The sequence below is a fragment of the Pseudomonas sp. 8O genome (assembly GCF_902506495.1).
GTDB lineage: Bacteria > Pseudomonadota > Gammaproteobacteria > Pseudomonadales > Pseudomonadaceae > Aquipseudomonas > Aquipseudomonas chaetocerotis.
In genome coordinates this window covers 1429951-1486958 of the sequence record NZ_LR733265.1, presented here as the reverse complement: position 1 = coordinate 1486958, position 57008 = coordinate 1429951, and the positions used below count along the sequence as shown (strand labels likewise).

At 61.9% G+C, this 57008-nt stretch carries 53 protein-coding genes and 1 pseudogene (2 of these 54 only partly in view); 25 read left to right on the top strand and 29 right to left on the bottom strand.

The genetic code is table 11. The features are described from left to right. Together GV002_RS20355 and GV002_RS20350 are read right to left on the bottom strand one after the other, a co-directional pair. Positions 1-263: the start of a M16 family metallopeptidase gene (locus tag GV002_RS20355; RefSeq protein WP_160020064.1), read on the bottom strand. The gene continues 1111 nt to the left of window position 1, outside the view; only the first 263 of its 1374 coding nucleotides appear in the window; its start codon is at positions 261-263; the stop codon falls past the left edge of the window. Between the two features lie 144 nt (positions 264-407). After that, the gene (locus GV002_RS20350) at positions 408-842 is read right to left on the bottom strand and encodes a BLUF domain-containing protein (RefSeq protein WP_160020063.1); all 435 of its coding nucleotides are present in this window, start codon (positions 840-842) and stop codon (positions 408-410) included. A 340-nt stretch (positions 843-1182) separates the two neighbouring features. On the opposite strand from GV002_RS20350, the gene ftsY reads away from it, so the two are divergent. The 5 genes from ftsY (at position 1183) to GV002_RS20325 (ending at position 5869) form a co-directional block, all read left to right on the top strand. Beyond that, a complete protein-coding gene (ftsY, locus tag GV002_RS20345; RefSeq protein ID WP_160020062.1) occupies positions 1183-2517 on the top strand; it encodes a signal recognition particle-docking protein FtsY in 1335 nt (444 codons plus the stop codon). Continuing rightward, positions 2514-3182, top strand: coding sequence for a cell division ATP-binding protein FtsE (gene ftsE, locus GV002_RS20340; RefSeq protein WP_017675858.1), 669 nt, complete (start codon positions 2514-2516; stop codon positions 3180-3182). Before ftsY ends, ftsE begins: the two co-directional genes overlap by 4 nt. Further along, complete coding sequence (gene ftsX, locus GV002_RS20335) at positions 3182-4198, top strand: permease-like cell division protein FtsX (RefSeq protein WP_160020061.1); 1017 nt, start codon at positions 3182-3184, stop codon at positions 4196-4198. The genes ftsE and ftsX overlap by 1 nt, the downstream gene beginning before the upstream one ends. 143 nt (positions 4199-4341) lie before the next feature. Further along, the gene (gene rpoH, locus GV002_RS20330) at positions 4342-5196 is read left to right on the top strand and encodes an RNA polymerase sigma factor RpoH (protein ID WP_160020060.1); all 855 of its coding nucleotides are present in this window, start codon (positions 4342-4344) and stop codon (positions 5194-5196) included. Between the two features lie 61 nt (positions 5197-5257). Further along, positions 5258-5869: a hypothetical protein gene (locus GV002_RS20325; RefSeq protein WP_160020059.1), complete on the top strand. Its 612-nt coding sequence runs from the start codon at positions 5258-5260 to the stop codon at positions 5867-5869. Between the two features lie 102 nt (positions 5870-5971). Here GV002_RS20325 and mtgA read toward each other — a convergent pair whose 3' ends face one another. Next, positions 5972-6700: a monofunctional biosynthetic peptidoglycan transglycosylase gene (mtgA, locus tag GV002_RS20320; protein WP_160020058.1), complete on the bottom strand. Its 729-nt coding sequence runs from the start codon at positions 6698-6700 to the stop codon at positions 5972-5974. A 234-nt stretch (positions 6701-6934) separates the two neighbouring features. Here mtgA and GV002_RS20315 point away from each other — a divergent pair, with 234 nt between their 5' ends. From GV002_RS20315 to GV002_RS24675, 7 genes and pseudogenes are all read left to right on the top strand, one after another. Next, a complete protein-coding gene (locus GV002_RS20315; RefSeq protein ID WP_160020057.1) occupies positions 6935-7306 on the top strand; it encodes a DUF423 domain-containing protein in 372 nt (123 codons plus the stop codon). 102 nt (positions 7307-7408) lie between these two features. Then, the gene (thiS, locus tag GV002_RS20310; protein ID WP_160020056.1) at positions 7409-7609 is read left to right on the top strand and encodes a sulfur carrier protein ThiS; all 201 of its coding nucleotides are present in this window, start codon (positions 7409-7411) and stop codon (positions 7607-7609) included. Between the two features lie 18 nt (positions 7610-7627). Continuing rightward, complete coding sequence (locus GV002_RS20305; RefSeq protein WP_017675851.1) at positions 7628-8422, top strand: thiazole synthase; 795 nt, start codon at positions 7628-7630, stop codon at positions 8420-8422. 88 nt (positions 8423-8510) lie between these two features. Beyond that, positions 8511-9227, top strand: coding sequence for a tRNA (guanosine(46)-N7)-methyltransferase TrmB (trmB, locus tag GV002_RS20300; protein WP_160020055.1), 717 nt, complete (start codon positions 8511-8513; stop codon positions 9225-9227). A 398-nt stretch (positions 9228-9625) separates the two neighbouring features. Continuing rightward, a complete protein-coding gene (locus GV002_RS20295) occupies positions 9626-10969 on the top strand; it encodes a DUF1329 domain-containing protein (RefSeq protein WP_160020054.1) in 1344 nt (447 codons plus the stop codon). 200 nt (positions 10970-11169) lie between these two features. Next, positions 11170-12477, top strand: a pseudogene (locus tag GV002_RS24680) (cache domain-containing protein); the annotation flags it as partial. A 153-nt stretch (positions 12478-12630) separates the two neighbouring features. After that, positions 12631-13335, top strand: a complete 705-nt coding sequence (locus GV002_RS24675; RefSeq protein ID WP_372241846.1) for a methyl-accepting chemotaxis protein — start codon at positions 12631-12633, stop codon at positions 13333-13335. Positions 13336-13478: 143 nt separating this feature from the next. Here the strand turns inward: GV002_RS24675 and GV002_RS20285 are convergent, their stop codons facing one another. The 11 genes from GV002_RS20285 to GV002_RS20235 form a co-directional block, all read right to left on the bottom strand. Beyond that, complete coding sequence (locus GV002_RS20285) at positions 13479-13802, bottom strand: DUF3392 domain-containing protein (protein WP_017675845.1); 324 nt, start codon at positions 13800-13802, stop codon at positions 13479-13481. A gap of 98 nt (positions 13803-13900) precedes the next feature. Continuing rightward, positions 13901-15061 (bottom strand): radical SAM family heme chaperone HemW, encoded by a 1161-nt coding sequence (gene hemW / locus GV002_RS20280; RefSeq protein WP_160020052.1) that lies wholly within the window; start codon positions 15059-15061, stop codon positions 13901-13903. Beyond that, entirely contained in the window at positions 15058-15654 is a 597-nt protein-coding gene (gene rdgB, locus GV002_RS20275; protein WP_160020051.1) for an RdgB/HAM1 family non-canonical purine NTP pyrophosphatase, read from the bottom strand. The genes hemW and rdgB overlap by 4 nt, the downstream gene beginning before the upstream one ends. Positions 15655-15794: 140 nt before the next feature. Then, positions 15795-16211, bottom strand: coding sequence for a DUF4426 domain-containing protein (locus GV002_RS20270; protein WP_160020050.1), 417 nt, complete (start codon positions 16209-16211; stop codon positions 15795-15797). A 14-nt stretch (positions 16212-16225) separates the two neighbouring features. Next, the gene (gene metW, locus GV002_RS20265; protein ID WP_160020049.1) at positions 16226-16846 is read right to left on the bottom strand and encodes a methionine biosynthesis protein MetW; all 621 of its coding nucleotides are present in this window, start codon (positions 16844-16846) and stop codon (positions 16226-16228) included. A 2-nt stretch (positions 16847-16848) separates the two neighbouring features. Further along, positions 16849-17988, bottom strand: a complete 1140-nt coding sequence (locus GV002_RS20260) for a homoserine O-succinyltransferase MetX (RefSeq protein ID WP_160020048.1) — start codon at positions 17986-17988, stop codon at positions 16849-16851. Positions 17989-18073: 85 nt separating this feature from the next. Further along, complete coding sequence (locus tag GV002_RS20255) at positions 18074-20050, bottom strand: dynamin-like GTPase family protein (RefSeq protein WP_160020047.1); 1977 nt, start codon at positions 20048-20050, stop codon at positions 18074-18076. Between the two features lie 181 nt (positions 20051-20231). Further along, positions 20232-20537 carry a DUF167 domain-containing protein gene (locus GV002_RS20250; protein WP_160020046.1) on the bottom strand — a complete coding sequence of 102 codons (306 nt, stop codon included), beginning with the start codon at positions 20535-20537 and terminating at the stop codon, positions 20232-20234. A gap of 80 nt (positions 20538-20617) precedes the next feature. Next, positions 20618-21211, bottom strand: coding sequence for a YggT family protein (locus GV002_RS20245; protein WP_160020045.1), 594 nt, complete (start codon positions 21209-21211; stop codon positions 20618-20620). 11 nt (positions 21212-21222) lie between these two features. Further along, the gene (gene proC, locus GV002_RS20240; protein WP_160020044.1) at positions 21223-22041 is read right to left on the bottom strand and encodes a pyrroline-5-carboxylate reductase; all 819 of its coding nucleotides are present in this window, start codon (positions 22039-22041) and stop codon (positions 21223-21225) included. A gap of 17 nt (positions 22042-22058) precedes the next feature. Further along, positions 22059-22751: a YggS family pyridoxal phosphate-dependent enzyme gene (locus tag GV002_RS20235; RefSeq protein ID WP_160020043.1), complete on the bottom strand. Its 693-nt coding sequence runs from the start codon at positions 22749-22751 to the stop codon at positions 22059-22061. A 217-nt stretch (positions 22752-22968) separates the two neighbouring features. On the opposite strand from GV002_RS20235, the gene GV002_RS20230 reads away from it, so the two are divergent. Together GV002_RS20230 and GV002_RS20225 are read left to right on the top strand one after the other, a co-directional pair. Beyond that, on the top strand, positions 22969-24003 hold the full coding sequence (locus tag GV002_RS20230; RefSeq protein ID WP_160020042.1) for a type IV pilus twitching motility protein PilT: 1035 nt from the start codon (positions 22969-22971) through the stop codon (positions 24001-24003). A 115-nt stretch (positions 24004-24118) separates the two neighbouring features. Further along, positions 24119-25264, top strand: coding sequence for a PilT/PilU family type 4a pilus ATPase (locus GV002_RS20225; protein ID WP_160020041.1), 1146 nt, complete (start codon positions 24119-24121; stop codon positions 25262-25264). Here the strand turns inward: GV002_RS20225 and GV002_RS20220 are convergent. Continuing rightward, positions 25230-26117, bottom strand: a complete 888-nt coding sequence (locus tag GV002_RS20220; RefSeq protein ID WP_160020040.1) for a TIGR03915 family putative DNA repair protein — start codon at positions 26115-26117, stop codon at positions 25230-25232. The two genes, GV002_RS20225 and GV002_RS20220, sit on opposite strands and share 35 nt — an antisense overlap. Continuing rightward, positions 26117-27328 carry a putative DNA modification/repair radical SAM protein gene (locus GV002_RS20215; protein ID WP_160020039.1) on the bottom strand — a complete coding sequence of 404 codons (1212 nt, stop codon included), beginning with the start codon at positions 27326-27328 and terminating at the stop codon, positions 26117-26119. Before GV002_RS20215 ends, GV002_RS20220 begins: the two co-directional genes overlap by 1 nt. 147 nt (positions 27329-27475) lie before the next feature. On the opposite strand from GV002_RS20215, the gene GV002_RS20210 reads away from it, so the two are divergent. Next, complete coding sequence (locus GV002_RS20210) at positions 27476-27874, top strand: NINE protein (RefSeq protein ID WP_021490398.1); 399 nt, start codon at positions 27476-27478, stop codon at positions 27872-27874. A 125-nt stretch (positions 27875-27999) separates the two neighbouring features. Here GV002_RS20210 and ntrC read toward each other — a convergent pair whose 3' ends face one another. The 5 genes from ntrC to glnA all read right to left on the bottom strand — a co-directional run bounded on the left by ntrC (position 28000) and on the right by glnA (position 33658). Next, complete coding sequence (ntrC, locus tag GV002_RS20205) at positions 28000-29433, bottom strand: nitrogen regulation protein NR(I) (protein ID WP_160020038.1); 1434 nt, start codon at positions 29431-29433, stop codon at positions 28000-28002. Continuing rightward, positions 29430-30518, bottom strand: coding sequence for a nitrogen regulation protein NR(II) (gene glnL, locus GV002_RS20200; RefSeq protein ID WP_017675830.1), 1089 nt, complete (start codon positions 30516-30518; stop codon positions 29430-29432). The genes ntrC and glnL overlap by 4 nt, the downstream gene beginning before the upstream one ends. A 262-nt stretch (positions 30519-30780) precedes the next feature. Continuing rightward, on the bottom strand, positions 30781-31398 hold the full coding sequence (locus GV002_RS20195; RefSeq protein WP_160020213.1) for a DUF4124 domain-containing protein: 618 nt from the start codon (positions 31396-31398) through the stop codon (positions 30781-30783). 5 nt (positions 31399-31403) lie between these two features. Further along, on the bottom strand, positions 31404-31970 hold the full coding sequence (locus tag GV002_RS20190) for a DUF4124 domain-containing protein (protein WP_160020037.1): 567 nt from the start codon (positions 31968-31970) through the stop codon (positions 31404-31406). Between the two features lie 281 nt (positions 31971-32251). After that, complete coding sequence (gene glnA, locus GV002_RS20185) at positions 32252-33658, bottom strand: glutamate--ammonia ligase (RefSeq protein WP_160020036.1); 1407 nt, start codon at positions 33656-33658, stop codon at positions 32252-32254. Positions 33659-33986: 328 nt separating this feature from the next. Here glnA and thiI point away from each other — a divergent pair, with 328 nt between their 5' ends. Together thiI and typA are read left to right on the top strand one after the other, a co-directional pair. Next, a complete protein-coding gene (gene thiI, locus GV002_RS20180; protein WP_160020035.1) occupies positions 33987-35441 on the top strand; it encodes a tRNA uracil 4-sulfurtransferase ThiI in 1455 nt (484 codons plus the stop codon). 150 nt (positions 35442-35591) lie between these two features. Next, the gene (typA, locus tag GV002_RS20175) at positions 35592-37415 is read left to right on the top strand and encodes a translational GTPase TypA (protein ID WP_160020034.1); all 1824 of its coding nucleotides are present in this window, start codon (positions 35592-35594) and stop codon (positions 37413-37415) included. A 187-nt stretch (positions 37416-37602) separates the two neighbouring features. Here the strand turns inward: typA and GV002_RS24390 are convergent, their stop codons facing one another. Together GV002_RS24390 and GV002_RS20170 are read right to left on the bottom strand one after the other, a co-directional pair. Continuing rightward, positions 37603-37725 (bottom strand): hypothetical protein, encoded by a 123-nt coding sequence (locus GV002_RS24390; RefSeq protein WP_256667146.1) that lies wholly within the window; start codon positions 37723-37725, stop codon positions 37603-37605. A 68-nt stretch (positions 37726-37793) separates the two neighbouring features. Next, the gene (locus tag GV002_RS20170) at positions 37794-38255 is read right to left on the bottom strand and encodes a hypothetical protein (protein ID WP_160020033.1); all 462 of its coding nucleotides are present in this window, start codon (positions 38253-38255) and stop codon (positions 37794-37796) included. A 379-nt stretch (positions 38256-38634) separates the two neighbouring features. On the opposite strand from GV002_RS20170, the gene GV002_RS20165 reads away from it, so the two are divergent. Beyond that, positions 38635-39285 (top strand): HEPN domain-containing protein, encoded by a 651-nt coding sequence (locus GV002_RS20165; RefSeq protein ID WP_160020032.1) that lies wholly within the window; start codon positions 38635-38637, stop codon positions 39283-39285. A gap of 280 nt (positions 39286-39565) precedes the next feature. Here the strand turns inward: GV002_RS20165 and GV002_RS20160 are convergent, their stop codons facing one another. The 5 genes from GV002_RS20160 to gbcA all read right to left on the bottom strand — a co-directional run bounded on the left by GV002_RS20160 (position 39566) and on the right by gbcA (position 46969). Next, positions 39566-40201, bottom strand: coding sequence for a hypothetical protein (locus tag GV002_RS20160; protein ID WP_160020031.1), 636 nt, complete (start codon positions 40199-40201; stop codon positions 39566-39568). Further along, the gene (locus GV002_RS20155) at positions 40201-42069 is read right to left on the bottom strand and encodes a dynamin family protein (protein WP_160020030.1); all 1869 of its coding nucleotides are present in this window, start codon (positions 42067-42069) and stop codon (positions 40201-40203) included. Before GV002_RS20155 ends, GV002_RS20160 begins: the two co-directional genes overlap by 1 nt. Beyond that, positions 42044-44161, bottom strand: coding sequence for a hypothetical protein (locus GV002_RS20150; RefSeq protein ID WP_160020029.1), 2118 nt, complete (start codon positions 44159-44161; stop codon positions 42044-42046). Before GV002_RS20150 ends, GV002_RS20155 begins: the two co-directional genes overlap by 26 nt. A 146-nt stretch (positions 44162-44307) precedes the next feature. Beyond that, a complete protein-coding gene (locus tag GV002_RS20145; RefSeq protein WP_160020028.1) occupies positions 44308-45312 on the bottom strand; it encodes a helix-turn-helix transcriptional regulator in 1005 nt (334 codons plus the stop codon). A gap of 364 nt (positions 45313-45676) precedes the next feature. Continuing rightward, positions 45677-46969, bottom strand: coding sequence for a glycine-betaine demethylase subunit GbcA (gene gbcA / locus GV002_RS20140; protein ID WP_160020027.1), 1293 nt, complete (start codon positions 46967-46969; stop codon positions 45677-45679). A 314-nt stretch (positions 46970-47283) separates the two neighbouring features. Between gbcA and gbcB the strand changes: the two genes are divergently transcribed. Further along, entirely contained in the window at positions 47284-48387 is a 1104-nt protein-coding gene (gbcB, locus tag GV002_RS20135) for a glycine-betaine demethylase subunit GbcB (protein ID WP_160020026.1), read from the top strand. Between the two features lie 153 nt (positions 48388-48540). On the opposite strand, the gene GV002_RS20130 is transcribed toward gbcB, so the two are convergent. Further along, entirely contained in the window at positions 48541-49581 is a 1041-nt protein-coding gene (locus GV002_RS20130) for a low specificity L-threonine aldolase (protein WP_160020025.1), read from the bottom strand. Positions 49582-49819: 238 nt separating this feature from the next. On the opposite strand from GV002_RS20130, the gene GV002_RS20125 reads away from it, so the two are divergent. From GV002_RS20125 to GV002_RS20100, 6 genes are all read left to right on the top strand, one after another. After that, entirely contained in the window at positions 49820-50119 is a 300-nt protein-coding gene (locus GV002_RS20125) for a hypothetical protein (RefSeq protein ID WP_017675821.1), read from the top strand. Between the two features lie 693 nt (positions 50120-50812). Beyond that, entirely contained in the window at positions 50813-52066 is a 1254-nt protein-coding gene (glyA, locus tag GV002_RS20120) for a serine hydroxymethyltransferase (RefSeq protein WP_160020024.1), read from the top strand. A gap of 122 nt (positions 52067-52188) precedes the next feature. Then, complete coding sequence (locus tag GV002_RS20115) at positions 52189-53439, top strand: sarcosine oxidase subunit beta family protein (protein ID WP_160020023.1); 1251 nt, start codon at positions 52189-52191, stop codon at positions 53437-53439. Positions 53440-53635: 196 nt separating this feature from the next. Continuing rightward, positions 53636-53962: a sarcosine oxidase subunit delta gene (locus GV002_RS20110; RefSeq protein ID WP_160020022.1), complete on the top strand. Its 327-nt coding sequence runs from the start codon at positions 53636-53638 to the stop codon at positions 53960-53962. Further along, positions 53959-56982, top strand: coding sequence for a sarcosine oxidase subunit alpha (locus GV002_RS20105; RefSeq protein WP_160020021.1), 3024 nt, complete (start codon positions 53959-53961; stop codon positions 56980-56982). Before GV002_RS20110 ends, GV002_RS20105 begins: the two co-directional genes overlap by 4 nt. Continuing rightward, on the top strand, positions 56975-57008 hold the 5' end (the start) of the coding sequence (locus tag GV002_RS20100) for a sarcosine oxidase subunit gamma (RefSeq protein ID WP_160020020.1). It continues 596 nt past the right edge of the window; 34 of the gene's 630 nt are visible here — the first part of the coding sequence; its start codon is at positions 56975-56977; its stop codon lies off the right edge, out of view. Before GV002_RS20105 ends, GV002_RS20100 begins: the two co-directional genes overlap by 8 nt.

Below are 57008 nucleotides of genomic sequence, written 5' to 3'. Positions count from 1 at the left end.
CCGAATTTGCCGCTGCCCTTGAACATCATGTGTTCCAGTGCATGGGACAGGCCGGTGGAACCGGGCGTCTCGTAACTGGAGCCGACCTTGTACCAGATCTGCGAAACCACCACGGGGGCGCGGTGATCTTCACGGACGATGACCTTCAGGCCGTTGTCCAGTTTGAATTCGTGGGTAGGCTGCGGCGCGGCGGCGAACGCCGCCAGCGGCAGGCAGAGCACCCCCATGATCAGACCGAGGGTACGGTGTGCAGAGACAATCATCAGGTGTCGTCCTGTTGGATGGCCGGGGCGGTCGAACCGCCGTTGACGAGAGGGCGTCAGGATACCCCATCCATACGACGAGGCATCGCCCGCCGTTCCGACATCGGCGCAGGCAATTAGGTTCTGCGTGGCAGTGAGTTGGATTCAGTCGATGATTGGGGCGCTGATAGTGCTCACGCTTGCCGACAGTTCCAGCAACAGGCCATTGACCTGCGCTGCGCTCATGCTGAAAGGGTCCAGGCGGTCGCTGCAGGAGTACTTCAGAAACAACTCCCGGTTGGCCTGCTTGGCGCCGGCCCAGCCCATGCTCCAGTTGGCGTAGCGGCGTACGCTGATCTCTTCGTAGTCGAGAATCGTCAGGTCCTTGTGGCGATTGTCCTCGGTCAGGCGGTTGTACAAGGCGTTGATGGCCGTCCGCGGTCCCTCCAATGCCTGAAGAAAAGTATCGGCGTTGCAGCACAGAATGCCGGTGAGGCCGCGTGCCGGGTTGTTGCGTTGCGAGCTTTCCAGAATCTCGCGGATCAGCTGCGAAGAAATGCCATGGCTGGCGCGGCTGGCATAGGTTAGGCGAACGAGCATGTTGGCGACCCCGCAAAAAGACTGAGCTTAGAAAAATGCTCGACAATTGTGCATGGTTTGTACAGGTTTTGTATAGGTTTTGGCGTTACCGCTCCTGACGCTCTCGTTGGCGAAGGCGGTGGCGGCAAGCGACTGATCAGCGGCTGGCAACGGGCAGCCAGCAACGCTGCGCGGTAGCGCTCTAAAGTGGTAAAGTCTCGGGTTGTTTCTGACAGCGCAAGCCCTTCTGATGTGCCCGTGCGGGCTATTGCCCCGGGACATGGCTGGCAAGCGAATTTTTCTGGATGCGGTCCGCGGCGCAGGCTGCCTGCGACGACTGCTCGCCCCTTTGAGATGACCCATGTTTGGTTCCAAAGACGACAAGAATCCACCGGCCGAGGTCGGTACTCAGGCTCAGCCTGTGAATGAAGAGAAGAAATCCCTGTTCAGCTGGTGGCGCAAGAAGCCCGCAGAGACTGCTGCCGAGCCGGCTCAGCCCGCGCCCGTCGAGCAACTGGTGTCTGATCAGATACCTGCCGAGCCGTCGCCCTCTGAGCCCGCGCCCGAAGCCTTGCCGGCAGTAGAGCCTGAAGTGGCTGAGGTCGCGCCTGCATCAGCGCTACAGCCTGAGCCGCTCGTTGCCGAACCCCCGGCCGCCACTCCAGTTGTCGCTGAACAGCCGCCGGTCGTGCCTGAGCCTGTCGTCGAAGCCCTGCCCGAAGTTGTTGCGCCGGCTACCGTCGCTGCGCCAGTCACGCAGGAAAAGCCGAGTTTCTTTGCCCGCCTCAAGCAAGGTCTATCGAAGACCAGCGCCAGTCTCGGCGAGGGCATGGCCAGCCTGTTCCTCGGCAAGAAGGCCATCGACGATGACCTGCTCGACGACCTGGAAACCCGCCTGCTGACTGCCGACGTTGGCGTCGAGGCGACCACCGCCATCATCGGCAACCTGACCAAGCGCGTGGCGCGCAAGGAGCTGGCCGACAGCGGTGCGTTGTACAAGGCGCTGCAGGAAGAGTTGGTCAGCCTGCTCAAGCCGGTCGAGCAGCCGCTGCTCATCGACGGCGCCAAGCAGCCTTACGTGATTCTCGTCGTGGGCGTGAACGGCGTGGGCAAGACCACCACCATCGGCAAGCTGGCCAAGAAGCTGCAGCTAGAGGGCAAGAAGGTCATGCTCGCCGCTGGCGATACCTTCCGCGCCGCTGCGGTGGAGCAGCTGCAGGTCTGGGGCGAGCGCAACAACATCGCGGTGATCGCCCAGCACACCGGTGCCGATTCGGCCTCGGTGATCTTCGATGCGGTGCAGGCTGCCAAGTCGCGCGGCATCGACGTGCTGATCGCCGACACCGCCGGGCGCCTGCACACCAAAGACAATCTGATGGAAGAGCTGAAGAAAGTACGCCGCGTGATCGGCAAGATGGACGAGACAGCACCGCACGAGGTGCTGCTGGTGCTCGATGCCGGGACCGGGCAGAACGCCATCAACCAGGCCAAGCAGTTCAATCAGACCGTGAGCCTCACCGGCCTGGCGCTGACCAAGCTCGACGGCACTGCCAAGGGTGGTGTCATTTTCGCCCTGGCCAAGCAGTTCGGCCTGCCGATTCGCTATATCGGTGTGGGTGAGGGCATCGATGACCTGCGTCCGTTCGAGGCGCAGGCTTTCGTCCAGGCACTCTTCGAGGAGCGTGAGCGGGCATGATCCGATTCGAGCAGGTCGCCAAGCGTTACCCCAATGGCCATGTCGGGCTGCACGAGCTGAGTTTCCGCGTTCGCCCCGGCGAATTTCTCTTCGTCACCGGTCATTCCGGTGCCGGCAAGAGCACGCTGTTGCGTTTGCTGCTGGCGATGGAGCGACCCACCAGCGGCAAATTGCTGCTGGCCGGGCAGGATCTGTCGACCATCACCAATGCGCAGATTCCTTTCCTGCGTCGGCAGATCGGTGTGGTGTTCCAGAATCACCAGCTGCTGTTCGACCGCACCGTGTATGACAACGTTGCCCTGCCGCTGCAGATTCTTGGACTGTCCAAGCCGGAAATCGGCAAACGCGTCGGCGCCGCGCTGGAACGGGTCAGCCTCAGCGACAAGGCGGCGCAGTCGCCTGGCGACCTGTCCACCGGTCAGCAACAGCGCGTCGGCATCGCCCGCGCCATCGTCCACCGGCCGGCCCTGCTGCTGGCGGACGAGCCCACCGGTAACCTCGACCCACGTCTGGCCGCCGAGATCATGGGCGTGTTCGAAGACATCAACCAGTTGGGCACCACGGTGCTGATCGCCAGCCACGACCTGGCGCTGATCGCGCGCATGCGCCAGCGCATGTTGACCCTGCAACGCGGTCGCCTGATCGGTGACGGGGAGGCTGCCTGATGAGCGCATCGAAGATGCCCACGCCGCAACCGGCCGAACGAGTTGGCGCGGCGCCGCGCAACAAGGTGGTCGACGGCCCGGCGGATGAGCCGGATTTTCGTACCCTGCTCAATGCCTGGCTGGAAAGCCACCGCGCCAGCCTGGTCGACAGCCTGCGCCGCCTGGCGCGCCAACCCATCGGCAGCTTCTTCACCTGCCTGGTGATGGCCGTGGCACTGAGCCTGCCCATGGGCCTGTCGCTGCTGTTGGATAATGTCGAGAAGCTCGGCGGTTCCTGGCAGCGTGCGGCGCAGATTTCCCTGTTTCTCGACATGTCCGCTGGCGAGCGTGACGGCCAGGCGCTGCGCGAGCAGATCGCGGCGATGGATGACGTCTCCGACGCCGAGTGGATCAGTCGCGAGCAGGCGCTGGAGGAATTCCAGCAACTCTCGGGGCTGGGCCAGGCGCTGAAGGAGCTGCCGGAGAACCCGCTGCCGGGCGTGGTACTGGTGACGCCGAAGGAGGTCGACAAAACCAAACTCGAAGCCCTGCGCCAGCGCCTGGCGGAGCTGCCCAAGGTGGAGCAGGCGCAGCTCGATCTGGTCTGGGTCGAGCGTCTGACTGCGATCCTCAAGCTGGGTGATCGCTTTGTCTTCGGCCTCAGCCTGCTGCTGATCCTGGCGCTGCTGCTGGTGATCGGCAACACCATCCGCCTGCACATCGAGAACCGCCGCGCCGAGATCGAGGTGATCAAGCTGGTTGGTGGAACCGATGGCTACGTGCGTCGTCCCTTCCTTTATATGGGCGCGTTGTACGGTTTTGGCGCCGGCATCTTCGCCTGGCTGCTGCTGGCCTTCGGGCTGGATTGGCTGAACGATGCTGTAGTACGTTTGGCCGGCCTTTACGGTAGCGATTTCGCGCTGGGTGGCGTACCTTCTTCCGACGGTTTTTCGCTGCTGCTCGGCGCCGTGCTGTTGGGCTATATTGGCGCCTGGCTGGCAGTGGCACGGCATCTGAACGAACTTGCGCCCCGTTAGGGCGCTGTTCGGAGAGGCTGAACGAAAGCTGGCAAGTCATTGTTTTGGTTGATATTGACTATCTGTCAGGGAACTTATCCACAGGCTCTGTATCAGATAGCGCAGTGCTACACTGCACGAGTTTTATGAATCGGAGGATTCGAATGTCCACTTCCTTGCAACCTGTTCATGCTCTGGTTCCAGGCGCCAACCTGGAAGCGTACGTGCATGCGGTCAACAGCATTCCGCTGCTGACGCCCGAGCAGGAGCGTGAACTGGCCGAAAATCTCTTTTACCAGCAGGATCTCGAGGCCGCCCGCCAGATGGTGTTGGCCCACCTGCGTTTCGTGGTGCATATCGCCCGCAGCTACTCCGGTTATGGTCTGGCCCAGGCCGACCTGATCCAGGAAGGCAACGTCGGCCTGATGAAGGCGGTCAAGCGCTTCAACCCGGAAATGGGTGTGCGTCTGGTGTCCTTCGCCGTGCACTGGATTCGCGCGGAAATCCACGAGTTCATCCTGAAGAACTGGCGCATCGTCAAAGTGGCCACCACCAAGGCCCAGCGCAAACTGTTCTTCAACCTGCGTAGCCAGAAGAAGCGTCTGGCTTGGCTGAACAGCGATGAAGTCACTGCCGTGGCCGCAAGCCTGGGCGTCGAGCCGCACGAAGTGCGCGAGATGGAAAGTCGCCTGACCGGCCAGGACATGGCCTTCGACCCGGCAGCCGATGCCGACGATGACAGCGCCTTCCAGTCGCCTGCACATTACCTGGAAGACCACCGCTACGACCCGGCTCGTCAGCTCGAAGATGCCGACTGGAGCGACAGTTCCAGCAGCAACCTGCACGAAGCGCTGGAAAGCCTGGACGAGCGCAGTCGCGACATTCTCCACCAGCGTTGGCTGGCGGAGGAGAAGGCGACGCTGCACGACCTGGCTGCCAAGTACAACGTGTCCGCCGAGCGTATTCGCCAGCTCGAGAAGAACGCGATGAACAAGCTCAAGGGTTGTATTGCCGCCTGAGTCTGTCGTTACCCCAAAAGCCGCACTCAGGTGCGGCTTTTTTCTGTCTGGAGCAATTGCCGTGAACAAAGTCCCTCTGAAAGCACAGCACTGGCTGGTATTCGTGGTCGTGGCCGTGCTGTTTTTCGCCTGGGGTGCCTGGCTGATGCGCAGCGGTGAGGTGCATCCGCTAGCCAATCTGCAGCAGTGGCGTGATGTATTGTTGCAGCCGTTGGCCGAAGACGAACTGACGCTAAGTGATGTGCAGGCAGTGGCTCCGGGAGAGCTGTGGCTGGAACCGCGCCTGGACGGTGCACGGCTTTTCTATCGTGCGTCGCTCGAGGGGGAAGAGGGCGGCTGGTTGCTCGAGGCGGAGCTGAGGTTGAGCCTGGAGCAGCGCGACAGCCTGATGGCGGCGCAGGGCCTCCAGGCCGGTGATGCCGAGCTGGCCCTTGGTCAGTCACTGATCGACCAGATGGCTGGTTTTTCCATTGCCAGCCTCAATCTGAGTGCCCCGCAAGCGCTGGCCAGCGAGCGCCTGGCCGCCAGTCTCGGGCAACCACGGCTGACCCTGGAACTGGCTGATGGCCAGGCCTGGGTCTATCCGCAATGGGGGCTCACCGTACACTTGCGTGGCGAGGACGTCGCGTTGCTGCATGCGTTGCCCAAAGGCGCGTTCGCGCCTCACCGCTAGCGCGCCGATTGAGATCCCTGGTGCGCACGGCGCACCCTACGCCGTCCGGCGTTCCGACCGTAGGGTGCGCCGCGCGCACCGAGCAGCGCCATCCGGCGGTTTCTACAGCCAGCGCGGCCACCAATCGGGGCGCTGCGGCTTGAGCTGATTGAGGTAATGACTGCCACCGAGCTGCGACATCTGCTGACGAATCCAGGCGGCGCGGCGATTGACGTAGGCGTCGGGTCGGCCGGCGCTCCAGCGCAGCGGATTGGGTAGCACCGCTGCCAACTGGCTGGCCTGCTGGCGATTCAGATAGGGCGCGCCGACGCCAAAATGATGTTGTGCGGCGGCCTCGGCGCCGAAGATTCCATCGCCCCACTCGACGCTGTTGAGATAGACCTCGAGGATGCGCTCCTTCGGCCAGAGCAGTTCGATCAGCGCGGTGAACCAGGCTTCCAGGCCCTTGCGCAGCCAGCTACGACCGGACCAGAGAAACAGGTTCTTCGCCACCTGCTGGCTGAGGGTGCTGGCGCCCCTGAGTGAGCCGCCGCTCTGGTTGTGTGCCAGAGCTGCCTGGATCGCGCCGACATCGAAACCCCAATGCTCGGCGAATTTCTGGTCTTCAGCGGCGATCACCGCCATCTTCAGGTGATCCGGTAGTTCTTTCCAGGGACGCCACTGGCGCTTCAGTTCAATGGGCTGTTCGCTGCCCCAGGATTCGATCTTGCGCTCGATCATCAGCGCCGTACCGGGCGGCGGTACCCAGCGCAGGGCAAGCACCAGCAGCACGCTGGCCAGGATCAGCCAGAGCAGCAGTTTCAGCAGGCGGCGGGTCAGGGCTCGGAGCATGAGGTCTCGCAATGATCAGGTGAGGCGCTATTAAAACAAAAAATCGGCGGGAGCAATTTTCGACGTCGCTTTGCGACGGCCCGAAGGGTTGCCGCCAAGGATGGCGGGCAACAAAAAGTGCCGAGTCAGTTCCCGTGAAACCACAGGATTGAGTACCGGTGTGACAATAACGATCATTTCGTCTTAAGGCTCAATGGTTAAACTGCGTTCAGGTCGATCTCATCAGGAGTTTCCATGGCGCGTCTCTGGCTACTGTTGTCCGCATTCACCGGCTTCACCGGTGTCGCTCTGGGCGCGTTCGCGGCCCATGGTCTGAAGCACAGGCTGACCCCGGAGTATCTGGCAGTGTTCCAGACCGGTACGCATTACCAACTGATCCACGCGCTGGCCCTGTTCGGCGTCGGCCTGCTGGCGATGCATGCGCCCGGCCGGCTGGTGAACCTGGCGGGTGGCGCCTTCGCGCTGGGTATCGTGCTGTTCTCCGGCAGCCTCTATCTGCTGACCCTCAGCGGGATCGGCAAGCTGGGCATGATCACGCCTTTCGGCGGCGTCGCCTTCCTCGTTGGCTGGCTGTGCCTGGGGCTGAGCGCCTGGAAGCTGACCTGACCCTGGCGTCAGAAATGAGGACGAATGGCGCCTTTTAACCTTGGTAGTGGCCAGTTAACGGGCTAGAATGCCGGCCCTCTTTCCAGTTGTGACCGAGTCGTCATGCGTATCCAGTTGAATGGTGAACCCTTCGAACTGCCGGAAAACCAGAGCGTCGCCGACCTGTTGGTTCGCCTCGATCTGACCGGGCGCCGTGTGGCGGTCGAACTCAATCAGGACATCGTTCCACGCAGCCAGCACGACAGCACCCAGCTCGCCGAGGGCGATCAGGTGGAAGTGGTGCACGCCATCGGCGGCGGTTGACCTCACGAGGAGTATTCCATGAGCCAAGTTCGCAGCGACAAGCCCTTCACCCTGGCCGGTCGTACGTTCCAGTCGCGCCTGCTGGTCGGTACCGGCAAGTACAAGGATATGGACGAGACCCGTGACGCCATCGCCGCCTCCGGCGCCGAGATCGTCACCGTCGCGGTGCGCCGCACCAATATCGGCCAGAACCCCGGTGAGCCGAACCTGCTCGACGTGATCAGCCCGGACCAGTACACCATCCTGCCCAATACCGCCGGCTGCTATGACGCCGTCGAGGCCGTACGCACCTGCCGCCTGGCTCGCGAGCTGCTCGATGGCCACAACCTGGTCAAGCTGGAAGTGCTGGCCGACCAGAAAACCTTGTTTCCCAACGTCATCGAAACCATCAAGGCCGCCGAAGTGCTGGTCAAGGACGGCTTCGACGTCATGGTGTACACCAGCGACGATCCGATCATCGCGCGTCAACTGGCCGAGATTGGCTGCATCGCGGTGATGCCGCTGGCCGGCCTGATCGGCTCGGGCTTGGGCATCTGCAACCCGTACAACCTGCGCATCATTCTTGAGGAATCGAAAGTGCCGGTGCTGGTCGATGCCGGTGTGGGTACTGCCTCCGACGCCACCATCGCCATGGAGCTGGGCTGCGAGGCGGTGCTGATGAACAGCGCCATTGCCGAAGCGCAGAATCCGGTGCTCATGGCGCGCGCCATGCAGCATGCCGTCGAGGCGGGCCGCCTGGCCTACCTGGCCGGCCGCATGCCGAAGAAACTTTATGCCAGTGCATCGTCGCCGCTGACTGGCCTGATCAACTAAGGATGACGATTTGCTGCGCGTCGGCCCTGCTGCGTTGAAGGCAGGGCTTCAGCCCGCAGAGTCGTAAAACACTCGACAAGAGCCCAGCATGACCGATACCCAACAGCCCGAACTGACCGAAGACGGTCGCCAGCGCCGTACCATCAAGAGCTTCGTGATGCGCGCCGGGCGCATGACCGAAGGCCAGCAGCGCGGCATCGACAAGGGCTGGCCGCTGTTCGGCCTGGAGCTGGAAGATGGCCTGCGCGATTTCGATCAGGTATTCGGCCGTAGTGCGCCGCGCACCTTCGAGATCGGCTTCGGTATGGGCCACTCCACTCTGGAGATGGCCGCTGCCGCACCCGAGCAGGATTTCATTGGCGTCGAGGTACACAAACCCGGCGTCGGAGCGTTGCTGAGCGGCGCGATGGTGCAGAATCTGAGCAACATTCGCGTTTACAGCTGCGATGCGCTGGAAGTACTGCGTGACTGCGTCGCCGATGCCAGCCTCGATCGCGTGCTGCTGTTCTTCCCCGACCCCTGGCACAAATCGCGGCACCACAAGCGCCGTATCGTCCAGCCGGCTTTCGCCGAGCTGGTGCGCAGCAAGCTGAAGGTCGGTGGCGTACTGCACATCGCTACCGACTGGGAAAACTACGCCGAGCACATGCTCGAGGTGATGAATGCGGCGCCGGGCTATCGCAATCTGGCGGCCGATGGCACCTACGTGCCGCGCCCCGAGGAGCGCCCGGTGACCAAGTTCGAACGTCGTGGCGAGCGTCTCGGCCATGGCGTGTGGGATCTGAAGTTCCAGCGTCAGGAATAATCCACCCAGCGACAAGCATTCGATTAGAACCGGCAGGATGCACAATTAGATCGGGATAACCCGACGGCCAGGATGGCGCCTCACCTCAGAACCTGCTCACGATCTGCTGCGCGTCGGCGCTACTGCGTTAAAAACAAGCTTGGAAAGCCGCTTGCGGCTAACGCGCCTCTGGTGCGGTCCCGAAGGGGCGAGCGAAGCGAGTCATGCTCATTTACCAATCGTAAAGTCGAGCGCGACTCCGATCGTTCCTCGCTTGTTTTTGCGGGGCCGCCATCGGTGTTGTATCGCTCTAGCTCGCGAGATCGTGAGCAGGCTCTCAGAACACAACAAAGACAAGCGCACCTACAAGGGGCGCGGACAATAGCGGCCCCGCTTCTAGGCGCCGCGAGGAGAGCATTGTGTTGAGATCGGTTTCCCTTCTTCTGCTGACTGCCCTGGCGTTTCAGGCCCAGGCCAAGGTCGATGCCAGCCAGGCCGCGCGCCTGGGTCAGGAATTGACGCCGCTTGGCGGCGAGCGTGCCGGTAATGCCAGTGGCACCATCCCTGCCTGGACGGGCGGCCTGGCCACGCCACCGGCCAATTACCAGCCGGGCATGCATCACCCTGATCCCTATGCTGACGACAAACTGCTGTACCGGGTCGACAGCCAGAACCTGGCGCAGTACGAACAACAGCTGCCGGTCGGCCTCAAGACCCTGCTGCAGCAGAATCCCAGCTTCTACCTGCGCGTATTCCCGACCCGGCGCAGTGCGGCCGCGCCACAACGCATCTACGACGCCACTCGCTTCAACGCCCTCAATGCCGAGCTGATTGCCGGTGGCAATGGCGTTCAGGGGGCTGCGTCCGGTGTGCCGTTCCCACTCCCTGCAAACGGCCAGGAGGCGATCTGGAACCACGTCATGCGTTATCGCGGCGACCAGATCAGCATGGCCACCAATCAGGCGGCGGTGCTCAGCAACGGTAGTTACAACCTGCTCAAGCTCGAGCGCGACATCTACTTCGTCTACGGCCGTGACGGCGTGGCCCCGCAGGACCTGGACAACACCCTGTTCCACTACAAGTACAAGGTCGTGGCCCCGGCCAAGCTGGCTGGCTCGGCGCTGGTGGTGCAGGAGACCCTCGATCAGGTGCTGGCGATTCGCAAGGCCTGGCGTTTCAACCGTGGCGAGCGCCGTGTGCGCCGTCTGCCGATGCTTGCCTACGACACCCTGCAGCCCGACACCAATGGCATGGCCACCGCCGACCAGGTGGATTCCTACAATGGCGCGCCGGATCGCTACGAGTGGCAGTTGTTGGGCAAGCGCGAGATGCTGGTGCCCTACAACAGCTATGCCGTGCACCAGCGCGGCATTCCCTACGCCGATATCCTGCAGGCCAAGCACATCAACCCCGAGCTGTTGCGTTACGAGCTGCACCGCGTCTGGGTGGTCGAGGCGGGTCTGCGTACCGGCTTCAGCCATCCCTACGGCAAGCGCCGCTTCTATCTGGACGAGGACAGTTGGCAGATTCTTGCGGTCGACCTGTATGACCGCGACGGTAACCTGATCGGCCTGCAGGAAGCCCACCCGATCAGCTACTACGACGTGCCGATGTTCGGCTCGACCTTGGAGACCATCTACGACCTCAAGGGCGGCCGCTACTTCGCAGACGGTCTGGATAACAACGAGAAGATGTACGACTTCAACGCCCGGCTGAGCCCGCGCGACTTCACCCCGCAGGCGTTGCGTCGCGAAGGTAACTGAACCGTCCTCGCTGGCGCGACCAGCGCATCGTCAGCTCCGGCTGGTCGATGCGCTGGTCGCGCGTCTCGTCCATTCTCACGAAGCCTGGATGGCCCGCCACTTGAGCTGCCCGCTCGGCGCACGCCCGAACAACTGGCTGAGCGCGTGCTGAGCTGGCTGCAGCCTTGAGCGAGGTGCTCAGCAGATCCCTCGCTGGAAGTATGGGGCCGCTCTATTTCAGTGCTTTTCAGCGGTTTTGCACATTCTCGGCTTCACGTTCTCCGTCATACGGTCGCTTATTACCTGCGTGTGCCCGTCAAGGCTACCCAGGTTCCCGGGCAACCCATAACCGCTTCCAGATCCCGCTGATAACGCTCTGCGCTGAACGCCCGCCAGAGGCTCGTGCTCCTGCGCTGCGTCGCTTTGTCATGGATCTGGCTTTCAACGACAGGTGTCTGCTCGAGCCTGGCATCGATGGAGTCCTGTGCATGAATATCAAGGATTGGCCGCTGCGCCTGAAAATCACTCTGACGGCGGCGGCGCTGTTATCGCTGGTCAGCATGGTGCTGATCTGGCAGAGCGTTTCGTCCCTGGATCGGACCGTCAATGACACTCTGCGGCGGGATATCGACGGCTTCGCTCAGTCGATATCGGTCAACCTGGGCAACTGGATGCACGACCGCATCAACGCCGTGAAGACCACTGCGGGCAGCCTGGTGCAGCAGCCGCAGATCGCCCCGCACATCCTGCTGCAGCAGACCTGGGCGACCTTCGCCTTCAATATCACCTACATCGGCACCGTCGATGGACAGATGCTGCAGAATGACCCGACGGTGATCCTGCAGAACTACGATCCGCGCCAGCGCGGCTGGTATCAGGGCGCTGAGAAGAACAACGATGTGTTCATCAGCGACCCTTACGTTTCGCTCACCGATGGTGCCTACGTGGTGACCATCGCCTACCCGGCACGCCGCAACGGCACGCTGATTGGCGTGGTCGGCGCCAACCTGACGCTCGATACGCTGACCGAGACGATCGGCCAACTGAGTATCCCCGGTGACGGCTACGCGCTGTTGATCGACCAGAGCGGGCAGATGATCGCGCACCCCGACAAGGAGTGGCGCACCAAGTCGGCTTCCGACTTTTCGCCAACGCTGGGTGGCGAGCAGCTCAAGGCCCTGGTGCAGCAGCGTCGTCTCACTGAGGCTGAGGTGGCGGGCACCGATAGCCTGCTGTACGCCGTCGAGATCCCCAATACCCGGTGGACGTTCGTGATGGTCATGGATGAGGCAAAAGTACTCGCGCCGGTGCGTAAGCAGCTCGCTGTGCAGTTGATCATCGGTATCGGCATGCTGGCCGTCGCCATTCTGGTGCTGGCTCTGCTGGGCCGTGTGCTGTTCCGTGATCTCGAGCAGATCCGTCACAACCTCAACGCCATCGCCGAAGGCAATGGTGACCTGACCCAGCGCCTGCCGGTCAACTCCAATGACGAGATTGGCCAGCTATCGAGCAGCTTCAACCGCTTCATCGAGCAACTGCACGGCATCATTTCCCGTCTGCGCGAGGTCGCCGTGGCGCTGAGTAGTGAGTCCGGACAGGTGGCGCAGGATGCTCAAGCGCAGAACCAGCACGTGCAGCAGCACCAGTCCGAGCTGCACCTGGTGGCCACTGCGGTGACGCAGATGGCTTCCGCCACACAGGAAATTTCGCACAATGCCGAGACCGCCTCCGGTCAGGCCGTGGATTCGGTCAGCCTGAGTGTGGAAGGGCGTCGCCAGGTGGAGCGCAGCCAGCAGTCCATCGCGCTGCTGGCTGAAGAAGTCGAAGGGGCCGGGCGCATCATCGATGAATTGCACCGCCACTCCAACGAGATCAGCTCGATTCTCTCCACCATCGCCAGCATTGCTGACCAGACCAACCTGCTGGCCCTAAACGCGGCCATCGAGGCGGCGCGTGCCGGCGAGCACGGTCGTGGTTTTTCGGTGGTGGCCGACGAGGTGCGCGTGCTGTCCAAGCGCACCCATGAGTCCACCCGCGAGATCGAGGCGATGATCCAGGTGCTGCAGGACGCCACCCGCCAGGCAGTCGGGGTGATGGACAACGCCGCTGCCAAGGCATCGCAGAGTGTGACTGATGCCCAGGCGGCCAGTGACCTGTTGCAGCAGATCACCGATGCGGTCGGGCGGATCAACGACATGGCCGCGCAGATCGCCTCGGCGGCGGAAGAGCAGGCCTGTGTCACCGTGGAGGTCAACCGCAACACCGAGAACATCCGCGCCATGGGCGATCAGATGTCGCAGAGCAGCCATGCTGCCTCGGCAGCTGCCTCCAACCTGCAGGCGCTAGGCCGGCAGATCGGTAGCGAAGTGTCCAAGTTCGTGCTGTAGAAACAGCGGTTCGCCCCCTCGCCGTAGGAGCGGCTTCAGCCGCGAAGGCCACTGTCCGTGGCTGACACCGCTCCGCAAGGGAGATCGCATCCAGTCGGGCGGTGTTCTTCTTGCAGCAAATGCGATCGCGCTTCGTTGTCGACCTAATTCCTGTCGGCCAATATGCCGATCACCACGAAGATCAGGATCAGCACCGGCGCCAGTGTGTAGTTGTTGAAGTGCGCCAGGCCCTTGGCCAGCCAGGGTGTGAGGAAGACGATCGCCAGGCCGTAGCCGACCGCGCAGAACACCACGAACAGCAGGGTACGCAGGACGAAATTGAGGTTACCGATGGTGCGTTGAACCCAGGCGTTGATGGCTGGGCCGAACAGCACCAGCAGAGTGGCCATGATGGCCAGGGAGATATCGCCGAGGTGGCTGCGGCTCCAGCGCGAGAGGGTGACGATCAGGTCCAGTAGCAGATCCATTCAGGCTCCTTGGCAGGCTTAACGGTCAGTGCAGCGGCATCAGGGCTGCGCAAGCGAAGCGCTCAAGACTAACGGATTGTCGTGACGCTGTGGCGGAACTAGGCCAGGAACTGCTGCAGCAGATCGTTGAGAAACAACTGACCCTTTGCCGTGGCGACCAGCCGAGTTTCGTCGGCTTGCAGCAGGCCCAGGCGCTCGGCTTCGCGGCGTGCCTGTTCGAGCTGCTGCAACGGCAGGCCGGTGCGCTGGCTGAACAGCTCGGCCGGCGCGCCTTCGGTCAGGCGCAGCACGTTCATCAGAAACTCGAAGGGCAGCTCGTCGGCTTCCAGCAGGCGTTCACCGGCCTGGAATGCCTTGGCCGGGTCGAGGTAGTCCTTCGGCAGCCGGGTTTTCCAGGTGCGCTGGATGCGCCCTGCGGGTGTGCTCAGCTTGGCGTGGGCGCCGGCGCCGATACCGAGAAAGTCGCCGAAGGTCCAGTAGTTGAGGTTGTGCCGCGCCTGTTTGCCGGGCTGGGCGTAGGCGGACACCTCGTACTGCGCGTAGCTCTCGGCGGCGAGCAGCGCCTGGCCAGCTTCCTGGATGTCCCACAGCAGATCATCCTCGGGCAGCTCGGGCGGCTGGCTCCAGAACACCGTGTTCGGCTCCATCGTCAGTTGGTACCAGGACAGGTGCGTGGGGGCTTGGGCGATGGCGGTGCGCAGGTCGAACAGGGCGTCCTCGATGCTCTGCTCCGGCAGGCCGTGCATCAGATCGAGGTTGAAGTTGTCGAAGCCGGCAGCACGCGCCATATCAGCAGCACGGATGGCCTCGTTGCCATTGTGGATGCGTCCCAGCGCCTTGAGCTTGGCTTCCTGGAAACTTTGCACGCCGATGGATAGACGATTGATGCCCAGTGCACGGTAGCCCTTGAACTTGGCCTGCTCGAAGGTGCCGGGGTTGGCTTCCAGGGTGATTTCGATGTCCGGCGCGAAGGCGATGCGTCGCTCGACACCTTCCAGCAGGCGCCCCAGGGCAGGGTCGGAGAACAGGCTGGGCGTGCCGCCACCGAAGAAGATTGAGCTCAGCGGCCGGCCGTGGGCGTGCTGCACGTCGATGTCGAGGTCGGCGAGCAGCGCGTCGACGTACTCTTCTTCAGGCAGCGTCGGCCCGGCAGCATGGGAGTTGAAGTCGCAGTAAGGGCATTTGCGCACGCACCACGGGATGTGGATATAGAGCGCCAGGGGCGGGAGCAGGAAACTCCCGCCAGCGGAATCGCTCATGCCAGCCCCAGGCGCTGCTTGAGCAGGGCCATGGCGCGGGCGCGGTGGCTGAGGCGGTTCTTCTGCTCGGCGGGCAGTTCGGCGCTGGAGCAGCTGGTTTCCGGCACCCAGAACAGCGGGTCATAGCCGAAGCCGTACTCGCCACGGGCTTCATGCAGGATGCTGCCGTGCCACAGGCCTTCACAGAGGATTGGCAGCGGATCGTCGGCGTGGCGCACCAGCGCCAGGGCGCAGACGAACTGTGCGCTGCGCTCGGCTTCCGGCACGTCTTTCAGGGCGTCGAGCAGCTTGGCGTTGTTCGCCGCGTCGCCCTGGCCATCGGCATAGCGCGCCGAGTAGATGCCGGGCGCGCCGCCGAGGAAATCCACCGCCAGGCCGGAGTCGTCGGCCAGCGCTGGCAGGCCGGAGATGCGCGCGGCGTTGCGTGCCTTGAGGATGGCGTTCTCGACGAACGACAGGCCGGTCTCTTCCGGCTCGACCTGGCTGAACTCGCCGATGGAGCGCACGCGTACGGCATCGCCGAGCATGGCCTGCAGTTCCTTGAGCTTGCCGGCGTTATGGCTGGCCAGTACCAGCTCCTTGAGGTCGATCATGCGCATATTGCCTGTCAGTTGAACGTTGAATTACACACCATGTAGGAGCGGCGCGCCGCCGCGAATCAGGACGGCAACGTCCTGAAAGCTTCGTTCCGTGGCAGGGCTCCTACGCAAAGGTGCTGGCAGCGCCTTCAGCATCAGTCATCCGGGAACATTTCCTGATTGAAGGTGATGCGGTGCGTATTGTCGCCCTGGCGCACGTCGAGGGTGAAGCTGAGAATCTCGCGGCTGGAGAAGGGGAACTGTGCCAGGTAATAGATGGCGCCGCTCTCGGTGACCTGCCTGAAGGTCAACGCGGTGCTCTGCCCCAGCAGGTTCTTCACCTCTCCGCCGACCACGGCGGTGCTGGGTTTGCCGGCTTTGAGCACGGCGACGTTGATCACGCCCAGGGTCTTGCTGCGCACCAGGCCGGCGGCGCTGGCGATGTCCGGCTGCAGGAAGCTGGAGTTGAACACGCTGTAGTGCACGTCGAGGTCGCCGAAGCTCTGCTTGCGCTCGGCGGCGGACGGCAGGGCCAGGCACAGGGCGATCAGGAAGGGGATGATGCGGCTCATGATGTTCTCCTCGTTCAGACCGCGACGCGGTGGGCGGAGAGGTCCGCGCCGCTGATGCGGTAGATGCCGATCTCGCCCAGCAGGTTGGGCCAGATGCGGCTTGCCAGGCCATGGCGGTGGTCACGGTCCACTGCCAGGCGTTCTTCCACACGGGCACCCTGGGCGTGACAGAGACGCTCGAAGTCCTCGAAGGTGCAGAAGTGGATATTCGGGGTGTTGTACCAGGTATAGGGCAAGAAGTCCGACACCGGCATGCGACCTTTCGTCGTCAGGTACCAGCGGCAGCGCCAGTGGCCGAAATTGGGGAAGGTGATGATGCAGGTCCTGCCGACACGCAGCATCTCGGCCAGCACCTTGTCCGGGTAATGCAGCGCCTGCAGCGACTGGGTCATGACCACTACATCGAAGCTGTTGCTGGCGAAGTTGCCCAGGCCGAGGTCGAGGTTTTGCTCGATGACGTTGACGCCGCGCTCGATGCACAGGGCGATCTTGTCTGGGTCGATCTCCAGGCCATAGCCGGCCACCTGCTTGTTGTCGCGCAGCCAGGCCAGCAACTCGCCGTCACCACAGCCCAGGTCGAGCACACGGCTGCCCGGGGCGATCCATTCCTGGATGATGTCCAGATCCGCTCGCATGCTCATACCTCGATTCGCTTCATGTAGCTGTCGAACGCCTGCAGGTAACGCGGGATCGGCATGAGGAAGGCGTCATGGCCCTGCGGTGCGTCGATTTCCAGGTAACAGACGTTTTTCTTCGCCGCCGTCAGGGCGTCGACGATCTCCCGCGAGCGGGCGGGGGAGAAACGCCAGTCGGTGGTGAAGGACATCACGCAGAAGTCCGCTTTGGCGGCGGCCAGGGTCTTGGCCAGGTCGCCGTCGTTGGCGGCGGCCGGGTCGAAGTAGTCCAGCGCCTTGGTCATCAGCAGGTAGGTGTTGGCATCGAAACGGCCGGAGAACTCTTCGCCCTGATAGCGCAGATAGCTTTCCACCTGGAACTCGACACTGTGGAAGTCGTAGTTGAGCTTCTCGCTCTTCAGGCCACGGCCGAATTTCTCGCCCATGGCGTCATCGGACAGGTAGGTAATGTGGCCGACCATGCGCGCCAGCATCAGCCCGCGCTTGGGGATCACGCCCTGTTCCTGGAAATGCCCGCCGTGAAACTCCGGGTCAGTGAGGATCGCCTGGCGCGCCACTTCGTTGAAGGCGATGTTCTGCGCCGACAGCTTGGGCGCCGAGGCAATCGCCAGGCAGTGGCGTACGCGCTCGGGATAGCTGATGGTCCACTGCATGGCCTGCATGCCGCCGAGACTGCCACCGATCACCGCCGCCCATTGGGCGATGCCGAGCACATCGGCAAGGCGTGCCTGACTGTGCACCCAGTCTTCTACGGTCATCACCGGGAAGTCGGCGCCATAGGGCTTGCCAGTGGCCGGGTTGGCGCTGCTTGGGCCGGTGGAACCATTACAGCCGCCCAGGTTGTTGAGGCTGACGACGAAGAATTTGTTGGTGTCGATAGGCTTGCCGGGGCCGATGCAGCTGTCCCACCAGCCAGGTTTGCGATCGTCCGGGCTGTGATAGCCGGCGGCGTGATGATGGCCGGACAGGGCGTGGCAGATCAGCACGGCATTGCTGTGCGCGGCGTTCAGTTCGCCATAGGTTTCGACGACCAGTTCGTACTCGGCCAGGCTGCGTCCGCAGGCCAGTGCCAAGGGTTCGCTGAAACGGAACACCTGGGGGCTGACCAGACCGACGGAATCTTCGGGAAATGCAGTGGGCATGAAGGCGCTGCTAATGAATCGGAGGAGGGCGCCAGTCTAAAGAGCACCGACCCGAGCGGCAAGCGAGCTGGGCGCCCGCTCCGCTCTATAGGCTTTGCGGGCGCGCCGCTGTCGGCAGGCTGACCACCTTGCCCTGGCGCTGCACCGGTGCCGGGCGGCGCAGCACGCGCAACATGTCGCTGGCCTGGGCCAGCTGCTGTTCCAGCTCTTCCCGGTAGCGCGCCAGTTGCAGGCTGCGTTTGCGCGTCTGCTGAGTTTCCTGAGCCAAGGCCTTGAGGCGCAGCATGTGGCTTTCCAGCATCTGCTTGTGTTCCAGGGTGTGCTGCATCAGCGGCATCAGCGCATCGGCGGCCCATTGCTCGGCATCCAGGCGCAGGCGCTGGTGCAGGCCTATCACTTCCTGGGCCAGGGTGGCGAAGAAGCGCCGGGTCAGGCTGCGCTGCTCGGTGAGCAGGGTCTTCAGGTGCAGGCGGAACTGGTCGCCCTTTTCCTGCAGTTTCTTCAGCTCACGCAGATAACGCTGGGTCTTGAACTGCGGCGCGTCGACACCGCCGAGTGGGTTGTCTTCGTTATGTCGGCGATAGATGGCTGCAACCATCTTGTTGGCCATGTCGGCTTCGTGCTGCAGGTTGTGCAGATCCTGCTCGACGGCGCTGAAGAAATGCAGGATGGCCTGGTTGATGCCCAGGGTGGTCCAGCTGCCGGTGAGATTGCGGCGCACCTCGCTCAGGTGTTCTTCCAGGCGTTCGGCGCGTGCGGCGTGGCGCAGTAACTGACCCTGGCGCTGCAGCAGGCGCTGGTTGGTCTTCAGGCCGAGCAGGCGCTTGTGGTGCAGGCTGTGGTCTTCCTTGGTCTTGGCGGTCAGCTCGAACAGCAACTGGCCGTTGTCCTGCTGATGGTTGCCGAGCAGGGCCAGCTGTTCGTTGACTTTCTCCAGGCGCAGGCTGAGCACGTGTTGACTGTTATTGAGCAGCGCCAGGACCTGGCGCACCACGTTATCTTCGATCACGCGTTCCTTCTGCGCGACGATGCGCTCGCACAGCAGGTTCTCCAAATCGGCCATCTGACTGCGTGCCAGCAGTTCCTCGTCCTTGCGCACCTTGGCCAGCAGCGCCTGCTTGGCCGACAACGGCAGTACGTCCTGCTTGGCGATGCCCAACTGCTTGGCGGTGGCGCTCTGGATCTGGCCGATGGCGTTCTGCACGAAGGTCTCGCCTGCCAGGTCGTCCCACAGCACGTCGATCTTGTTGAGCACGGCGAACAGGCTGGTCTGGGTGTCTTCGTCGAGCTGGCGGATGTGCTGCTGCCAGATGCTCATGTCGCTGGCGGTGACGCCGGTATCGGCGGACAGCAGGAAGATGATCGCCTGGGCATTGGGCAGCATCGACAGGGTCAGCTCCGGCTCGCTACCGAGGGCGTTGAGGCCGGGGGTGTCGAGAATACGCAGGCCTTGACGCAGCAGCAGGTGGTCGAAGTTGACCATGGCGTGGCGCCAGGCCGGCACCAGTACCTGACCGCGCTTGCCGGTGCCTTCGAGCATATCCGGGTGGAAGCCGAGCTGGATCGCCTGCTCCACGGGCATCGGCTTGGTCTTGGCCACCTGGCTGAAAGCCAGCGCCATGTTGGCCGGGTCGCTGGTGTCCAGTGGGATGTTCACCCAGTGCCGCGGGATGCGTTTGAACTGAGCAACGCTGGCCGAGGCCGTGCGCGTCTCGATGGGCAACAGGCGAATGTAGGGGCGTTCCGAGCGCGGGTCGAAAAACAGTTCGGTCGGGCACATGGTGGTGCGCCCGGCATGCGAAGGCAGCATGCGTTGGCCGTATTCGGAAAAGAACAGGCTGTTGATCAGCTCGGTCTTGCCGCGCGAGAACTCGCCGACGAAGGCCAGGGTGATGTGGTCGGTACGCAGGATTTTCAGGGCGCGTTCGAGCTTGGCCTGAACTGCCTCGGAGTTGAGCCGGTTATGTTCCAGCCAGCTGCGATAACGCGTGATCTCGCGCATCAGTTCGCGTTTCCAGGCGACGTAAGCGTCAACCTGCTGGCTGAGACGTTCCATGCTCATCCTGGCTCTCCTCTCGGCAAGTTCATCCACTTGCTGGGGCTGCGTGACTGTTCGGTTGGCGTTGCCGCCAGGAAGCACGGCAATCGCGGGAATAACCTGCATTATGCGAGGTACAGGGCGGCCGTCAATTGGCTGCTAATACAGTCCCGCCTTGTGGTCGGGTCTGGTGGCTGAATGGTCATCAGGCACGCTGCAGGCCGGGAATCGGCGGCAGGTTTTTCGGAGAGCGAATGCGCAGGCGCTTTTGTCGATTGAGTTCGCCGCTTTCCAGATTAACCTGGCTCTTGGCCACGCCAAAAGCCTTGGCCAGAAAGGCCAGCAGATGCGCGTTGGCCTTGCCCTCGATCGGTGGGGCGGTGAGGCGGATCTTCAGCCGATCACCATGCAGCCCGGCGAACTCATCCTTGCTCGCCTTGGGTTGCAGGTGACAGTCGAGGATCAGGTCCTCGCCGTCCCAGCGGTAGAAACTTGCGGTCTTGATCGGCATACCCCTCATCCGGCGCTGCGCGCCACCTTCTCCCGGAGGGAGAAGGTCAGCAAGGAAGGTGTCGCTGCGCGACTATCATGCTAGAGGAAGGGGCTGAGCATCGGTGGCAGGCCGGTGGAAGCGGCCAGGCCGCCAATCACGAAGCGATCGATCAGGTTGATGGTGATGAAGGCGAAGATCGGCGAGATATCCAGGCCGCCGAGGTTCGGCAGCAGCTTGCGAAACGGTGCCAGCAGTGGCTCGCAGATCTGATTGACCAGCTGCGCACCGGGGTTGTAGCTGCCCGGGGCGACCCAGGAGAGGATCACGCTGATGATCATGGCGAAGAAGAACACCTTGAGAAACAGCGAGGTCACGCCGATCAGTGACCACACCAGCAGCTGCAGGATGAAACCGCCGACGTTGTAGCCCATCAGCGTCAGGGTGATGACCATCAGCAGTAGCTGCACCAGGATGGCCAGCACCAGCGAGGCCAGATCCAGCCCGGCGAATCCCGGAATGACTCGGCGCAGAGGCGTCACCAGCGGCTGCGTGGCCTTGACGATGAACTGGCTCAGCGGGTTGTAGAAGTCGGCGCGTACCAGTTGCAGGATGAAACGCAGCAGGACGATCAGCAGATACAGGCTGCCGAGGGTCTGAATGATGTAGATCAGGGCTTCGATGAGTCCGGACATGTTTGCTTCCCTTATTGACCCAGTTGTTCGGCCAGTTCGGCCGAGCGATTGGCGGCGGCATTCAGTGCCTGTTGTACCAGCGCTTCGAAGCCGCCGGCCTGGAAGGTGTTGATTGCTGCTTCGGTAGTTCCGTTCGGCGAGGTGACGCGGCGACGCAGTTCACTGGCTTCGACATCGCTCTCGCTGGCCATGCGCGCGGCGCCCAGCGCGGTCTGGATGCTCAGGCGCGCAGCGGTTTCACGCGGCAGACCGAGTTGCTCGCCCGCCGCCGTCATGGCTTCGATCAGCAGGAAGAAATAAGCCGGGCCGCTGCCGGATACGGCAGTGACTGCGTCGATTTGCGCTTCATTATCCAGCCACAGGGCCAGACCGACGGCGCTCAGTACCTGTTCGGCCTGGGCTTTCTGCTCGGCGCTGACGCGCGGGTTGGCGAACAGGCCGGAAACGCCCTGGCGCAGCAGCGCCGGGGTGTTGGGCATGCAGCGCACCACCGGGCGCTGGCCCAGCCAGCTTTCCAGGCTGGCGCAACTGATGCCGGCGGCGATGGAGATGATCACCTGATTCGGCGCGAGGTGCGGAGCCAGATCCAGGCATACCGCCTTCATGATCTGCGGCTTGACCGCCAGTACGATCAGGTCGGCGCCTTTGGTGGCTTCACCGTTATCCGCGAAGGTGGCGATGCCATGCTCCTGCTGCAGACGGGTGCGCTGTTCGCTGCCGGGCTCGCTCGCGCGGATGGCGCTGGCTGCCACGCCCTGCGCACGCAAACCGCCAATCAGGCTGGCGGCCATGTTGCCGGCGCCGATGAAGGCGATGATCGGGTTGCTCATTACGGGAGTTCCTTCATTCAATGGGTGGGCTGGCCGTAATCGCGGGCGCCGAACAGGGCGGTGCCGATGCGCACCCAGGTGGCGCCTTCGGCGATGGCGGCTTCCAGGTCATGGCTCATGCCCATGGACAGGGTATCGAGGTTCAACGCCAGGTCATCACGCAACTGGCGCAAGTGGGCGAAGGCGGCATGCTGCGCGGCGACATCGTCGGTAGGTTCGGGAATTGCCATCAGCCCACGCAGGCGCAGGTTGGGCAGGGCGGCGATGGCCTTGGCCAGTTCTGGCAGCGCTTCGGGGCTGCAGCCGGATTTGCTGTCCTCAGCGCTGACATTGACCTGCAGGCAGATATTCAGCGGCGGCAGGTGCGCAGGGCGCTGCTCGGAGAGGCGTTGGGCGATTTTCAGTCGATCCACCGAGTGTACCCAGTCGAAATGCTCGGCGATGGGCCGGGTCTTGTTAGACTGAATGGGGCCGATGAAGTGCCAGATCAAGGGCAGGTCGCTCAATTCGGCCTGTTTTTCCAGCGCTTCCTGCAGGTAGTTTTCGCCAAAATCGCGAAGCCCGGCTGCGTATGCTTCGCGAATGGCCGCTGCTGGTTTGGTCTTGCTCACCGCGAGCAGGCCGATATCCGCCAAATTGTGCTGCGAGGCTTGCGCCGCCTCACGGATGCGCGCTCCGACCTTTGCAATATTCTCTGCTATCGTGGACATTAATTGCGCTCTATAAAGCCCTACCTCTAGAGAGGGCGTCTACAAATTGCTGCGCTCGGCCATGCTGCGTTGAAGTCACCCTCAAAATGCTCATGTACAGCTCGTACACTGCGCTTTTTCGCCTGACTTCGTTTTGCCTGACCTTCGCTCGCTGCTTTGTAAACACCTTCTCAGGGTTTGCGGCATTCTACCTGCTTGCTTGTAATTGGGGAGTCCCATGGATATCACTGAGCTGCTTGCCTTCAGCGCCAAGCAAGGCGCGTCGGATTTGCACCTCTCGGCGGGTCTACCGCCGATGATCCGCGTCGACGGCGATGTACGCCGCATCAACCTGCCGCCGCTGGATCACAAGCAGGTACACGCGCTGATCTACGACATCATGAATGACAAGCAGCGCAAGGACTTCGAAGAGTTCCTCGAGACCGACTTCTCCTTCGAAGTGCCGGGCGTGGCGCGTTTCCGGGTCAACGCCTTCAATCAGAACCGTGGCGCTGGTGCGGTGTTCCGTACCATTCCGTCCAAGGTGCTGACCATGGAAGACCTGGGCATGGGCGACGTGTTCCGCAAGATCACTGACGTGCCGCGCGGCCTGGTGCTGGTCACCGGTCCCACGGGTTCGGGCAAGTCGACCACCCTGGCGGCGATGCTCGACTACCTCAACAGCAACAAGTACCACCACATTCTCACCATCGAAGACCCCATCGAATTCGTCCACGAGTCGAAGAAGTGCCTGGTCAACCAGCGTGAGGTGCACCGCGACACCCATGGCTTCTCCGAAGCCCTGCGCTCGGCACTACGGGAAGACCCGGACATCATCCTGGTGGGTGAGATGCGTGATCTGGAAACCATCCGCCTGGCGCTGACCGCCGCAGAAACCGGTCACCTGGTATTCGGCACTCTGCACACCACCTCCGCCGCCAAGACCATCGACCGCGTGGTCGACGTGTTCCCTGCCGAGGAAAAGTCGATGGTCCGTTCGATGCTGTCGGAATCGCTACAGGCGGTGATCTCGCAGACCCTGCTGAAGAAGATCGGCGGCGGTCGTGTCGCCGCCCACGAAATCATGATCGGCACCCCAGCCATTCGTAACCTGATCCGTGAGGACAAGGTTGCGCAGATGTACTCGTCTATCCAGACCGGTGGCGCGCTGGGCATGCAGACCCTCGATGCCTGCCTGAAGACGCTGGTGTCCAAAGGCCTGGTCAGCCGCGACAGTGCGCGCGAGAAGGCCAAGAGCCCGGAAAACTTCTAGGAACTGGTGTAGGAGCGGGCATCGCGAGCGAAGTTTTGTTCGCGAACAGAGTTCGCTCCTACGATTCGGCAGATGGCTGCCGCACGGCATTGCTCACGAAGCTGCGAGAACGACGATGGAATTCGAAAAACTACTGCGCCTGATGGTCGAAAAAGGCGGCTCCGACCTGTTCATCACCGCTGGCGTGCCGCCGTCGATGAAGGTCAATGGCAAGATCATGCCGGTGACCAAGAACGCCATGTCGCCGGAGCAGACTCGCGAGACCGTGCTGGGCGTCATGAACGAGGCGCAACGCCGCGATTTTGCCGAGAACCATGAGTGCAACTTCGCCATCAGTGCCCGTGGTATCGGTCGTTTCCGCGTCAGTGCCTTCTACCAGCGCAACCTGGTGGGCATGGTGCTGCGCCGGATCGAGACCAATATCCCTACCCTCGACGACCTCAAACTGCCGGAAATCCTCAAGAAGCTGGCGCTGACCAAGCGCGGCCTGGTCCTGTTCGTCGGTGCCACCGGTACCGGTAAGTCCACCTCGCTGGCGGCGATGATCGGTTACCGCAACAAAAACAGCAGCGGCCACATCATCTCCATCGAAGACCCGATCGAATACATCCACCAGCACCAGAGCTGCATCGTCACTCAGCGTGAAGTGGGCATCGACACCGAGTCGTTCGAAGTGGCGCTGAAGAACACCCTGCGTCAGGCGCCGGACGTGATTCTCATCGGTGAGGTGCGGACCCGCGAGACCATGGATCATGCCGTGGCCTTCGCCGAAACCGGCCACCTGTGCCTTGCCACCCTGCACGCCAACAACGCCAACCAGGCGCTGGACCGCATCATCAACTTCTTCCCGGCGGACAGGCAGAACCAGGTGTGGATGGATCTGTCGCTCAACCTCAAGGCCATCGTTGCCCAGCAACTGATACCGACCCCGGATGGCAAGGGTCGCCGCGCGGTCATCGAGGTGCTGATCAACACCCCATTGGCCGCTGACCTGATCCGCAAGGGCGAGGTGCACGAACTCAAGGGGCTGATGAAACGCTCGACCGAGCAGGGCATGCAGACCTTCGATCAGGCGCTGTACAACCTCTACACCCAGGGCGAGATCACCTACGAGGATGCGCTGCTCTACGCCGACTCGGCCAACGACCTGCGCCTGATGATCAAGCTCGGTTCGGAAACCGATGGTGATCACCTGACCAGCATGGCTCAGGGCCTGGCGCTGGAGGTCAGCGAGGAAGATCCGGGGCGTCGCTTCCGCTGAGGCCAGCAGACAGGGGACGCGAAGCGTCCCCTTCGTTTATCCGGGCAATGCGTTTGCCCTTCCTGCCTGCCAGCACCAATGCCTGGCCATCGCGCTGTGCGCCGGCGCGTGCTTCGCTCATCAGTTGCGGAATCAGTGGTCCTTCCGGCAGGTGCTTCCAGAATCGCGTTGGCAGATGCTGCTGCATCACCGTGCGATTGAGCCGTGCCGGGTTGAAGGTGCTGCCGTAGTAGGCACGCCACAGGGCCTGGCCGTCATCCTCGGGCTGTTGCGCCCAGGCTCGCCACTGCGCTGGGCAGCGGCGCTCATGCTGCAGGCGTTGGCCATCCCAGTAAACGCCATCACGCGATGTTGCGATCAGCCAGCTATGTTTGCCCAGACGCTCGGCGAAGTGGCCGCTGGCCGAGGCGAGAATGTCGTGCGCCGGTTCGAACCAGGCGACGAAGTCCGGCGCGCCCGCAGCTTTGCTCGGCTGAAAGCGCACGAAGGCGTGCAAGTGATGGGCCTCACGGCGCACGGCCTTGAGCCGACGATGCAGCTCACTGCCGTCGGGGTCACCGGCCAGTACGGCGCTGCGTTCGCCTTGCACGAAACGCCAGAGCACACGGTAGAGCAGGCTCCAGCGCTCGTCGCCCCGGTACTGTGCGGCGCTTTCCAGCAGTTCCAGCAGTTCGGGTGATACCCGCAGGCGACCGTTTGGCTCCGGCGCGCGTTCGGCGGGCTGGTCGAACAGGCCAGGCGCCGCTTCTTCGTCCAGCCATTGCAACTGGTGTGGTGCCAAGCCTTGCAGCAGTGCACGGCGCGCGGCCTGGCGCCAGGTGGCGAAGGTGCCGTCGAAGCTCAGGCTGTACATCACCACAACGCCATCTGTGCCGGTGTGTCGCGCAGTTGCTGGCGCAGTACCACTGACTCGTGTTCGGCACGTGGCGGCCGGTAATCCTGGGTGATGATGAAGGGCTTGGCCTTTTCCAGTACGCAGCGCAGGCGGGTCAGATCCTCATAGCGGATGCGCCGTTCCCGCCGCAGCGCACCCAGGCGCCGTGCGCTGAGCACGCCGATGCCGGGCACACGGGCAATCAGCGACTCGTCGGCGCGATTGAGGTCCACTGGAAACTGCTCGCGATTGGCCAGCGCCCAGGCCAGCTTGGGGTCGATGTCCAGCGCCAGGTTGCCAGGGCCGGCCAGCAGCTCCGTGGCGCTGAAACCGTAGCCGCGCATGAGGAAGTCGGCCTGGTACAGGCGGTGCTCGCGCAGCAGCGGCGGCGCCTCGAAGGGCACGGTCTTCGGGCTCTGCGGAATCGGGCTGAACGCCGAGTAGTAGACGCGGCGCAGGCGATAGTCGTGATACAGGCTCTGTGCGTTGTGCAGGATGGTGCTGTCATCGGTGGCATCGGCACCGACGATCATCTGCGTGCTTTGTCCGGCTGGGGCAAAGCGCGGTGCGCGGCGCTCTTCCTTGGCCTCGCGCTCGCCGAGATGAATGTTATGCATGGCTTGGTGGATGCTGCCGACATTCTTTTCCGGCGCCAGGCGAACCAGGCTGGTCTCGGTGGGCAGTTCGATGTTGACGCTGAGGCGATCGGCGTACAGGCCGGCTTCGGCGATCAGCTCTGGTGCGGCATCGGGGATGGTCTTGAGGTGAATATAACCGCGAAACTGGTGCTCCTGGCGCAACAGCTTGGCGACTCGGATCAACTGCTCCATGGTGTAGTCGGCCGAGCGGATGATGCCGGAGCTGAGGAACAGGCCGCTGATGCAGTTGCGCTTGTAGAAGTCCAAGGTCAGCGTCACCACTTCCTCGGGGGTGAAGCGCGCACGTGGTACGTCGCTGGAGCGTCGGTTGATGCAGTACTGGCAGTCGTACAGGCAGAAGTTGGTCAGCAGGACTTTGAGCAGCGCCACGCAGCGACCATCCGGCGTGTAGCTGTGGCAGATGCCCATGCCGTTGGTCGAGCCGATGCCGTCCTTGCCCTTGGAGCTGCGCTTTGGCGCGCCACTGCTAGCGCAGGAAGCGTCGTACTTGGCTGCGTCGGCGAGGATGGTGAGCTTTTCGATCAGTTGCATGGCAGGCGATATCTGTACTGTTTTTTTATACAGTATATGGGCATCGTACAGCTATCAAGTCATTCGTTGTGTTGCATCGTTTCTGCGAAAATGAAACCTTCACTCGGCGCGCAGCGTCATAGCTGCACCTCGTACAAGGAGTTCGTCATGCAACGACAGGATACGCACAGCAAGCTGATCGGCTATCTGCTGTGGATTTTCGGTTTTCTTGGTTCCCATCGCTTCTACTACGGCAAGCCGGTCACCGGCACCATCTGGTTCTTCACCCTGGGACTGTTCTTCATCGGCTGGATCATCGACCTGTTCTTGATTCCCTCGATGGATCGCGAGGCTGACCTGCGCTTTACCGCGGGGGATACGGACTACAACGTGGCGTGGATCCTGCTGACCTTCCTGGGTGTGTTCGGTGTGCACCGCATGTATCAGGGCAAGTGGATTACCGGGATCATCTACCTGTTCACCGGCGGCCTGTTCCTGATTGGTGTGCTCTATGACTTCTGGACGCTGAACACGCAGATCTCGATCAAGAACGCGCAGCGCGGTTGAGCGGGCGGCGACAATTGGCGGTGCGCGCGGCGCACCCTACGATCTTCGTGTCGTAGCCCGGATGCAATCCGGGGAAAATGAAAAGGGCATCCCATGGGATGCCCTTTTTCGTAATGCTGGCGGGATCAGTCTTCGCTGTCGTCGTCATCCCCGCCGTCGACCTTCATGCCCAGTTCCTTGATCTTGCGCGTCAGGGTGTTGCGACCCCAGCCCAGCAGCAGAGCGGCGTCGCGGCGGCGGCCGGCGGTGTGCTTGAGTGCGGTCTCGATCATGATGCGCTCGAAAGCCGGCACGGCGCTGTCGAGCAGGTTGGACTGGCCACGCGCCAGGGCCTGGTCGGCCCACAGGCGCAGCGCCTGCTCCCAGTTGGTCACTGGCGCTGCGTCCTGCGGTTGGGTCAGCAGCTCCGGCGGCAGGTCGTCGACATGGACCTCACGACCCGAGGCCATGACGGTGATCCAGCGGCAGGTGTTCTCCAGCTGGCGCACGTTGCCCGGCCAGGGCAGGTGCTTGAGGTAATCCTCGGTTTCGCTTTTGAGCAGCTTCGGCTCCACCGCCAGCTCCTGCGCAGCACGGGCGAGGAAGTGGTGAGCGAGGGTCGGGATATCCTCGCGGCGATCAGCCAGACGTGGGATATGGATGCGAATGACGTTGAGGCGGTGGAACAGGTCTTCACGGAACTTGCCGGCCTGTACCAGGGTTTCCAGGTTCTGGTGGGTGGCGGCGATGATGCGCACGTCCACCTTCACCGGGGTGTGGCCGCCGACACGGTAGAACTCGCCATCGGCCAATACGCGCAGCAGACGGGTCTGGGTGTCGGCCGGCATGTCGCCGATCTCGTCGAGGAACAGGGTGCCGCCATCGGCCTGCTCGAAGCGACCGCGACGCTGGTTGGCTGCGCCGGTGAAGGCACCTTTCTCATGGCCGAACAGCTCGGACTCCATCAGATCCTTGGGGATCGCAGCCATGTTCAGGGCGATGAAGGGCGCAGCAGCGCGCGGGCTGTGGCGGTGCAGGGCATGGGCCACCAGCTCCTTGCCGGTACCGGATTCACCATTGATCAGCACGGTGATATTGGAGTGGCTGAGGCGGCCGATAGCGCGGAACACCTCCTGCATCGCCGGCGCCTCGCCGATGATTTCCGGGGTGCGTGCCTGCGCTGCGGGCGCGGCCAGGCTCTGTTGTTCCTGGGCGTGCTGGAAGGCGCGCTTGACCAGCGAGACGGCCTCGTCGACGTCGAACGGCTTGGGCAGGTATTCGAAGGCGCCGCCCTGGTAGCTGGCCACCGCGCTGTCGAGGTCCGAATGCGCGGTCATGATGATCACCGGCAGGCGCGGGTACAGCTCGCGGATGCGGGCCAGCAGATCGAGGCCGCTGGCGCCGGGCATGCGGATATCGGAGATGATCACGTCCGGCTGCTGGCGGGTCAGGCGGGCGAGTACACCGTCGGCACTGTCGAAACTCTGGGTGGTCATGCCTTCCTGTTGCAGGGCCTTTTCCAGTACCCAGCGGATGGAACGATCGTCGTCGACAATCCAGACGGTTTCACTGCGGCTCATGGCGTGGGCGCTCCTTGTTCCAGCGGTAGGAAGATCGAGAATACGGTGTGGCCGGGATAGCTCTCGCACTCGATCAGACCCTGGTGCTGACTGATGATGTTCTGGGTGATGGCCAGGCCCAGGCCGGTGCCGTCGGCACGCCCGCTGACCATGGGATAGAAGATGGTTTCCTGCAGCTCAGGCGGGATGCCTGGGCCGTTGTCGATGATCTCGACCTTGACCACCAGGCGGTGGCGCGTGTGGCCGATGGTGAACTGGCGCAGGGTGCGGGTACGCAGGCTGATGCGCCCGAGACCCATGTCGTGCTTCTGTCCGGCGATGGCCTGCATGGCATTGCGCACGATATTGAGTACGGCCTGGATCATCTGCTCGCGGTCGATCAGCAGGTCCGGAATGCTCGGGTCGTAGTCGCGCACCAACGTGATGCTGCCCTGGCTTTCCGCTTCGATCAGGTTGGCGACGCGCTCCAGCACCTCGTGCACGTTGGTCATCGCCAGCGACGGCAACTTGTTCGAGCCGAGCATGCGGTCGACCAGGTTACGCAGGCGGTCGGCCTCTTCGATGATGACGTTGGTGTAGTCCTTGAGCTCTTCGTTGGGCAGTTCGCGCGACAGCAGTTGCGCTGCACCGCGAATGCCGCCGAGCGGATTCTTGATCTCGTGGGCGAGGCCGCGCACCAGCAGTTTGGTGGTCTCCTGCTTGGACAGCTGCGCCTCTTCCTTGGTGATACGCAGCAGTCGGTCGCGCGGGTGCACTTCCAGCAACAGAAGGGTTTCGCCCTTGCTGAACAGCGGGGTGACGGCGTAGTCCACGGTCAGCGTCTGGCCAGTGACCGAGGTCAGCACGGCTTCACGCTTGTTGAACGGATGAGCCTGTTCCACCGCCTGGCGCAGCGATGACAGCGCCTCTGGCGATTCGGTGAACAGGTCGCTGATGAACTGACCATGACTGCGCTGGCCGCTGACGGCCAGAAGCATTTCCGCCGCCGGGTTCATGTACTCAAGGCACAGCTGGCTGTTGAGCAACAGGGTGGCGGTGGTCAGGTTGTCGAGTAGCAGTCGATGCAGAGCGTCGTTGATGGTCATAGGCAGCGCATTCCGGCAATGGGCAGGAAAATGCAAGAAGCAAACCAAGGCCCCGAAAAGACGCATTTTTTATGGCCTGCCATCCCTGGTGGCCCCCATTTGGGCCGTCGCAAGCGAGGTCAAAAATGGCTTCCGGCAATTTTTGTGCGATCCGCCCGAGGTCTGGTGGCGTGGTAGCGAGGTTGGGTTGAGAAAAACGACCCAAAACAGGGAGAGCTTAGGAGGTGGTGCGTTCGATTGCACTATTAAGGTGCAATCGAATTCAGAAGAAGGGAAGGATGCTGGCCTCTTCCTTGGGCTTGTCTTTGAGTGGGCATTCGGGGCGAACGCCGTATTCATCCTTCTTGCACGGATTGATCTTGCGCTTCTGTGCCAGGGTCATGCGGTGCATGTGGAAGGGCTGCGCCGGTGTGCGCTCGACGATGAGTCCGGCGGAATCAATGATTTCTGCCACCAGTTGGTGCGTACCACGGTCGACGTGCTGCAGGGAGAACACCGGGCTGCGGCTTGTCTCGCCCTGGGGTTCGCCGTCGAGCCGCAACCGGTAGCTGTGGCCGGGCAGCAGGCCTGGCTCGCTGGTGAGGGTGACGATCATGTCGCCGGAACCGTTGTGGATCGAGGCGTCCGGCTCAGGCACAAGAATGCGCAGCACCTGATAGTGCACGGTCGGTTTGCTTACCGCAGCTGGCGGGGCCATGCGCACCGTGGGTTGGGATTGGCTCATTTCCGCGCTGTTGGACGGCGCCAGCATCACTCGTTCGGCAGTGCTGTTGCGCGGCTTGTCAGTGAATACGCGGTTACCTTCAGCATCGACGTAGGTATAGACCTGAGCCGAGGCTGCCTGGCTGATGAACAACAGGCAGAGCAGCAGTGTACGCATCATGATCAGTTCGTAGGTCTCGGAGTCGGGCGCGGTGGCGTTACAGGTGGACGGGCAGGGCTGTTGACGCTGATGCGCTGCACGGTGAAAGTTTCGGTGGCGCTCTGCTGGACGATGCGTTCGCCAGCGACGACCGCTACCGCCACGCTGTGTTCGCCGCGCTCGACATTGGTCAGCTGCAGGCTCGGCACGTTGCCGGCCTGACCGTATGGCTTGCCATCGAGAATCAGTCGGAGCTGGTGGCCGGGCTGCAGACGTGGCTGGATGTCCACTCCAACGACGAAGGTGCCGTTGTTGGCGCGCATGGCTTCATCATCAGGGATACCGGTCAGGCTCAGTGTGGAATAGGGTGCCGCACTCTGTGCTGAGGTGTCGCCGCTGATGTCTGCGGGAATGCTGGGTTTCTGCGTCTCTACCGTATTGGTTGGTGGCAGGTTGACGCTCTCGGCTGCTGCGCCATCGGGCGGCTGATTGGTGAAAACCGTGTTGCCGTTGGCGTCGATGTATTTGTAGATCTGCGCACTGGCCGGCAAGGCCAGGGCAAGCAGCAGGCAGGCGAGTAATGGGCGCATGGGCCGATCCTTCCACGGATGATGCGCTAAGCCTTGCACTGCTGGCGGTTCCTGGCAAGCGCAGGGCGCCATGGCTGTGATGTTTGGCTACAAATCGGCGCGGGCCGTGGGCGCGGATTACTTAGGGCGTCGTGGAGTACTGAGCTGTGCGCAGCATCTGCTGCATAGTCTCGGGTTTTCGGTGCGCGCGGCGCACCCTACCGGTGGAAAATGAAAAAGCCCCGCCAGGCAGAGCCGGGCGGGGCTTTCGAGCGCGCTGCACGAGGCGGCGCGAGACTGGTTTAGACGCTGTAGTACAGGTCGTATTCCAGCGGGTGTACGAAGGTACGTACCTTGATTTCTTCTTCGGATTTCAGCTCGATGTAGGCATCGATGAAGTCGTCGGAGAACACGCCGCCCTTGGTCAGGAACGCACGGCCCTTGTCCAGCTCTTCCAGGGCTTCTTTCAGGCTGCCGCAGACTTGCGGGATCAGCTTGCCTTCTTCTGGTGGCAGGTCGTACAGGTTCTTGTCGGCCGCATCGCCAGGGTGGATCTTGTTCTGGATACCGTCGATACCGGCCATCAGCAGAGCTGCGAAGGCCAGGTACGGGTTGGCAGCCGGGTCCGGGAAGCGCGCTTCGATACGGCGGGCTTTCGGGCTGGAAACGTAAGGAATACGGATCGAGGCCGAGCGGTTACGCGCCGAGTAGGCCAGCATTACCGGAGCTTCGAAACCTGGGACCAGACGCTTGTAGGAGTTGGTCGACGGGTTGGTGAAGCCGTTCAGAGCCTTGCCGTGCTTGATGATGCCGCCGATGAAGTACAGAGCGGTATCGGACAGGCCGGCATAGCCTTCGCCGGAGAAGGTGTTCTTGCCATCTTTGGAGATGGACATGTGCACGTGCATACCCGAGCCGTTGTCGCCGTACAGGGGCTTCGGCATGAAGGTAGCGGTTTTGCCGTAGGCGTCGGCTACGTTGTGCACGCAGTACTTCAGGGTCTGAACTTCGTCAGCCTTGGCAACCAGGGTGTTGAACTTCACGCCGATTTCGTTCTGACCGGCAGTCGCCACTTCGTGGTGGTGAACTTCGATGACCAGGCCCATTTCTTCCATGGCATTACACATGGCAGTACGGATTTCGTGGTCGTGGTCGCACGGCGGAACTGGGAAGTAACCACCTTTGACTGCTGGACGGTGGCCCTTGTTGCCGCCTTCGACGTCGCCGTCGGTCATCCAGGAACCTTGCTCGGAGTAAATCTTGAACATCGAGCCGGAGATGTCGGACTTGAACTTCACTTCGTCGAAGATGAAGAACTCGGGCTCCGGGCCAACGAATACGGTGTCACCGATGCCGGTGCCTTTGAGGAACTCTTCAGCGCGCTTGGCGATGGAGCGCGGGTCGCGATCGTAGCCTTGCATGGTGCTCGGCTCGATGATGTCGCAGACCAGGATCAGGGTCGGCTCTTCGGTGAACGGATCCAGAACGGCGGTATCGTCTACCGGCATCAGGATCATGTCGGAGGCTTCGATGCCTTTCCAGCCATGGATGGACGAGCCGTCGAACATCTTGCCGTGCTCGAAGAAATCTTCGTCCAGGGCATCACGGGCCGGCATGGTCACGTGGTGCTGCTTGCCCTTGGTGTCGGTGAAGCGCAGGTCTACCCACTTCACGTCGTGTTCTTTGATCAGTTGAACAGCCTTAGACATGTTGTCCTCCAGGTGGAAAAGGCTCTTATCGATAAGCCTTGAAGATGCGGTGAAGCCCGGCGGGATAGTCCTCCAGGGCGACCTGCCTCACAAGGGAGCAAATTGCATGCCAGTGCCCTTTATTGGGCAGAAGCCACGAAACTCAGGCACCGCGCTGTCTGCGCGCTAATTCGCCAGAAATATTTGCACCATTTAAGGGCCTTTAATTTGGAGAAGGATCTATTTTGGTGCGCTGCGTGAGTGGTGCAGTATTTTTGGTCAAAGCTTGAACAATTTCCGCTATAATCCGCGCCCCTGTTTTTTCGTCCCCCAAGCGGGCGGCCTATTCATGAAGCTCATCGTCAAAGTTTTCCCGGAAATCACCATCAAGAGCCGCCCGGTGCGCAAGCAGTTCATCCGCCAGTTGGGGAAGAACATTCGCTCCGTGCTGCGCGATCTTGACCCCGAACTGCGGGTGACCGGTGTCTGGGACAACCTCGAAGTCGAAACCGACCTGGACGATCCCAAGCTGCTCGCCGAGATGACCGAGCGCCTACGCAACATGCCGGGCATCGGTCTGTTCCTCGAGGTCAATGAATACCCGCTGGGCGATCTGGACGAGATCACCGAGCACTGCAAGCGCCATTACGCCGAGCAACTGCCGGGCAAGATTTTCGCGGTGCGTTGCAAGCGCGGCGGCAAGCATGAGTTTTCTTCCATCGATGTCGAGCGGCATGTCGGTTCGCGCCTGCGCCGTGAGTGCGATGCGGCTGGCATCGACCTGAAAAAGCCGGAAGTCGAAGTGCGCATGGAGATTCGCGACCAGCGCCTGTTCGTGGTGCACAACCGCCACGAAGGTCTCGGTGGTTACCCGCTGGGTTCGCTGGAGCAGACCCTGGTGCTGATGAGTGGCGGTTTCGACTCCACCGTGGCGGCCTACCAGATGATGCGTCGCGGCCTGGTCAGCCACTTCTGCTTCTTCAATCTCGGCGGGCGTGCCCACGAGTTGGGCGTGATGGAAGTGGCGCACTATATATGGCAGAAGTTCGGCCGCTCGCAGCGCGTGCTATTCATCAGTGTGCCGTTCGAGGAAGTGGTCGGTGAGATTCTCGGCAAGGTCGACAACAGCCAGATGGGCGTTATCCTCAAGCGCATGATGTTGCGTGCTGCCACCCGTATCGCCGAGAACCTGCAGATCGAGGCGCTGGTCACCGGCGAGGCGATCAGTCAGGTCTCCAGCCAGACCCTGACCAACCTTGCAGTGATCGATTCGGCTACCGACATGTTGGTCATGCGCCCGCTGATCGCCAGCCACAAGCAGGACATCATCGACACCGCCACGCGCATTGGCACCGCCGAGTTCGCCAAGAACATGCCCGAGTATTGCGGCGTGATCTCGGTCAACCCGACCACCAAGGCCCGTGGTTACCGCATCGAGCACGAGGAGGCCCAGTTCGACATGGCCATCCTCGAGCGCGCCCTCGAACGTGCTACCCAGTTGCCCATCGACCGCGTGATCGACGAGTTGGGCAAGGACGTGCAAGTCGAGGAGGTGCGTGAAGCGCTGGCCGGACAGATCGTCATCGACATCCGCCATCCCGACGCCGCCGAAGACGAGCCGCTGGACGTGCCGGGCATCGAAGTGCAGGCGTTGCCGTTCTATGCGCTGAACAACAAATTCAAGGAACTGGATGAGAACCGCCAGTACCTGCTGTATTGCGACAAGGGCGTCATGAGCCGCCTGCACGCCCACCATCTGCTGAGCGAGGGACATGCCAATGTGCGCGTTTATCGTCCGGCATAGAACGCCGGGGCTTAATGGCGGAAGTATCCGCCATCGCCCTCCCGACTGCTCGCTTGCACAGGTGCCATGTTCGGCCCGCTGATCCCAATTTCTTCATATTCGTCGTCCAGGCTGGGCGACACACCGAATCCTCTGATCGAGATACACACAGTGATCGAAAATCTACGTAACATCGCCATCATCGCCCACGTCGACCATGGCAAAACCACCCTCGTCGATGCCCTGCTGCGTCAGTCCGGCACTCTGGAACGCAACGAGCTCAACGACGAGCGCGTGATGGACAGCAATGACCAGGAAAAAGAGCGCGGCATCACCATTCTGGCCAAGAACACCGCCATCAAGTGGAACGACTACCGCATCAACATCGTCGACACCCCCGGCCACGCCGACTTCGGTGGTGAAGTCGAGCGCGTGATGTCCATGGTCGACTCCGTGCTGCTGGTCGTTGACGCCCAGGACGGCCCGATGCCGCAAACCCGCTTCGTGACCAAGAAGGCCTTCGAAGCCGGCCTGCGCCCGATCGTCGTGATCAACAAGATCGACCGTCCGGGCGCGCGTCCGGATTGGGTCATGGACCAGATCTTCGACCTGTTCGACAACCTCGGCGCCACCGATGAACAGCTCGACTTCCAGGTCGTTTACGCCAGCGCCCTGAACGGCATCGCCGGTCTCGACCACGCTGACATGGCTGAAGACCTGACCCCGCTGTACCAGGCCATCGTCGACCACGTGCCGGCGCCGAACGTCGACCTCGACGGCCCGTTCCAGATGCAGATTTCCGCTCTGGACTACAACAGCTTCCTCGGCATCATCGGTGTTGGCCGTATTGCCCGTGGCAAGATCAAGCCGAACACCCCGGTCGTCGCCATCGACGTCGACGGCAAGAAGCGTAACGGCCGTGTCCTCAAGCTGATGGGCCACCACGGCCTGCACCGCGTAGACGTCGAAGAAGCCACCGCCGGTGACATCGTCTGCGTCAGCGGTATGGATCAGCTGTTCATCTCCGACACCCTGTGCGACATCAACCACGTCGAGGCGATGAAGCCGCTGACCGTTGACGAGCCGACCGTCTCGATGACCTTCCAGGTCAACGACTCGCCGTTCTGCGGTAAAGAAGGCAAGTTCGTCACCAGCCGCAACATCAAAGAGCGTCTGGACAAGGAGCTGCTGTACAACGTGGCCCTGCGCGTTGAAGAAGGCGACAGCGCCGACAAGTTCAAGGTCTCCGGCCGTGGTGAGCTGCACCTCTCGGTACTGATCGAAACCATGCGTCGCGAAGGCTTCGAAATGGGCGTTGGCCGTCCGGAAGTGATCATCCGTGAAGTCAACGGCGTCAAGCAGGAGCCGTTCGAGAACGTCACCATCGACATCCCTGAAGAATCCCAGGGCAAGGTCATGGAAGAAATGGGCCTGCGTAAGGGCGACCTGACCAACATGTCGCCGGACGGCAAAGGTCGCGTGCGTCTGGAATACAACATCCCGGCTCGCGGTCTGATCGGTTTCCGTAACCAGTTCCTGACCCTGACCAACGGCGCTGGCATCCTGACCTCGATCTTCGACCGTTACGACACCGTGAAGGCTGGCACCATGTCTGGTCGTCAGAACGGCGTACTGGTGTCGATCGACACCGGCAAGGCGCTGACCTACTCCCTGGAAACCCTGCAGGCGCGCGGCAAGCTGTTCGTCGAGCACGGCCAGGAAATCTACAACGGTCAGATCGTCGGCCTGAACAGCCGCGACAACGACCTGGGCGTCAACCCCACCAAGGGCAAGAAGCTCGACAACATGCGTGCTTCGGGCAAGGACGAAACCATCGCCCTGGTGCCGCCGGTTCGCTTCACCCTGGAGCAGGCTCTGGAATTCATCCAGGACGATGAACTGTGCGAAGTGACGCCGAAGTCGATCCGTCTGCGCAAGAAGATCCTCGACGAAGGCGAGCGCACCCGCGCTGCCAAGAAAGCCAACAAGGCCTGACGCTTAGCGACTAGCCTCGGCTGTAAATGAAAAGCCCCGCCAGAGCGATCTGGCGGGGCTTTTTGTTTCGTGCAGGAGCCCGCTTGCGGGCGATCCTGCCGGTGCGATGCTGATAGGCCGTAGCATGGGCTGAGCGTATCGATACCCGGAAAGGCGATAGATCTAGCCCCCACAACAACTACATCTGCTATGCCGGTCTGCCCTCGCGTTCCTCCCGTTCGCGCTTCAGCTCGCGATATTCGCAATAGTGTTCATAGGCAGCTTTGGTCACGACCGCGAGGCCAATGGTGGCGAGGATGTTTTTCAGCATAAGACTCTCCAGTTATCGTCAGGCAGGATGGGCTTATTTCCATCCCATGCCTTTTTCCATTGCTGTTCCTACCATGCCGAACGACAGCTGTTTTCCGGGCCGAGTGGCGCTAGAACGTTGCTGATATTGGTTGTCGGCAGATTGATCGTGTGTCCGCCAGCCACCAGTTGCAGGCGGTTGGCCTGGCGCAGTGCCTTCCAGAAACCGGGGAAGTTGGCGGCACAGGCGCGGCAGTCGGTGAAGAACGGGTTGCTGTAATGCTCGCCGTCGACGATCACGTCGAAGCTGCGCTCACCTGACATCACACCTTCTTCCGAACTGTACTGTTTGCCAGCGATGGTGGCATAGGCGCGCACGGCGCCATCTTCCTCATGGTCCGGGCAGGAAATGTTCAGCTCATTCCCATTGCCGTCATCGACCAGGTGCTCGCTGACGCCCATGCCCCAGCCGCTGGTCCATTCATAGGTGCCGGCGCTGGCAGTGCTGCAGGCGAGCAGGCTGCACAGCAGCCATGTGATCTTCCCTTGCATGATATTTCCCTCTGGTGTGTTGAGTCAGGCGTGCCGAGTGCGCAGGAAATCGCTCAGGCGTTTCTTCATGATTTCGCTGCGTGTTGCGGTTCGGGAGTCGAGAGCGTCGCTATGGCACTGGGGGCAGGTGCTGTGCCAGTCGATGCCGATCATGAGGCAATCGCTCAATGGAATCGTGGTGCCTTGCCAGTTGCAGGCTGGGCAACGGAATGTGCGTGGCTGAGGTGGTATTGGCATGAACGAGATCTCCCTTGCTCGGTATGGAGGTACTTTGCGGGAGGGGCGCGACAGATTGTGTCGCTGTTGTCGCCTCGCTGAAATCAGTGCCGCCTGCATGGCTTCCTTTGATATGGTTTGGCCATCAGTCAAAGGAGGCAACATGTCGTTTCAGGAGCTTAAACAGCGCCATCGCCAGGAGCGTGACGCTCAACATTCCAACCTGCGTCTGCGCGTACATCGTGCCTTGAGTTGGCTCGACCGCGCCGAACAGGCTGACGATCTCGATGGCCGCTTCATCTTCCTGTGGATCGCCTTTAACGCGGCTTACGCCACTGAGATCGATGATCACCTGCGACTCTCCGAGCAGGAAACCTTCAAGGTCTTCCTGCAGAAGCTTTGCACGCTGGACAAGGCCAAGCGCATCGACGATCTGGTCTGGCAGGAGTTTTCCGGCAGCATCCGCGTGTTGCTGGACAACCCCTACGTGTTCCAGAGCTTTTGGGAGCACCAGAGCGGCAAGATCGATGAGGCTACCTGGAAGAACCGTTTCGCAACCGGCAAACGTGCGGCGCAACAGGCACTGGCCAGCGGCAACACACCGGCACTGCTCGGCGTGCTATTCAACCGCCTTTACACCCTGCGTAACCAGCTTATCCACGGCGGCGCCACCTGGAACGGTTCAGTCAATCGTGAGCAGCTACGCGACTGCACGAGCCTTCTGAGCAAACTCGTACCGCTGCTAATCGAACTTATGATGGATAGCGCGGATACCTTGTGGGGGGATGCTTGTTATCCGGTGGTGAGGGTGTGATGGAAGGTTTTCTGCATCTATGTTCCCGCGAAATATCCAGCAGTTCGCTCAGAACGTTTGGGTCGATTTTTTCGGTGGCTCTGGTCCGTTCGGTTTGATTGCCGAGCACCGGAACTTGGCCTGCTTGAATGAGGTGCAGCGTTTTACGGTGTTATCAGGGGAGGAAAGTGCCTTTGAAGGGGGCACAGACGAGCTGTTCTGGGGCGGTTCCAAAAAGAAACGTGATGATCCGATGGCAATGTTCAGGTGCCACAATAGTGCCGGGATCCTGGAAAAGCCTCTACAGGAATGCTTTGACCAGCAGGCCTGCGAGAACACCAAAATTCACGCCTAGTGCCACAGCCCCCCAGATAAAGCGCCGCTTGGACAAATGTTGTATCGCCTGTGCCTGGGCCTGCTGCGTTGCAACTACGGAGGCGATTTCATCCAGCTTGGCTAATGACTTTTGCTGGTCATCGCGGCTTTCCGTGCGCTGAACTTGAATGTCCGCAGCCAGCGCTTTTAACGCTGAGTTCAGGTGCTGCAGTTGGGCGGCGCCAAGCTTGCTCAGGCGCTCCTCGATACCGGCGATCCCTTCTGAAACCAGACGAGCGCTTTCGACAACCTGCGCACCAGCCTTCCCGAACCGACCATCCAGTGCAGACTCAGCCTGCTGAACCATTGTCTCGATTCGCTTGGACACCTGAAGGACACTGCCAAGATCTTCACCCAGTTCTTCGAATGTGTTGTTCAGCTTTTTCAGCTCCGACCGCAGGCTGAGTACGCTGGACTCGAAGTCGCCCTTAAGTGTGAGCGATAGGCCACCGCTCACCTCTTCAATGCTTCTTTTCATCGGCACATTGATGTGCTTTTCCAGCAGCGCTGACAGCTCTTGATTAGCGGCAGTGATTTCGGCATCCAAATCGGATCGTTCCATCAGAACTTCTTCCCTTCCAGCATTTTGTCGAGTTCGCCCAGCAGCACGTGGAGGTAGAACATGTCGTAGACCTGTTCTACCGCTCTGACCGGACGGCGGATGGCTTCCCTGACACGATTGAGCTCGGCCTTGAAAGCTTCGAGGATATATTGCTCGAACTTGTGCGAGTGCTCCATGCTGGAATGCATGCGCTTCTCGAATTGCTCATGGGCGCGTTCAAGGTCGTTGCACTTAGCTTTCGCGTCCAGCAAGGTCTGCTGACGCTCGGCAACTGTTGCCTGCATCACACTGAGCCGCTGTTGTAAGCCGCGGTGATTGCGTTTGAAGCTATCGGCCTGCTCTTCCAGATACTTGTGGATTGTAACGGTGGCGGCGTCGCTGTAGGCGTCGACGATTTTTTCGGCAGCCTGATACAACATGCTGCGATCGTTGCGGTAGTTCTCACTGGACCACCAATAGCCATCAGTGAGGTAGCCGTTCAGCTTTTGATAGACGCTGTTCAGCGCGCTGGTTTTCGGTGGCGCCAGCTCAGCCAACCGGGAGTTGGTCAGGCGATGGGCGTGCCGCTCGCAAAGCGCCCGCCACTTTGCCTGGATACCTTTCTCGAACTCCACGGCTGCCGACTTCAGTTCGCTGACAGATTCCTTGGTAGGACGCAAAGGCTGGGTAAAGAAGCGGCGAATGTCACTACGATCGTGCAGTTTGATGTAGCGGTGCAAGCGACGCGCCTGATGGCTGAGCAGGCCGCGTTCCTCTACACACTCGGCCAGAAGCTGGTTAGCCTGTTTCAGCGCGCCCTGCGCATGCGTCAGGTCTAGCTCGAGTACCTTGCGCTGTTCGAGGTAATCAGCCTGCTCTCGCTCGAGCCTGGCATCGATCAAGGTTTTCATCTTGAACGCAGAGGTGAGTCGACCGTAGGGGCTGGCCGATTCGGTGATGCTTGCCAGCAGCTCGCGCCGCAAGGTACGGATCAGATCGACGGCAGCACCATGGTACTCAGTGTCCGCGCCAAGGCTGTGCAACGAGTCGCCGAACTCCAGTGGGTACAACATGGTTTCGACGGACTTCGGCGGCTTGTAGTCATGGGTGCTCAGCTCCTGGTAGAGCTTCGCCCTGACCTGCTCCAGAGTGCGCTCGTCCTGGTCGAACCAGGCCTTGAAGCTGGCAGGCGAGAACGTATAGGAGAGCACCACCCGGAAGCGGTTGGGCTGCAACATCCAGTCACCCAGTGCCGTTAACTTCAGCTTGTTGGGATGAAGGAAACCCAGGTCATCCGCACGCCCGACCAACAAGATCAGATCAGCCGTGGCCACATACTTCTCAGCCACTCGCGCAACCTGGGCCTGTTCAGCCTCGTTGACCGCATTGATGCCCGGGATGTCGAGAATGCGCAGATCCAGGCTCAGCGCATCCCCTCCCACTTGCTCGAAGAACATCGACGGCAGCCGCACGGACAATACGTCCACGGAGTGCGCCCGGCCTTTCTCCAGCTCTGTTCGTATCGTGGAAAACTGTGCCCTTGCGGCCTTGTCATCCAGTGCGTTGCTATTGTCGCCGATGTACCAGTAATCATCCTTGGATCGACCATAACGAATCGCACAGGCCGTCGAAGACTTGCCCATGCGTTGATCGCCCCGCAAAACGCTGGAAGCGCGCTCCAGTGCCTCACCGGTCACGCCTAGCAAGTCCAGAATCAGCGTGGTCTTGCCGACCTGGGTGGCGCCATAGACGGCGACCGTCACATGGCTGGAGCGGTTGAAGTCGCCAGCCAGGCTTGGATCCACCTCGTCGATAAAGCGCTGATACGCGTCATAGGCCCAGCGATAGCGGTTGCCGTATTTCTCAAGCCACATGGCGACTTTGCGCATCGTCGATGGCTTTGACCAGGTTCACCCGAGCGTGCTCTAGGCGCGTCAATCCCCGCGCCAGCGCGTCTTTTACCGTTAGGTCGGCACCGAGGCCATAGGCCACTCGCAGGTTGCGTACCAGGCGCTCTTCGAGGGTTTCCATCAGATCGTCGTAGAGCTCCAGGCCTTTCTGAATGTGGGCTTCGGCGAATTGATTGAGGCTCTCGGCGATGAAACCTTTGCGGGCGGCGTCGTAGCGCTGAATTTCGGTGGCACCGCGATAGGCAATGAAGCCCAGGGTGATTGCGCCGGCTGCTGCCATCGACAACGAAGCACCCAGTGAAGCAGCGGCGGTCTGGCCGCCCGTCAGCGTGCCCGCGATGGCCGGAATGGTATCGATGGAACCGTCGATAGCCACGTCCACTGCCAGGATCGCCGCCAGGGTACTGAGCAGTGGTTTGGCTGAGGCGGTTACCTTGGGTAGGTCTTGCTGGATCGACGAGGCCAGCTTGCCGAAGTCGAAGGTTTCTAGTTCGGTGCGGGCCAATTCAGGGGTGCGAATAGCAACTGCCTGATTGAGGCGAAAGTATTCCATGGTCATTGCGGGCAGTGCTTTGAGCACCTCCTCGACATGCTCCGCCTTGAACCGCGATACGTCATTGGTGGTAGCAACACCCTTGGAAAGCAGCAGGCGCAGATCGTGTTGCAGTTCCTCGGGCACCACCGCAGGCACCTCGAGAGAAGCCCCCTCGTAACCCAGCAGTTTGTCCAAGCCCTCATGTTTGATCGCGGCGAGCTCCGAGGGCTTGATCTCTTGAATGCCAAGCTCTTTCGCGGACATGTCGGAGATGGCTAGGTAGTCGGATTCCAGTGGGGATTGCAGAGTGCTTGTGCCGTTGCACCAGCAGTCGATGATTCGCGACCTGAAGCGGGTCTCGTTTTCACCGGACTGCAGCGTGAGGAAATTCGCTGCGTGCTTGAGTTTGTTGGTAAAGCCCTCTTCTTCGTCGTTGTACTTCTTCTCTGCGATGTCCTTGACCTGACCAAGATAGCTATAGGTGTGCTCGCGAAGCCGTTTGGCATAACGGTTCCGATAGCGCTCTGACGCCTTGGTGAACGCCTCTCGCATGCGCTCGGCCTGGCGCTCGGTCAGGTGTTCACTGATGCTCTGTGCGTCCAGTTCGACTTCCAGAGCTGCCTTGACCGTTGCCAATTCCGTGTCCAGCAGCCTTTCCAGTTCACGCAGACGGCCTGCGTCCGAGCCACCGGCGGACAGCGCGTATTTGTTGATGACCTGAATGAGTTGGCTGGTCCAGGCGGAGCGGTAGGCTTTGTCGCCGACGCCAGTGAAGATTATACGATCTTGCTCATCGGAGCGGATCTGGAAGACTTCAGTCACGGTGCCTGCCAGTTCATCCATCTGCCCTGGGGTGAGCGTTTCGGTCTTGGTAACGGCGATGGCAGGTTTGCGATCGGGGAAGTAGCGGGCAACCAGGTCGTTGAGGATCTGCTTCTGGCTGTTGTCGGCGACACGGGTGCGGTCGGTGACCAGGATGCTACCCAGGGAGTGAACCAGGGTGTGTCTCATTAGACCCTGCCACTCAACGTTGTCCGGGTTCAACATTTCGTAGCCTGGGAGCAGAACGAAGCCGCAGCGCTGGCCGTCGAAGTAGCGGCGTGGGACGTAGAGTTTGGGGAACAGACAGTCGAGGTCACCGGAGCTGTCGTAGCCGCTGATCAGCGCTCGGAACGCGTCCTGGGAGATCTTTTCTTCCTGTTCGTTGCCTTGGGTATCGTATTTGACGACTACGGCGTAGGGGGTGTCGCAGTCCTTTTCGAGGATGAACACTGGGATGCGCTCGCCGCGGCCTTGGTTGTCTGCGAGCCAGCCTTCGCCCAGTTCGTAGAGTTCGCGGATCAGGCGGGTTTTGCCGGCACTTTGGCTGCCCGCTACGCAGATGTAGTAGACCGAAGAGAGCTCGCGAGCGATTCGCAGTTTGCGGAGTATCGAGACCAAGGCTGGACGGGGATTGCTACGGGTTTTCAGCTCGGCTGAGATCTTGAGCACGCCTGCTACAGCGTTTTCCATGTCTTTGATTAGAGGGGCTTTCATTAACTACTCCTACCGGAATTTGCTCAATGTCTGGCTGATATATTGGTCTGGGAATGGATCTTTTGATTACTTAACCGCTGCCGCGATGCTATTGGTTCAAGTCGTCTTTATGATGTTTCTGCTGTCCAGTTTGTTTGTCGGGGGCCTTAGCGTGCATATAGCGCCTTCACTTTGGCGGCCCTGCTCTGAACGTTCGTGGCCCAGTGCGAAGGTTCCAGCACCCTCACGTTCTCCCCCAACCCAAACACCCACCACAGCGTCTCCTGATCATCCGGAACCTTGGCGCGCAAGCGTTGCCAGTCGCTGTCGGGCAGCGGTTCCAAGCTTTGCTCCGGGCTCAGCGGGGTTTCGCCGAGTAGCCAGGCGATTTGGGGAGCGACGTCGGCGACCAGTTCCACCTGTTCGATGGGGGCTGCGGTGTTGAGGTCCTGGCGGATGTAGTTGTTGATCTCGAAGTCGGGGCGTTCGCGGGCGGGTTTGCTCAGGCATTCGGCTTGTTGGATTCGGTGCAAGGCGAACTGGCGCAGATCGTCGTAGCCGTCGACGCTGGCGATCAGGTAGCTGATTGAATGACGCGAAACCATGCCAGCAGGGTGAATGAGCAGTTGTTTGGCTTCGGCTTTGCTGCGGCTCAGGTAGCTGACGAGCAATTGCTTGCGTTCGAGCAGGGCGGTGGAGGTTTCTTGCCACACCGCCGGGCTCACTTCTGCGGGCTGTAGGGCCTTGCCGTTGGGTAGCGTGCGTACGCATTGCGCCCACTGCGCCAGGCTGTTCTCGCCAAGTTCGCCCAGGTAGTTGCGCGCCTTGTTGAACTGCGGACCGAGCAGGTCGAGTACGCTTTGCGGCAGCAGGTTCTTCAGGTGCCCTTCGGCGAGGTAGAGCGCCAGGGCAGTGGCCGGCTCCATGTCGCGCAGATCCAGCGCGGCGTTCTTGGCGTGGCTCCACTGTTTGCGGCCGCCTTCTTCCTCGTCGATCAGCGAGAACGGCCCGGAGAGCCTCTGCAGGTCGCGCTGTACGGTGCGTAGATCAACGTAGAAACCGCGGTCACGAAGTTTTTCGTGAAGCGTTGGGGCGGTGCTGTAGCGAGGGTACTCAGGTATCAGGCGCAGCAGACTAAAAAGCCTGAGCAGTGTGTCTTTCGCTTCGGGCATGACAACAGCCTTGTCTCGTTGATCCTTTCGCCGGTTTACCGGCGTCATGCTGATGGCACTTTAACCATCTTTGATGGCTTTGTGCTAGCTAAAATCGGCACTGGATCGGTGGATAGTCAGGGCTGAGTCTGTGACAGGGGCGCGACAAGATGTGTCGTGCTGAATGAGCATTCCGAGAGAATGATTCGAGTTCTACTGGAAGGCGGTAAGTTTCGCGGCTAAAGCCGCTCCTGCAGTTTGCAGTGGCATGTAAGACCCGGCATCCGCGAGGATGCCGGGGGCATGCAAAATCAGTCGTGCTCTGGCCGACAGGCCAGCAGGCCATAGGCTGCCAGCCCGATCACTACCAGCAGGCTGAGCGTCATCATTCACCCGCTACCTGGCGCAGCGATTGCGCCGGGGTGTCGCCGAGGTTGTTGAGCATGCGCTCGCTGTACCAGTCGACGAAGTTGATCACGCCGAACTCGTAGGTCTTGGAGTACGGGCCCGGCTGGTAGGCAGTGGAGTTGATGCCGCGCTGGTTTTCCTCGGCCAGGCGGCGATCCTGGTCGTTGGTGGCGTCCCACACCTGGCGCAGGCGGGCAACGTCGTAGTCGACGCCTTCAACGGCGTCCTTGTGCACCAGCCACTTGGTGGTGACCATGGTTTGCTGCGCGCTGATCGGCCACACGGTGAAGACGATCATGTGGTCGCCCATGCAGTGGTTCCACGAATGCGGCAGGTGCAGGATGCGCATGGAGCCCAGGTCCGGGTCGGTGATGCGACCCATCAGTTTCTTGCAGCCCTGCTTGCCATCCATGGTCATGGACACGGTGCCCTTGAGCAGGGGCATGCGCACGATGCGGTTGCGCAGGCCGAAGCTGGCGTGGGCGTAGGGGATGTTGTCCTTGTCCCAGCGGGTGGTGCATTCGGCGACCTGATCCTTGAACGCCTGGCTGGCGCGCGGGTCGGTGACGTCATCCCATTCCAGCAGGGTGTTGAGCAGTTCCGGGTGCGAGCCATTGCAGTGGTAGCACTCGCGGTTGTTCTCGAGCACCAGTTTCCAGTTGGCTTTTTCCATCAGGGTGGTCTGCACGGCCACCTTGGCGTTCTCCATGTCGTAGGGTTCCATGTAGTGCGCCAGGGTGGCGAGGAACTCGTCGATGGCCGGCGGGTTTTCCGCCAGGGAGATGAAGATGTAGCCGCCGGCGGTCTTGCACTGCACCGGTTTCAGGCTGTAGTCCTTGAGGTCGAAGTCGGCGCCCATTTCGCTGCCGGCGAACAGCAGGCGGCCGTCCAGCTCGTAGGTCCACTGGTGGTAAGGGCATACCAGCTTGGCGACCTTGCCCTTGTCCGATACACACAGGCGCGATCCACGGTGACGGCAGACGTTATGGAAGGCGTGGATCTGCCCTTCGGCGCCGCGAATGACCAGAATCGGGTTATCGCCGATCTGCAGGGTCAGGAAGTTGCCTTTGGCCGGGATTTCGCAGGTCATGCCGGCGATCAACCATTCCTTGTGGAAAATCTCCTGCATGTCGACCTGGAACAGGCGCTCATCGCTGTAGAAAGGCTGCGGCAGGGAGAATGTGCGGTCGCGCTCGTGCAGCATTTGCGCGGTCGCCTTGCGGGCAGGCTCCAGCGGGTCGCCCAGGCTCAGGTTTTGGGTGCAATCCATGGTGGCTCCTCATTGGCGAGCGCTCTGCGCCCGCCGGAATTAGTGGCTGATACGGTATGTGCCGCAAGGTCTCGATCAATCGCTGCCGCCTGCAATGGGCGTGCATGCTTGGTTGAGCGGAGTGTGGAGCCGGCAACAGGTAAAACCTTATCCATGGGCGACATGGCCGGATTTGTTTCCGACGCGCCAGGCCCCGCGCTATCGGGCAGGTCGCGATAAGCATGCGGATGTCGCAGGTAGATAAATGATCGCCAGCAGCCTTTCGCACAATCCGCCGCATATAGGCCGATATCCGGCCGCGTGGAGAGCCGTTCATGAGCACCAACGCCTTCCTCAATCCGGTTACGACGCAGACCTGGACCAACGGTCGCCACCTGGTGCGTTGCGTCAAGGTGATCCAGGAAACCTGGGACGTGCGCACCTTCTGCTTCATGGCTGATCAGCCAGTGCTGTTCTTCTTCAAGCCGGGGCAGTTCGTCACCCTGGAGTTGGAGATCGACGGCCAGCCGATCATGCGTTCCTACACCATCTCCAGTTCGCCTTCGGTGCCTTACAGCTTCTCCATCACCATCAAGCGGGTGCCGGGCGGCAAGGTGTCGAACTGGCTGCACGACAACCTCAAGGAAGGCGACGAGGTGCCAGTGCATGGGCCGGTGGGTCTGTTCAATGCCATCGATTTCCCCACTGACAAGGTGCTGTTTCTTTCCGGCGGTGTCGGCATCACCCCGGTGATGTCGATGGCGCGCTGGTTCTATGACACCAACGCCAATGTCGATATGGTCTTCGTGCACAGTGCTCGCTCGCCCAAGGACATCATCTACCAGCGTGAGCTGGAGCACATGGCCGCGCGCATCAACAATTTCAGCCTGCACATCATCTGCGAGAAGCATGGGTTGGGGGAGTCCTGGGCCGGTTACCGCGGTTATCTCAATCAGCGCATGCTCGAACTGATCGCCCCCGATTACCTTGAACGCGAGATCTTCTGCTGCGGCCCCACCCCCTACATGGGCGCGATCAAGCACCTGCTGCAAGGTAATGGCTACGATATGAGTCGTTATCACGAAGAGGCCTTCGGCCCGACGCCGCCGGAGATTCGCGCCGAGGTCAAGGAGTTGGCGGCCGAGGCGGCCGATGCGCCGGATGTGCCGCTGGCCGACCTGCACCAGGTGGAATTCATCAGCACCGGCAAGAGCATTCGCGTGGTGCCCGGTGAAACCGTGCATGCAGCTGCCGCCAAGCTTGGTCTGCATATTCCCAAGGCCTGCGGCATGGGCATCTGCGGTACCTGCAAGGTGATGAAGACGGCGGGCGAAGTGGAGATGGAGCACAACGGTGGCATCACCGACGAGGATGTGGCCGAGGGCTACATCCTGTCGTGCTGCAGCGTGCCGAAAGGGGATGTGGCGATCGACTATTGATCGTCACGTTAGATCGGAGGGCGCTGGTGCGCGCAGCGCACCCTACGGGGCTGTAGCTCGGATGAAATCCGGGGCGATTGATCGATCTCCCCGGATTTCATCCGGGCTACGGTCGCGGCTCAAGCCCCTCCCAGGGGTGTTTCATGGCGTCGCTCAGGCGCTCATCACTTCACGGATATCGGCGGCCAGTTGGCGCACGCGGGCTTCGTCGGTATCCCAACTGCACATGAAGCGCGCGCCGCCCGCGCCGATGAAGGTGTAGAAGCGCCAGCCGCGTGAGGTGAGGGCGGCAATGGCCGGCTCCGACAGTTGCAGGAACACGCCGTTGGCTTCCACCGGGAACATCAGGCTGACACCGGGCACGTCCTCGACCAGCGCGGCCAGCAACTGCGCGCAGCGGTTGGCGTGGTTGGCGTACTTGAGCCAGGCATCGTCCTGCAGGATGCCGACCCAGGGCGCGGAGAGGTAGCGCATCTTCGAGGCCAACTGGCCGGCCTGCTTGCAGCGATAGTCGAAGTCTTCGGCCAGATCCTTGTTGAAGAAGACGATGGCTTCACCTACCGCCATGCCGTTCTTGGTGCCGCCGAAGCACAGCACATCGACGCCAGCCTTCCAGGTCAGCTCCGCCGGGCTGCAGCCAAGAAAGGCGCAGGCGTTGGAGAAGCGCGCGCCGTCCATGTGCAGGTTGAGATTCAGCTCCTTGCAGACCTGGCTGATGGCGCGGACTTCTTCCGGGCGGTACACGGTGCCGACTTCGGTGGCCTGGGTGAGGGTGACCACGCGCGGTTTCGGGTAGTGGATGTCCTGGCGCTTGAGGGCGATTTCGCGGATGGCTTGCGGCGTCAGTTTGCCGTTGTCGGTCTTGGCCAGCAGCAGTTTGGAACCGTTGGAGAAGAACTCCGGCGCGCCGCATTCGTCGGTCTCGACGTGGGCGGTTTCCGAGCAGATGACGCTGTGGTAACTCTGGCATAGCGAGGCCAGGGCCAGGGAATTGGCGGCGGTGCCGTTGAAGGCGAAGAACACTTCGCAGTCGGTCTCGAACAGGCGGCGGAAGTGATCTGCAGCGCGCGCGGTCCATTCGTCATCGCCGTAAGCGCGTTGGTGGCCCTGGTTGGCCTCGGCCATGGCGGCCCAGGCTTCGGGACAGATGCCGGAGTAGTTGTCGCTGGCGAATTGCTGGGCATTGTCGGGCATTGGCGCGTTCCTTCTGAAAAAACTGCCGGCGGGTCTGCCGACAAAGGGCTCACTTTACCCTGCGGCCGTCGGTCAGGCGTCCGTCGCGGCGACGAGTTGTTGCGCTGAAGCGTACTGCCGGGTCGGTTCGTGGCCAACCGTTCGGCCCGGAGATGGAACTCGTGGCTTGCTGTGGGGCTCACACTTTCCAGAGGGCGGCAGTCGATCCGCTCTCCGCAATCAAGAGAAGGAGTTTCCCATGACTTATCGTCACCTGCTCGCCCTTGCCCTGCCGCTGGCCGTGGCACTGCCCGTTTCCGCCGCCGAGTGGTCGGATAATGCCAAGACCGAGTTCGTTCAGCAGTGCATCGCTGGCGCTCCGGCAGGCTACGAGGAGCCACAATTGCGCGCTTATTGCGACTGCGCTGCGACCAAGGTCAGCCAGGAGTTCAGCGAAGCCGAGTTGCAGGAAATCAGCCGCCAATCACCACCTGACCCTGCCATGCAGCAGCGTCTGGTGAATGCCTCCAGCAGCTGTGCTGGCAAGCTCAAGCCGTAAGGCGTCGTTGAGCAAATAGCAGGCGCTGGCGCCGGAGCCCCATGGGCTCTGGCCTGGCGCCATGTTTCCACAGGCCATGCACAGCGCCGCCCACAGTATTTGTGCACAAGCCTGCGCTATCTCCTTGATCCTGTTCGATTTTTAGTCGTATCCCGGCAGGCCGCGGTGGCTCTGGGCGCGCGCCTTCGTCGAACAGCCTATGCACAGTTTCATCCACATCTTCTGTGCATATCCCCATTCGCTCCCTTCTCTCGCAGTTGTCGCTGGTGGATAAGCCAGGCCATCTGTCTGGTCGTATGGATATCGAACAGCGCTGCAGACCTCAGAGCTGGCAAGGCCGGCAGCCATCTGCTGACAGCTTTTCCACAGGTTGGTCCACGGTTTCTGTGCATGGTCTGCGTTGTTAACTGCTTGATATCGATCAGGAAATAACCGTCTTCAGGGAACCCTTGCAGATGCTGGGGCAGCGCGCGGTATGCACGGTTTATCCACAGCTTGATCCCCGTTATTTGTGCGCAAAGCAGCGAACTGATCTCGACGCGCCTGATTGCGACAAGGGCATGTCGCAAACGAATGCTCTCGCGGCGTTGGCAGGCATTTGAGGGGGCAGGGGCGGCCCTACCATCGCTGCACAGGGCCTTGCTGGCCCGCCCGTCCAAGACCGCCGCCCAAAGGCGCTGCAGGAGACTCGAGATGTTCAGCAAGCAGGATCAGATTCAGGGTTACGACGACGAGTTGCTCGCGGCGATCGATCAGGAAGAACGCCGTCAGGAAGAGCACATCGAGCTGATCGCCTCGGAGAACTACTGCAGCCAGCGGGTGATGGAAGCGCAAGGCAGCGGCCTGACCAACAAGTACGCCGAAGGCTATCCGGGCAAGCGCTACTACGGTGGCTGCGAGTACGTCGACAAGGTCGAGCAACTCGCCATCGACCGCGCCAAGGCCCTGTTCGGCGCCGACTACGCCAACGTCCAGCCGCACTCTGGCTCTTCGGCCAACAGCGCTGTGTACCTGGCGCTGCTCAATGCCGGCGACACCATCCTCGGCATGAGCCTGGCCCACGGCGGCCACCTGACCCACGGCGCCAAGGTGTCGTCCTCGGGCAAACTCTACAACGCCGTGCAGTACGGGCTGGACACTGCCACCGGACTGATCGACTACGACGAGGTCGAACGTCTGGCCGTGGAGCACAAGCCGAAGATCATCGTCGCCGGCTTCTCCGCTTACTCCAAGACCCTCGACTTCCCACGTTTCCGTGCCATCGCTGACAAGGTCGGGGCGCTGCTGTTCGTCGACATGGCTCACGTTGCCGGCCTGGTCGCGGCTGGCCTGTACCCGAACCCGATCCCCTTTGCCGACGTGGTCACCACCACCACCCACAAGACCCTGCGCGGCCCGCGTGGCGGCCTGATCCTGGCGCGGGGCAACGAAGAGATCGAGAAGAAGCTCAACTCCGCCGTGTTCCCCGGTGCCCAGGGCGGCCCGCTGATGCACGTCATCGCGGCCAAGGCGGTGTGCTTCAAGGAAGCCATGGAGCCGGAGTTCAAGGCCTACCAGCAGCAGGTCATCGACAACGCCCAGGCCATGGCCAAGGTGTTCATCGAGCGCGGTTACGAGGTGGTGTCCGGCGGCACCGACAATCACCTGTTCCTGCTCAGCCTGATCAAGCAGGGCCTGACCGGCAAGGAAGCCGACGCCGCCCTCGGTCGCGCCGGCATCACCGTGAACAAGAACGCCGTACCTAACGACCCGCAATCGCCGTTCGTGACCTCGGGCATCCGCATCGGCACGCCGGCCGTCACCACCCGTGGCTTCAAGGTCGCCCAGTGCCAGGCGTTGGCCGGCTGGATCTGCGACATCCTCGATCACCTCGGCGATGCCGATGTCGAGGCGCAGGTGGCCAAGCTGGTGGCCGGGCTGTGCGCGGATTACCCCGTTTATCGCTAAACCCCGCTGCTCTGTTGTAGGAGCCAGCTCGCTGGCGATCAAGCCGGGCTCGTTGTTATGGATCGCCAGCAAGCTGGCTCCTGCAGGTTAGGCGTTCGAGAACAGATTCAAGGAGCATCTTCATGCAACGTTATTCCGGCTTCGGCCTGTTCAAGCACTCGTTCAGCCACCATGAGAACTGGCAGCGCATGTGGCGCAACCCAACGCCCAAGCCGGTGTACGACGTGGTCATCGTCGGTGGTGGCGGCCACGGCCTGGCCACGGCCTATTACCTGGCCAAGGAATTCGGCGTGAAGAACGTCGCCGTGGTCGAGAAGGGCTGGCTCGGCGGCGGCAACACCGCGCGCAACACAACCATCGTGCGTTCCAACTACCTGTGGGACGAGTCCGCGCAGCTCTACGAGCATGCGATGAAGCTGTGGGAAGGGCTGTCGCAGGACATCAACTACAACGTCATGTTCTCCCAGCGTGGCGTCTACAACCTCTGCCACACCCTGCAGGACATGCGTGACGCCGAGCGCCGCGTGAGCGCCAACCGCCTCAACGGCGTGGATGGCGAACTGCTGGATGCCAAGCAGGTGGCCGAGGAGATTCCCTACCTCGACTGCAGCAAGAACACCCGTTATCCGGTGATGGGCTCCACCGTGCAGCGTCGCGGTGGTGTCGCCCGTCATGACGCCGTGGCCTGGGGTTACGCGCGTGCCGCCGATGCTCTGGGCGTCGATCTGATCCAGAACACCGAGGTGATCGGTTTCCGCAAGCAGAAAGGTGCGGTGATCGGCGTGGAGACCAACAAGGGCTTCATCGGTGCCAAGCGCGTCGGTGTGGTCACCGCCGGTAACTCCGGGCACATGGCGGGGCTCGCTGGCTTCCGCCTGCCGCTGGAATCCCACCCGCTGCAGGCGCTGGTGTCTGAACCGATCAAACCGATCATCGACAGCGTGATCATGTCCAACGCCGTGCACGGTTACATCAGCCAGTCGGACAAGGGCGACCTGGTCATCGGTGCCGGCATCGACGGCTACAACGGCTACGGCCAGCGAGGCTCCTACGGCACCATCGAACACACCCTGCAGGCCATCGTCGAGATGTTCCCGGTGCTCTCGCGCGTGCGCATGAACCGTCAGTGGGGCGGCATCGTCGATACCAGCCCCGATGCCTGCCCGATCATCTCCAAGACCCCGGTGGACAACCTGTTCTTCAACTGCGGTTGGGGTACCGGTGGCTTCAAGGCCACGCCGGGTTCGGGTCACGTGTTCGCCGCCAGCCTGGCCAAGGGCGAAATGCACCCGCTGGCCAAGCCGTTCTCCATCGACCGTTTCCACACTGGCGCACTGATCGACGAGCACGGCGCTGCTGCCGTGGCTCATTAAAAGTTCGCGCGCAGCGCGACATCTGATGACCCTCTCCCTCCGGGAGAGGGTGCCCGAAGGGCGGGAGAGGGTGGTTCGACTGATCGCGGTCCCCTCACTCCCTCACCCCCGGCCCCTCTCCCAGGGGGAGAGGGGAGACAAGCTTGTCCCGCATGGTTATACGAGCGGGTTTGAAGATTTTCTGGAGGTACCGAGCATGCTGCACATCTTCTGCCCCTACTGTGGCGAACTGCGCTCCGAAGAGGAATTCCATGCCAAGGGCCAGGCGCACATCGCCCGCCCTCTCGATCCTGATGCCTGCACGGATGCAGAGTGGGGCGAATACATGTTCTTCCGTGACAACCCGCGCGGTATCCACCACGAGCTGTGGGTGCACGCGGCCGGTTGCCGCAAGTATTTCAACGTCACCCGCCACACCGTGACCTACGAGATCCTTGAGACCTACAAGGTCGGCGAGAAGCCTTCGGTCACCGCAACCGGGGCCACCGACAAGCAAGCCGTGGCAGAAGGAGTAACGGCATGAGCCAGGTCAATCGTCTTGCCAAGGGTGGTCGCATCGACCGTAGCCAGGCGCTGAGCTTCACCTTCAATGGCCAGGACTACCAGGGCTACGCTGGCGACAGCCTGGCCGCCGCGCTGCTGGCCAACGGCGTCGACATCGTCGGGCGCAGCTTCAAGTACTCGCGTCCGCGCGGCATCGTCGCTGCGGGCGCGGAAGAGCCCAATGCCGTGCTGCAGATCGGCTCCACCGAGGCGGCGCAGATCCCCAACGTGCGCGCCACCCAGCAGGCGCTGTACAGCGGTCTGGTGGCCAGCAGCACCAACGGCTGGCCGAGCGTCAACACCGACCTGATGGGAATCCTCGGCAAGGTCGGCGGCGGCATGATGCCGCCCGGTTTCTACTACAAGACCTTCATGTATCCGCAGAACCTGTGGATGACCTACGAGAAGTACATCCGCAAGGCCGCAGGCTTAGGCCGTTCGCCCACCGAGGTCGACCCGGACATCTACGACCAGCTCAACCAGCACTGCGATGTGCTGATCGTCGGCGCCGGCCCTGCCGGTCTCGCCGCCGCGCTGGCTGCTGGCCGTAGCGGCGCGCGGGTGATCCTCGCCGATGAACAGGAAGAGTTCGGCGGCAGCCTGCTCGACACCCGCGAAACCCTCGACGGCAAGCCCGCCGCCGACTGGGTGGCGCAGGCCATCGCCGAGCTGCAGAAAATGCCGGAAGTGACCCTGCTGCCTCGCGCCACGGTCAACGGTTACCACGACCATAACTTCCTCACCATCCACCAGCGTCTGACCGATCACCTCGGTGAAATCGCGCCGATGGGGCAGGCCCGTCAGCGCATGCACCGCGTGCGTGCCAAGCGCGTGGTGCTGGCCAGTGGTGCCCATGAGCGGCCGCTGGTGTACGCCAATAACGATGTGCCCGGCAACATGCTGGCCGGCGCCGTGTCCACCTACGTGCGTCGTTACGGCGTGGCGCCAGGGCAGGAACTGGTGCTGTCGACCAACAACGATTACGCCTACCGCGTGGTGCTCGACTGGCTCGATGCCGGGCGCAAGGTGGTGGCTGTCGCCGATGCGCGCAGCAACCCGCGCGGCAGCTGGGTCGAGGAAGCGCGTGCTCGTGGTGTGCGCATCCTCACCGGCAGCGCAGTGGTCGAGGCACGCGGTAGCAAGCGGGTGACCGGTGCGCGTATCTGCGCCATCGACGCCAAGGCGCACAAGGTCACCAGCCCTGGCGAAGTGCTCGACTGCGACCTGATCGTCAGCTCCGGCGGCTACAGCCCGGTGGTGCACCTGGCCTCGCACCTGGGCGGTCGTCCCGAGTGGCGCGAAGACATCCTCGGCTTCGTGCCGGGGCCGGGTAATGGCATCCAGCAGCGCATCGATGCCGGTGCGGTGAACGGCGTGTTCGCCCTCGGCGACGTGCTCGCCAATGGTTTCGAAGCAGGCGCCAAGGCGGCTGCCGATACTGGCTACAAGGCCGTCAGCGGCAGCCTGCCACAGGCCGAGGTGCGCCAGGAAGAGCCGATGCTGACACTGTTCCAGGTGCCGCACGACAAGTCCACGGCACGTGCCCCCAAGCAGTTCGTCGACCTGCAGAACGACGTCACCGCTGCCGGTATCGAGCTGGCGACGCGTGAAGGCTTCGAGTCGGTCGAGCACGTCAAGCGCTACACCGCGCTGGGCTTCGGCACCGACCAGGGCAAGCTGGGCAACATCAACGGCCTGGCCATCGCCGCGCGTTCGATGGGCATCAGCATCGTGCAGATGGGCACCACCATGTTCCGCCCGAACTACACCCCGGTGACCTTCGGCGCCGTGGCCGGCCGTCATTGTGGCGAACTGTTCGATGCCAAGCGCTACACCGCGATGCAGGCCTGGCACCTGAAGAACGGCGCCGAGTTCGAGGACGTCGGCCAGTGGAAGCGCCCCTGGTACTTCCCGAAAAATGGCGAGGACCTGCACGCCGCTGTGGCCCGTGAATGCGTTGCCGTGCGTAGCAGCGTGGGCATCCTCGATGCCTCCACCCTGGGCAAGATCGACATTCAGGGCCCGGACGCGCGCGAGTTCCTCAACCGCGTCTACACCAACGCCTGGACCAAGCTGGACGTGGGCAAGGCGCGCTACGGGCTGATGTGCAAGGAAGACGGTATGGTCTTCGACGACGGCGTCACCGCGTGCCTGGCCGACAACCATTTCGTCATGACCACCACCACCGGCGGTGCCGCCCGCGTGCTGGAGTGGCTGGAAATCTACCATCAGACCGAATGGCCGGAACTGAAGGTGTACTTCACCTCGGTCACCGACCACTGGGCGACCATGACCCTGTCCGGCCCCAACAGCCGCAAGCTGCTGGCCAAGGTCACCGACATCGACCTGGACAAGGACGCCTTCCCCTTCATGAGCTGGAAGGAAGGTCTGGTCGGCGGCGTGCCGGCACGGGTGTTTCGCATCTCCTTCACCGGTGAGCTGAGCTACGAGGTGAACGTGCAAGCCGACTACGCCCTGGGCGTTTGGGAACAGATCATCGAAGCCGGCAAGGAGTTCGACCTGACGCCCTACGGCACCGAGACCATGCACGTGCTGCGTGCGGAGAAGGGTTTCATCATCGTCGGTCAGGACACCGACGCCTCGGTGACCCCGGACGACCTCAATATGGGCTGGTGCGTCGGCCGCACCAAACCTTTCTCCTGGATCGGCAAGCGCGGCATGAACCGTGACGACTGCTTGCGCGAAGACCGCAAGCAGCTGGTCGGGCTGAAACCGGTCGACCCGAACCAGGTGCTGCCGGAAGGTGCGCAACTGGTATTCGACCCGAAACAGTCCATCCCGATGCAGATGGTCGGCCACGTCACCTCCAGCTACATGAGCGCGGCCATGGGCTACAGCTTCGCCATGGCGGTGGTCAAGGGCGGCCTCAAGCGCATGGGCGAGCGCGTGTTCGCGCCGCTGGCCGATGGCAGCCTGATCGAAGCCGAAATCTGCAGCTCCGTGTTCTATGACCCGAAAGGGGATCGCCAGAATGTCTAACGTCAACGTCTATCAGCAACGTCCCG

Coding starts and splice junctions, on each gene's coding strand:
- GV002_RS20350 (WP_160020063.1), bottom strand. CDS start 842: ATGCTCGTTCGCCTAACCTATGCCAGCCGCGCCAGCCATGGCATTTCT.
- ftsY (WP_160020062.1), top strand. CDS start 1,183: ATGTTTGGTTCCAAAGACGACAAGAATCCACCGGCCGAGGTCGGTACT.
- ftsE (WP_017675858.1), top strand. CDS start 2,514: ATGATCCGATTCGAGCAGGTCGCCAAGCGTTACCCCAATGGCCATGTC.
- ftsX (WP_160020061.1), top strand. CDS start 3,182: ATGAGCGCATCGAAGATGCCCACGCCGCAACCGGCCGAACGAGTTGGC.
- rpoH (WP_160020060.1), top strand. CDS start 4,342: ATGTCCACTTCCTTGCAACCTGTTCATGCTCTGGTTCCAGGCGCCAAC.
- mtgA (WP_160020058.1), bottom strand. CDS start 6,700: ATGCTCCGAGCCCTGACCCGCCGCCTGCTGAAACTGCTGCTCTGGCTG.
- GV002_RS20315 (WP_160020057.1), top strand. CDS start 6,935: ATGGCGCGTCTCTGGCTACTGTTGTCCGCATTCACCGGCTTCACCGGT.
- thiS (WP_160020056.1), top strand. CDS start 7,409: ATGCGTATCCAGTTGAATGGTGAACCCTTCGAACTGCCGGAAAACCAG.
- GV002_RS20305 (WP_017675851.1), top strand. CDS start 7,628: ATGAGCCAAGTTCGCAGCGACAAGCCCTTCACCCTGGCCGGTCGTACG.
- trmB (WP_160020055.1), top strand. CDS start 8,511: ATGACCGATACCCAACAGCCCGAACTGACCGAAGACGGTCGCCAGCGC.
- GV002_RS24675 (WP_372241846.1), top strand. CDS start 12,631: ATGGCTTCCGCCACACAGGAAATTTCGCACAATGCCGAGACCGCCTCC.
- GV002_RS20285 (WP_017675845.1), bottom strand. CDS start 13,802: ATGGATCTGCTACTGGACCTGATCGTCACCCTCTCGCGCTGGAGCCGC.
- hemW (WP_160020052.1), bottom strand. CDS start 15,061: ATGAGCGATTCCGCTGGCGGGAGTTTCCTGCTCCCGCCCCTGGCGCTC.
- rdgB (WP_160020051.1), bottom strand. CDS start 15,654: ATGATCGACCTCAAGGAGCTGGTACTGGCCAGCCATAACGCCGGCAAG.
- GV002_RS20270 (WP_160020050.1), bottom strand. CDS start 16,211: ATGAGCCGCATCATCCCCTTCCTGATCGCCCTGTGCCTGGCCCTGCCG.
- metW (WP_160020049.1), bottom strand. CDS start 16,846: ATGCGAGCGGATCTGGACATCATCCAGGAATGGATCGCCCCGGGCAGC.
- GV002_RS20260 (WP_160020048.1), bottom strand. CDS start 17,988: ATGCCCACTGCATTTCCCGAAGATTCCGTCGGTCTGGTCAGCCCCCAG.
- GV002_RS20255 (WP_160020047.1), bottom strand. CDS start 20,050: ATGAGCATGGAACGTCTCAGCCAGCAGGTTGACGCTTACGTCGCCTGG.
- GV002_RS20250 (WP_160020046.1), bottom strand. CDS start 20,537: ATGCCGATCAAGACCGCAAGTTTCTACCGCTGGGACGGCGAGGACCTG.
- GV002_RS20245 (WP_160020045.1), bottom strand. CDS start 21,211: ATGTCCGGACTCATCGAAGCCCTGATCTACATCATTCAGACCCTCGGC.
- proC (WP_160020044.1), bottom strand. CDS start 22,041: ATGAGCAACCCGATCATCGCCTTCATCGGCGCCGGCAACATGGCCGCC.
- GV002_RS20235 (WP_160020043.1), bottom strand. CDS start 22,751: ATGTCCACGATAGCAGAGAATATTGCAAAGGTCGGAGCGCGCATCCGT.
- GV002_RS20230 (WP_160020042.1), top strand. CDS start 22,969: ATGGATATCACTGAGCTGCTTGCCTTCAGCGCCAAGCAAGGCGCGTCG.
- GV002_RS20225 (WP_160020041.1), top strand. CDS start 24,119: ATGGAATTCGAAAAACTACTGCGCCTGATGGTCGAAAAAGGCGGCTCC.
- GV002_RS20220 (WP_160020040.1), bottom strand. CDS start 26,117: ATGTACAGCCTGAGCTTCGACGGCACCTTCGCCACCTGGCGCCAGGCC.
- GV002_RS20215 (WP_160020039.1), bottom strand. CDS start 27,328: ATGCAACTGATCGAAAAGCTCACCATCCTCGCCGACGCAGCCAAGTAC.
- GV002_RS20210 (WP_021490398.1), top strand. CDS start 27,476: ATGCAACGACAGGATACGCACAGCAAGCTGATCGGCTATCTGCTGTGG.
- ntrC (WP_160020038.1), bottom strand. CDS start 29,433: ATGAGCCGCAGTGAAACCGTCTGGATTGTCGACGACGATCGTTCCATC.
- glnL (WP_017675830.1), bottom strand. CDS start 30,518: ATGACCATCAACGACGCTCTGCATCGACTGCTACTCGACAACCTGACC.
- GV002_RS20195 (WP_160020213.1), bottom strand. CDS start 31,398: ATGCGTACACTGCTGCTCTGCCTGTTGTTCATCAGCCAGGCAGCCTCG.
- GV002_RS20190 (WP_160020037.1), bottom strand. CDS start 31,970: ATGCGCCCATTACTCGCCTGCCTGCTGCTTGCCCTGGCCTTGCCGGCC.
- glnA (WP_160020036.1), bottom strand. CDS start 33,658: ATGTCTAAGGCTGTTCAACTGATCAAAGAACACGACGTGAAGTGGGTA.
- thiI (WP_160020035.1), top strand. CDS start 33,987: ATGAAGCTCATCGTCAAAGTTTTCCCGGAAATCACCATCAAGAGCCGC.
- GV002_RS24390 (WP_256667146.1), bottom strand. CDS start 37,725: ATGCTGAAAAACATCCTCGCCACCATTGGCCTCGCGGTCGTGACCAAA.
- GV002_RS20170 (WP_160020033.1), bottom strand. CDS start 38,255: ATGCAAGGGAAGATCACATGGCTGCTGTGCAGCCTGCTCGCCTGCAGC.
- GV002_RS20165 (WP_160020032.1), top strand. CDS start 38,635: ATGTCGTTTCAGGAGCTTAAACAGCGCCATCGCCAGGAGCGTGACGCT.
- GV002_RS20160 (WP_160020031.1), bottom strand. CDS start 40,201: ATGGAACGATCCGATTTGGATGCCGAAATCACTGCCGCTAATCAAGAG.
- GV002_RS20155 (WP_160020030.1), bottom strand. CDS start 42,069: ATGCGCAAAGTCGCCATGTGGCTTGAGAAATACGGCAACCGCTATCGC.
- GV002_RS20150 (WP_160020029.1), bottom strand. CDS start 44,161: ATGAAAGCCCCTCTAATCAAAGACATGGAAAACGCTGTAGCAGGCGTG.
- GV002_RS20145 (WP_160020028.1), bottom strand. CDS start 45,312: ATGCCCGAAGCGAAAGACACACTGCTCAGGCTTTTTAGTCTGCTGCGC.
- gbcA (WP_160020027.1), bottom strand. CDS start 46,969: ATGGATTGCACCCAAAACCTGAGCCTGGGCGACCCGCTGGAGCCTGCC.
- gbcB (WP_160020026.1), top strand. CDS start 47,284: ATGAGCACCAACGCCTTCCTCAATCCGGTTACGACGCAGACCTGGACC.
- GV002_RS20130 (WP_160020025.1), bottom strand. CDS start 49,581: ATGCCCGACAATGCCCAGCAATTCGCCAGCGACAACTACTCCGGCATC.
- GV002_RS20125 (WP_017675821.1), top strand. CDS start 49,820: ATGACTTATCGTCACCTGCTCGCCCTTGCCCTGCCGCTGGCCGTGGCA.
- glyA (WP_160020024.1), top strand. CDS start 50,813: ATGTTCAGCAAGCAGGATCAGATTCAGGGTTACGACGACGAGTTGCTC.
- GV002_RS20115 (WP_160020023.1), top strand. CDS start 52,189: ATGCAACGTTATTCCGGCTTCGGCCTGTTCAAGCACTCGTTCAGCCAC.
- GV002_RS20110 (WP_160020022.1), top strand. CDS start 53,636: ATGCTGCACATCTTCTGCCCCTACTGTGGCGAACTGCGCTCCGAAGAG.
- GV002_RS20105 (WP_160020021.1), top strand. CDS start 53,959: ATGAGCCAGGTCAATCGTCTTGCCAAGGGTGGTCGCATCGACCGTAGC.